Origin of the sequence: Pseudomonas fluorescens, from assembly GCF_902498195.1 — a bacterium.
Taxonomy (GTDB): Bacteria; Pseudomonadota; Gammaproteobacteria; order Pseudomonadales; family Pseudomonadaceae; genus Aquipseudomonas; species Aquipseudomonas fluorescens_BU.
Genome location: NZ_CABVIY010000006.1, coordinates 228878 through 285920, shown reverse-complemented (window position 1 = coordinate 285920; position 57043 = coordinate 228878). Strand labels below are relative to the sequence as shown.

The 57043-nt window shown below is 60.7% G+C and carries 56 protein-coding genes (2 of these 56 cut by a window edge); 29 read left to right on the top strand and 27 right to left on the bottom strand.

Going from position 1 to position 57043, the window contains the following annotated elements:
* Together F8N66_RS22760 and F8N66_RS22755 are read left to right on the top strand one after the other, a co-directional pair.
* Positions 1-192, top strand: partial view of a heme utilization protein gene (locus tag F8N66_RS22760; RefSeq protein ID WP_150772316.1) — the 3' portion only. Its footprint begins 297 nt before the window's first position; the window shows 192 of its 489 coding nt (coding positions 298-489); its start codon lies off the left edge, out of view; its stop codon occupies positions 190-192.
* Positions 193-432: 240 nt separating this feature from the next.
* The gene (locus tag F8N66_RS22755) at positions 433-1062 is read left to right on the top strand and encodes a flavin reductase family protein (RefSeq protein ID WP_150772315.1); all 630 of its coding nucleotides are present in this window, start codon (positions 433-435) and stop codon (positions 1060-1062) included.
* 7 nt (positions 1063-1069) lie between these two features.
* Here F8N66_RS22755 and F8N66_RS22750 read toward each other — a convergent pair whose 3' ends face one another.
* Together F8N66_RS22750 and F8N66_RS22745 are read right to left on the bottom strand one after the other, a co-directional pair.
* Positions 1070-1300: a hypothetical protein gene (locus F8N66_RS22750; protein WP_150772314.1), complete on the bottom strand. Its 231-nt coding sequence runs from the start codon at positions 1298-1300 to the stop codon at positions 1070-1072.
* 41 nt (positions 1301-1341) lie between these two features.
* Positions 1342-1695 carry a putative quinol monooxygenase gene (locus F8N66_RS22745; protein WP_150772313.1) on the bottom strand — a complete coding sequence of 118 codons (354 nt, stop codon included), beginning with the start codon at positions 1693-1695 and terminating at the stop codon, positions 1342-1344.
* Between the two features lie 417 nt (positions 1696-2112).
* Here F8N66_RS22745 and F8N66_RS22740 point away from each other — a divergent pair, with 417 nt between their 5' ends.
* Entirely contained in the window at positions 2113-3042 is a 930-nt protein-coding gene (locus F8N66_RS22740; protein WP_150772312.1) for an AraC family transcriptional regulator, read from the top strand.
* 131 nt (positions 3043-3173) lie between these two features.
* Here F8N66_RS22740 and F8N66_RS22730 read toward each other — a convergent pair whose 3' ends face one another.
* From F8N66_RS22730 to F8N66_RS22700, 6 genes are all read right to left on the bottom strand, one after another.
* The gene (locus F8N66_RS22730; protein WP_150772310.1) at positions 3174-4229 is read right to left on the bottom strand and encodes an ABC transporter ATP-binding protein; all 1056 of its coding nucleotides are present in this window, start codon (positions 4227-4229) and stop codon (positions 3174-3176) included.
* A gap of 16 nt (positions 4230-4245) precedes the next feature.
* Positions 4246-5094 carry an ABC transporter permease gene (locus F8N66_RS22725; protein ID WP_150772309.1) on the bottom strand — a complete coding sequence of 283 codons (849 nt, stop codon included), beginning with the start codon at positions 5092-5094 and terminating at the stop codon, positions 4246-4248.
* Positions 5091-5999, bottom strand: coding sequence for an ABC transporter permease (locus F8N66_RS22720; RefSeq protein WP_150772308.1), 909 nt, complete (start codon positions 5997-5999; stop codon positions 5091-5093). The genes F8N66_RS22725 and F8N66_RS22720 overlap by 4 nt, the downstream gene beginning before the upstream one ends.
* A gap of 175 nt (positions 6000-6174) precedes the next feature.
* A complete protein-coding gene (locus F8N66_RS22710; RefSeq protein ID WP_150772307.1) occupies positions 6175-7278 on the bottom strand; it encodes an extracellular solute-binding protein in 1104 nt (367 codons plus the stop codon).
* A 217-nt stretch (positions 7279-7495) separates the two neighbouring features.
* The gene (locus F8N66_RS22705) at positions 7496-8944 is read right to left on the bottom strand and encodes an aldehyde dehydrogenase family protein (protein WP_150772473.1); all 1449 of its coding nucleotides are present in this window, start codon (positions 8942-8944) and stop codon (positions 7496-7498) included.
* 8 nt (positions 8945-8952) lie between these two features.
* Positions 8953-10590: a 5-guanidino-2-oxopentanoate decarboxylase gene (locus tag F8N66_RS22700; protein ID WP_150772306.1), complete on the bottom strand. Its 1638-nt coding sequence runs from the start codon at positions 10588-10590 to the stop codon at positions 8953-8955.
* Positions 10591-10748: 158 nt separating this feature from the next.
* Here F8N66_RS22700 and F8N66_RS22695 point away from each other — a divergent pair, with 158 nt between their 5' ends.
* On the top strand, positions 10749-11630 hold the full coding sequence (locus F8N66_RS22695; RefSeq protein WP_150772305.1) for a LysR substrate-binding domain-containing protein: 882 nt from the start codon (positions 10749-10751) through the stop codon (positions 11628-11630).
* 113 nt (positions 11631-11743) lie between these two features.
* Here F8N66_RS22695 and F8N66_RS22690 read toward each other — a convergent pair whose 3' ends face one another.
* Both F8N66_RS22690 and F8N66_RS22685 read right to left on the bottom strand, forming a co-directional pair.
* On the bottom strand, positions 11744-12358 hold the full coding sequence (locus tag F8N66_RS22690; protein ID WP_150772304.1) for an NAD(P)-dependent oxidoreductase: 615 nt from the start codon (positions 12356-12358) through the stop codon (positions 11744-11746).
* A gap of 136 nt (positions 12359-12494) precedes the next feature.
* Positions 12495-13370, bottom strand: a complete 876-nt coding sequence (locus F8N66_RS22685; protein WP_150772303.1) for an MBL fold metallo-hydrolase — start codon at positions 13368-13370, stop codon at positions 12495-12497.
* A gap of 223 nt (positions 13371-13593) precedes the next feature.
* Between F8N66_RS22685 and F8N66_RS22680 the strand changes: the two genes are divergently transcribed.
* Positions 13594-14499 (top strand): LysR family transcriptional regulator, encoded by a 906-nt coding sequence (locus tag F8N66_RS22680; protein WP_150772302.1) that lies wholly within the window; start codon positions 13594-13596, stop codon positions 14497-14499.
* 153 nt (positions 14500-14652) lie between these two features.
* Positions 14653-14829, top strand: a complete 177-nt coding sequence (locus tag F8N66_RS31545) for a hypothetical protein (RefSeq protein WP_172901564.1) — start codon at positions 14653-14655, stop codon at positions 14827-14829.
* An 8-nt stretch (positions 14830-14837) separates the two neighbouring features.
* On the opposite strand, the gene F8N66_RS22675 is transcribed toward F8N66_RS31545, so the two are convergent.
* A complete protein-coding gene (locus F8N66_RS22675) occupies positions 14838-15734 on the bottom strand; it encodes a helix-turn-helix domain-containing protein (protein WP_150772301.1) in 897 nt (298 codons plus the stop codon).
* Positions 15735-15924: 190 nt separating this feature from the next.
* On the opposite strand from F8N66_RS22675, the gene pobA reads away from it, so the two are divergent.
* Positions 15925-17109, top strand: a complete 1185-nt coding sequence (gene pobA, locus F8N66_RS22670; protein ID WP_191623044.1) for a 4-hydroxybenzoate 3-monooxygenase — start codon at positions 15925-15927, stop codon at positions 17107-17109.
* A 79-nt stretch (positions 17110-17188) separates the two neighbouring features.
* The gene (locus tag F8N66_RS22665) at positions 17189-18706 is read left to right on the top strand and encodes an MDR family MFS transporter (RefSeq protein ID WP_150772299.1); all 1518 of its coding nucleotides are present in this window, start codon (positions 17189-17191) and stop codon (positions 18704-18706) included.
* 119 nt (positions 18707-18825) lie between these two features.
* On the opposite strand, the gene F8N66_RS22660 is transcribed toward F8N66_RS22665, so the two are convergent.
* The 4 genes from F8N66_RS22660 to F8N66_RS22645 all read right to left on the bottom strand — a co-directional run bounded on the left by F8N66_RS22660 (position 18826) and on the right by F8N66_RS22645 (position 22727).
* Positions 18826-19674, bottom strand: coding sequence for a cache domain-containing protein (locus F8N66_RS22660; RefSeq protein WP_150772298.1), 849 nt, complete (start codon positions 19672-19674; stop codon positions 18826-18828).
* Positions 19675-19798: 124 nt separating this feature from the next.
* Entirely contained in the window at positions 19799-20668 is an 870-nt protein-coding gene (locus tag F8N66_RS22655) for an ATPase (RefSeq protein ID WP_150772297.1), read from the bottom strand.
* A gap of 104 nt (positions 20669-20772) precedes the next feature.
* Entirely contained in the window at positions 20773-21765 is a 993-nt protein-coding gene (locus F8N66_RS22650; RefSeq protein WP_150772296.1) for an NAD-dependent epimerase/dehydratase family protein, read from the bottom strand.
* A gap of 68 nt (positions 21766-21833) precedes the next feature.
* Positions 21834-22727 carry a LysR family transcriptional regulator ArgP gene (locus F8N66_RS22645; protein ID WP_150772295.1) on the bottom strand — a complete coding sequence of 298 codons (894 nt, stop codon included), beginning with the start codon at positions 22725-22727 and terminating at the stop codon, positions 21834-21836.
* A 95-nt stretch (positions 22728-22822) separates the two neighbouring features.
* On the opposite strand from F8N66_RS22645, the gene F8N66_RS22640 reads away from it, so the two are divergent.
* From F8N66_RS22640 to F8N66_RS22590, 10 genes are all read left to right on the top strand, one after another.
* Complete coding sequence (locus F8N66_RS22640; protein WP_150772294.1) at positions 22823-23224, top strand: ACT domain-containing protein; 402 nt, start codon at positions 22823-22825, stop codon at positions 23222-23224.
* Between the two features lie 5 nt (positions 23225-23229).
* Positions 23230-23832 (top strand): LysE/ArgO family amino acid transporter, encoded by a 603-nt coding sequence (locus F8N66_RS22635; RefSeq protein WP_150772293.1) that lies wholly within the window; start codon positions 23230-23232, stop codon positions 23830-23832.
* Positions 23833-24009: 177 nt separating this feature from the next.
* A complete protein-coding gene (locus F8N66_RS22630; RefSeq protein ID WP_150772292.1) occupies positions 24010-24606 on the top strand; it encodes a superoxide dismutase in 597 nt (198 codons plus the stop codon).
* 444 nt (positions 24607-25050) lie between these two features.
* Complete coding sequence (locus tag F8N66_RS22625) at positions 25051-27102, top strand: putative bifunctional diguanylate cyclase/phosphodiesterase (RefSeq protein WP_150772291.1); 2052 nt, start codon at positions 25051-25053, stop codon at positions 27100-27102.
* Positions 27103-27356: 254 nt separating this feature from the next.
* Positions 27357-28712, top strand: coding sequence for an imelysin family protein (locus F8N66_RS22615; protein ID WP_150772289.1), 1356 nt, complete (start codon positions 27357-27359; stop codon positions 28710-28712).
* 217 nt (positions 28713-28929) lie between these two features.
* Positions 28930-30357 carry a di-heme oxidoredictase family protein gene (locus F8N66_RS22610; protein ID WP_150772288.1) on the top strand — a complete coding sequence of 476 codons (1428 nt, stop codon included), beginning with the start codon at positions 28930-28932 and terminating at the stop codon, positions 30355-30357.
* A gap of 27 nt (positions 30358-30384) precedes the next feature.
* On the top strand, positions 30385-31449 hold the full coding sequence (locus tag F8N66_RS22605) for an imelysin family protein (RefSeq protein WP_150772287.1): 1065 nt from the start codon (positions 30385-30387) through the stop codon (positions 31447-31449).
* A 14-nt stretch (positions 31450-31463) separates the two neighbouring features.
* Positions 31464-32561 (top strand): DUF1513 domain-containing protein, encoded by a 1098-nt coding sequence (locus tag F8N66_RS22600; protein WP_150772286.1) that lies wholly within the window; start codon positions 31464-31466, stop codon positions 32559-32561.
* Between the two features lie 205 nt (positions 32562-32766).
* Positions 32767-33915 (top strand): efflux RND transporter periplasmic adaptor subunit, encoded by a 1149-nt coding sequence (locus tag F8N66_RS22595; RefSeq protein ID WP_150772285.1) that lies wholly within the window; start codon positions 32767-32769, stop codon positions 33913-33915.
* Between the two features lie 14 nt (positions 33916-33929).
* A complete protein-coding gene (locus F8N66_RS22590; protein ID WP_150772284.1) occupies positions 33930-36968 on the top strand; it encodes a multidrug efflux RND transporter permease subunit in 3039 nt (1012 codons plus the stop codon).
* A gap of 174 nt (positions 36969-37142) precedes the next feature.
* Here F8N66_RS22590 and F8N66_RS22585 read toward each other — a convergent pair whose 3' ends face one another.
* The 5 genes from F8N66_RS22585 to colR form a co-directional block, all read right to left on the bottom strand.
* Complete coding sequence (locus F8N66_RS22585; protein WP_150772283.1) at positions 37143-37367, bottom strand: hypothetical protein; 225 nt, start codon at positions 37365-37367, stop codon at positions 37143-37145.
* A 2-nt stretch (positions 37368-37369) separates the two neighbouring features.
* Positions 37370-38083 carry a lipopolysaccharide kinase InaA family protein gene (locus tag F8N66_RS22580; RefSeq protein ID WP_150772282.1) on the bottom strand — a complete coding sequence of 238 codons (714 nt, stop codon included), beginning with the start codon at positions 38081-38083 and terminating at the stop codon, positions 37370-37372.
* A gap of 4 nt (positions 38084-38087) precedes the next feature.
* Entirely contained in the window at positions 38088-38756 is a 669-nt protein-coding gene (locus tag F8N66_RS22575) for a class I SAM-dependent methyltransferase (protein WP_150772281.1), read from the bottom strand.
* Between the two features lie 144 nt (positions 38757-38900).
* Positions 38901-40184 (bottom strand): sensor histidine kinase, encoded by a 1284-nt coding sequence (locus F8N66_RS22570; protein ID WP_150772280.1) that lies wholly within the window; start codon positions 40182-40184, stop codon positions 38901-38903.
* Positions 40174-40857, bottom strand: a complete 684-nt coding sequence (gene colR / locus F8N66_RS22565) for a two-component system response regulator ColR (RefSeq protein ID WP_150772279.1) — start codon at positions 40855-40857, stop codon at positions 40174-40176. Before colR ends, F8N66_RS22570 begins: the two co-directional genes overlap by 11 nt.
* 218 nt (positions 40858-41075) lie before the next feature.
* On the opposite strand from colR, the gene F8N66_RS22560 reads away from it, so the two are divergent.
* Complete coding sequence (locus tag F8N66_RS22560; protein WP_150772278.1) at positions 41076-41819, top strand: phosphatase PAP2 family protein; 744 nt, start codon at positions 41076-41078, stop codon at positions 41817-41819.
* 189 nt (positions 41820-42008) lie between these two features.
* Here F8N66_RS22560 and groL read toward each other — a convergent pair whose 3' ends face one another.
* The 4 genes from groL to F8N66_RS22540 form a co-directional block, all read right to left on the bottom strand.
* On the bottom strand, positions 42009-43652 hold the full coding sequence (groL, locus tag F8N66_RS22555; protein WP_150772277.1) for a chaperonin GroEL: 1644 nt from the start codon (positions 43650-43652) through the stop codon (positions 42009-42011).
* A 49-nt stretch (positions 43653-43701) separates the two neighbouring features.
* Complete coding sequence (locus F8N66_RS22550) at positions 43702-43995, bottom strand: co-chaperone GroES (RefSeq protein WP_054045166.1); 294 nt, start codon at positions 43993-43995, stop codon at positions 43702-43704.
* A 247-nt stretch (positions 43996-44242) separates the two neighbouring features.
* A complete protein-coding gene (locus F8N66_RS22545; protein ID WP_150772276.1) occupies positions 44243-44719 on the bottom strand; it encodes an FxsA family protein in 477 nt (158 codons plus the stop codon).
* Between the two features lie 66 nt (positions 44720-44785).
* A complete protein-coding gene (locus F8N66_RS22540) occupies positions 44786-45517 on the bottom strand; it encodes a HugZ family protein (RefSeq protein WP_150772275.1) in 732 nt (243 codons plus the stop codon).
* A 162-nt stretch (positions 45518-45679) separates the two neighbouring features.
* Between F8N66_RS22540 and F8N66_RS22535 the strand changes: the two genes are divergently transcribed.
* On the top strand, positions 45680-46438 hold the full coding sequence (locus tag F8N66_RS22535; RefSeq protein WP_150772274.1) for an SDR family oxidoreductase: 759 nt from the start codon (positions 45680-45682) through the stop codon (positions 46436-46438).
* Positions 46439-46568: 130 nt separating this feature from the next.
* On the opposite strand, the gene apbC is transcribed toward F8N66_RS22535, so the two are convergent.
* Positions 46569-47663: an iron-sulfur cluster carrier protein ApbC gene (gene apbC, locus F8N66_RS22530; protein ID WP_150772273.1), complete on the bottom strand. Its 1095-nt coding sequence runs from the start codon at positions 47661-47663 to the stop codon at positions 46569-46571.
* A 166-nt stretch (positions 47664-47829) separates the two neighbouring features.
* Here apbC and metG point away from each other — a divergent pair, with 166 nt between their 5' ends.
* The 8 genes from metG to F8N66_RS22490 all read left to right on the top strand — a co-directional run bounded on the left by metG (position 47830) and on the right by F8N66_RS22490 (position 54708).
* Positions 47830-49881: a methionine--tRNA ligase gene (gene metG / locus F8N66_RS22525; RefSeq protein WP_150772272.1), complete on the top strand. Its 2052-nt coding sequence runs from the start codon at positions 47830-47832 to the stop codon at positions 49879-49881.
* A gap of 142 nt (positions 49882-50023) precedes the next feature.
* Entirely contained in the window at positions 50024-50593 is a 570-nt protein-coding gene (locus F8N66_RS22520; RefSeq protein ID WP_150772271.1) for an Rnf-Nqr domain containing protein, read from the top strand.
* Positions 50590-51600 carry an electron transport complex subunit RsxB gene (gene rsxB, locus F8N66_RS22515; protein ID WP_150772270.1) on the top strand — a complete coding sequence of 337 codons (1011 nt, stop codon included), beginning with the start codon at positions 50590-50592 and terminating at the stop codon, positions 51598-51600. The genes F8N66_RS22520 and rsxB overlap by 4 nt, the downstream gene beginning before the upstream one ends.
* Positions 51587-52573 (top strand): RnfABCDGE type electron transport complex subunit D, encoded by a 987-nt coding sequence (locus F8N66_RS22510; protein WP_150772269.1) that lies wholly within the window; start codon positions 51587-51589, stop codon positions 52571-52573. Before rsxB ends, F8N66_RS22510 begins: the two co-directional genes overlap by 14 nt.
* Complete coding sequence (locus F8N66_RS22505; protein WP_150772268.1) at positions 52570-53181, top strand: RnfABCDGE type electron transport complex subunit G; 612 nt, start codon at positions 52570-52572, stop codon at positions 53179-53181. Before F8N66_RS22510 ends, F8N66_RS22505 begins: the two co-directional genes overlap by 4 nt.
* Positions 53174-53758: an Rnf-Nqr domain containing protein gene (locus F8N66_RS22500; protein WP_150772267.1), complete on the top strand. Its 585-nt coding sequence runs from the start codon at positions 53174-53176 to the stop codon at positions 53756-53758. The genes F8N66_RS22505 and F8N66_RS22500 overlap by 8 nt, the downstream gene beginning before the upstream one ends.
* Positions 53759-53783: 25 nt before the next feature.
* The gene (gene nth, locus F8N66_RS22495; protein ID WP_150772266.1) at positions 53784-54422 is read left to right on the top strand and encodes an endonuclease III; all 639 of its coding nucleotides are present in this window, start codon (positions 53784-53786) and stop codon (positions 54420-54422) included.
* A gap of 106 nt (positions 54423-54528) precedes the next feature.
* On the top strand, positions 54529-54708 hold the full coding sequence (locus tag F8N66_RS22490) for a PA3496 family putative envelope integrity protein (protein WP_150772265.1): 180 nt from the start codon (positions 54529-54531) through the stop codon (positions 54706-54708).
* Between the two features lie 90 nt (positions 54709-54798).
* On the opposite strand, the gene F8N66_RS22485 is transcribed toward F8N66_RS22490, so the two are convergent.
* Positions 54799-55425: a response regulator transcription factor gene (locus F8N66_RS22485; RefSeq protein WP_150772264.1), complete on the bottom strand. Its 627-nt coding sequence runs from the start codon at positions 55423-55425 to the stop codon at positions 54799-54801.
* 540 nt (positions 55426-55965) lie between these two features.
* On the opposite strand from F8N66_RS22485, the gene F8N66_RS22480 reads away from it, so the two are divergent.
* Positions 55966-56625 carry a hypothetical protein gene (locus F8N66_RS22480; RefSeq protein WP_150772263.1) on the top strand — a complete coding sequence of 220 codons (660 nt, stop codon included), beginning with the start codon at positions 55966-55968 and terminating at the stop codon, positions 56623-56625.
* Between the two features lie 148 nt (positions 56626-56773).
* Here the strand turns inward: F8N66_RS22480 and F8N66_RS22475 are convergent, their stop codons facing one another.
* Positions 56774-57043, bottom strand: the 3' end of a protein-coding gene (locus F8N66_RS22475; RefSeq protein WP_007938916.1) for an argininosuccinate synthase. Its footprint extends 948 nt past the window's final position; 270 of the gene's 1218 nt are visible here — the last part of the coding sequence; its start codon lies off the right edge, out of view; the stop codon is at positions 56774-56776.

The window sequence follows — 57043 nt, the reverse complement described above, 5'->3', positions numbered from 1 at the left end:
GGCTATGACCGCACCGGCGGCGCCACCGTCGCTGCCGATGGTTACGACCGCACCGGCGGCGCCACCGTCGCTGCCGATGGTTACGACCGCACCGGCGGCGCCACCGTCGCAGCCGATGGCTATGACCGCACCGGCGGCGCCACCGTCGCTGCCGATGGTTACGACCGCACCGGCGGCGCTACTGTCAGCTGATCCGTTCACGCGACACTACAGCCCGGCTTCGGCCGGGCTTTGTCATTTCTGCAGCACAGCAAAACATGTGGCCTGGCTCAGAACCTGTAGGAGCTGCCGCAGGCTGCGATCTTTTGATCTTGCCTTTGAAAATCGAAAGATCGCAGCCTGCGGCAGTTCCTACAGGGAAGTTTATTGGCTGGAAAAATCGTGCCGGTCCTAGCACCATGGTGGCCTCCAGAAAGCCCCAGGATTTTCCCAATGCCCGACGACATCCACTATTACGAACCCGCCAACGGCCACGGCCTGCCCCACGATCCGTTCAATGCGATCGTTGGCCCGCGCCCCATCGGCTGGATCTCTTCACAGGATGCCAACGGCCACTTGAACCTGGCGCCCTACAGTTTTTTCAATGCCTTCAACTACATCCCGCCGATCATTGGGTTCTCCAGCATCGGCCGCAAAGACAGCCTGAACAACATCGAGCAGACCGGTGAATTCGCCTGGAACCTCGCCACCCGCCCCCTGGCCGAACAAATGAACCAGAGCTGCGCCAACGTCGGGCCGCAGGTCAATGAGTTCGAATTGGCCGGCCTGAACACCGTCGCCTCGACAATCATTCAGGTACCACGGGTCGCTGAAAGCCCGGTGTCCTTCGAGTGCAAGGTCACGCAGATCATTCAGTTGCAGCGCGCGGACGGGAGTGTGGTGCCGAGCTGGCTGATTCTCGGCGAAGTGGTCGCCGTGCATATCGCCAAGTGGCTGTTGAAGGACGGGGTGTACGACACCGCCGCGGCAGAACCGATTCTGCGCGGCGGCGGGCCGGCGGATTATTTCCAGCTGGGGCCTGAGGCGTTGTTCAAGATGTACCGCCCGGGGGCGAACAAGTAACGACTGACTACCAGATCAGCTCGCCTTCTTCGCCGACACCCTTGAGGTGAGTCAGCTGCAGGGCGGCGGCTTCGTCTGCTTCCTTGGCGGTCTTGAAGGTCTGCTCTTCCAGCAGTTTGTTGAAGCGAGGCGCACCGGCACCGCCGATGGCTTTGGTGGCGATTGCCGCGTAATACCCGCCTTCACGGGGGACTACGGCCGATACTGCTTCGAAGGTTTCAAAGGCTTTGCGTGCCATGTCGCGCATCCTGGCTGATTGAGAATGCTGCCATTAAACCCTCAACCGGCCAGTTTGTGTACCGCTGCCCCGGGTTGGCGCAGGGCCTGCGCCGCCGACACCTCCTTGAAGGTGTGAAAATCCAGGCTGTTGACCACCAGCTCCTGCACCAGCTCGGCAAAAATCTCCATGGACGGGGTGTTGAAATACGCGTTCATGGCCTGTTGATTGACCCAGAAACCGGACACCAGCCACAGCTCCGGGTCGCATTGCGAATGTTGCAAGGCAAAGTTCAGGCAGCCTGGCGCGGCACGAGACGGTTCGATCAGCGCGCTGAGGCGCACACCCAGCTCCTGCGAACGTCCGGCGCGCGCCCGGACAAAGGCCATATGACTGACGGGGATTTGCTTTGACATGTTCAACCCTCCCGGGGAGTCGCGTGGCAGCCAGCGGACGGGCTGCGACAGGATCCAAGATTAAAGCTCCAGACACGCGGGTCGTTAGTCGATTCCTGCCGGCCTGTTGCACAATCCTGCGAGACTGCGGGGACAGCCTGTAACAAGGTGTGAGACGTTGTCACGGTACTGCCATACGCGTTTTGTGTAGGAGCTGCCGCAGGCTGCGATCTTTTGATCTTTAAGAACAGGATCAAAAGATCGCAGCCTGCGGCAGCTCCTACAGGGGATCGGGCATCAGGGGCTGCGTGTGTCAGGGCTGGCACAGGAGCAACTCCGTGCAGAATCAGGCAAGCATCAGGCAGGATGTGTCTACCGCTGTTCCTTGCACAAACTTAAGCTCGGCCCATTGCCCATGCGTTAACGAGGATGCCTTGCATGTCGTCGCTCGATCACTTTCCTTCCCCACTGGATACCGAGATGGAAAAGCAGCGCGCCGAACTCGCGGCGATCATCCGGCGCAACACCGGCGAAGATGGCAGTTATGCCACCGCCGTCGATTCGCTGTTCATGTCGCGCCACAGTCAAAACCACGACTTCGCCCCGGTGCTCGCGCAGCCGGCGCTGTGCATCATGGCCCAGGGGCGCAAGGAAGTTCGGCTGGCGGACGAGTACTTCAATTACGACCCGTTGAATTACCTGGTGGTCTCGGTCTCGATGCCGCTCAGCGGCCGGGTGGTGAATGTTTCGGCCGAAGAACCGATCCTGGCCGTGCGGCTGGACATCGACCCCACGGAAATTACCGCATTGATCGCCGACGCGGGCCCCATCGGCGTGCCCACCCGGCCGACCGGGCGCGGCTTGTATGTGGAACGCATCGACACGGCGATGCTCGATGCGGTACTGCGCCTGACGCGATTGCTCGATACACCGAAAGACATCGCCATGCTCGCGCCGCTGATCCGGCGGGAGATTCTCTATCGATTGCTGCGCAGCCCGCAGGGCCATCGCTTGTACGAAATCGCCATCACCAACAGTCAGAGCCATCGCATCAGCCAGGCGATCAAATGGCTCAACGGCAACTTTGAACAACCGCTGCGCATCGATGACCTGGCGAAGGAAGTGAACCTGAGCGTGTCGACGCTGCATCACCGCTTCAAGGCGATGACGGCGATGAGCCCGTTGCAGTATCAGAAGCAGCTGCGCCTGCAAGAGGCGCGTCGCCTGATGCTGGCCGAAGGACTGGAAGCTTCGGCGGCGGGGTATCGGGTGGGGTATGAGAGCCCTTCGCAATTCAGCCGGGAATACAGCCGGTTGTTCGGGGCGCCGCCGTTAAGGGATCTGGCGCGGTTGCGATTGTCGGTCTGACTGAGGTTTGGGTTGGCTGTACCGGCCTCTTCGCGAGCAAGCCCGCTCCCACAATGGTCTTGTGTACACCCATCCACTGTGGGAGCGGGCTTGCTCGCGAAGAGGCCAGCAAAGCCAACATCAAACCCGGATCAGGCGCCGAGCACCCGGCAAGCCTCGGCAGGCAGGGTCACCGACACCGGATGCCCGACGCTCAAGCCAACGTCCTGGTTCGGCGTGCTCAACGCAGTAAAGGAAACCCCGGAACACTCCACTGTCGTTTCAATGGTCGCACCGATATCCCGCACGAACGTCACCTTGCCCAGCAAGCGGTTACCCGCCGTCGCCTGGGCCGGCGACAGTTGCAGGTCCTCAGGGCGAATCAGCATCTTCACCTTCTCCCCCACCACAATGCTGCTGCAGATCGGCACGTCCAGTGCATCCCCGCCCGGCAGGCTGACCTTGCCGTTGCCCAGCGCGGTGGCCGGGAAGATGTTGCCGGAGCCGATGAAGTCGGCGACGAACTCGTTGGCCGGGTGGCGGTAGATCTCGATCGGCGTACCCACCTGCTGCACCCGATGCTCGCCCAACACGACGACGATATCGGCCATGGTCATGGCCTCGCGCTGGTCGTGGGTGACCATGATGGTGGTGATGTTCAGGCGCTGTTGCAGCTGGCGGATTTCCACCTGCATCGACTCGCGCAGCTTGGCGTCCAGCGCCGACAGCGGTTCATCGAGCAAAAGGATTTTCGGGTGGTTGGCAATCGCCCGGGCAATTGCCACGCGCTGACGCTGGCCGCCGGAAAGCTTGGCCACCGGGCGATCGATCATCGGTTGCAGCTGGATCAGCTCCAGCAACTCCACCACCCGTGCCTGCTGATCAGCCTTGCTGACCCCGCGCAGCTTCAGCGGATAGGCGATGTTCTCCCCCACGGTCATGTGCGGGAACAGCGCCAAAGATTGGAAGACCATGCCGAAATTGCGCAAGTGCGCCGGGGTGTGGCCGATGTCTTCGCCGTCCAGGCGAATCTCGCCACCGGTCAGGGTTTCCAGGCCGGCGATCATGCGCAGCAAGGTGGTCTTGCCGCAGCCCGACGGGCCGAGGAAACACACCAGTTTGCCCTCGGGCAAATGCAGGTTCACATCCTTTACCGCGCAGGCCGAGCCGTAGTGTTTCTCGACGTTTTCCAGAATCAGACCAGACATAAATCACCTCAAGAAATCAGAACGAAACGCCGCCTTCGCCAACCAGCTTTTCCAGCGCCCAAATGAGCACGAAGTCGATCAGCACGATCAGCACGGCAAACGAAAATACGGTGGGGTCGAGCGAAGACACAGTGCGGCTGTACATCCAGATCGGCACGGTCATCACGTCGATGGTGTAGAGGAAATAGGTCACGGTGAACTCGTTGAACGAGACGATGAACGCCAGCAGCATGCCCGCCAGGATCCCCGACTTCATCAACGGCACCACCACGTCGACAATCGCCCGCAGCGGTGAAGCGCCGAGCATTTGCGCGGCCTCTTCCACTTCGCTGCCGATCGAAAGCATGGCCGCCGTGCAGTTTTTCACCACGAACGGCAAGGCCAGGATCACGTGGGCAATCACCAGCCGCGAGGTGGTCATCTGGAATGGCAGGCTGTCGAACACCAGCAGCAAGGCCAGGCCCAGCACCACCATCGGGAACACCAGGGGCAAAGACATCAGCTGCAACGCCACGGCCTTGCCGCGGAACTCGCAACGGGTCAGCGCATAGGCCGCCGGCACGGCGATGATCGTGGCGAAGACCATGGTCAGGCACGCCACCATCAGGCTGGTGGTCATGGCCTTGCCCAGGCTCAGCACGTCGCTGGCGTCCGGCGACACGAAGGTGTGCCAGGCGGCCTTGTACCATTGCAGGCTGTAGCTGCTGGGCGGGAAGTCGAGGTTCGACGCGCCGCTGAAGGACATGACGATCATGGTCAGGATCGGCAGCACCGCCAGCAGCAGGATGAAGCCCGAGAGGATGCCGGCGAACTTGCCGGTGTCACCCGGCAACAGCGAGTGGCGCTTTTTGATCAAGGTGCTCATTGCGAAGCCTCCAACATGCGCCGGCGACGGCCCGTGATGTATTCGGACAAAGTCATGATGGCCAGCGTGGTGACGATCAGCACCACCCCGGCGGCGGACGCGGCGGGCCAGTTCATCAGCGGGGCGATCTGGTCATGCACCATCACCGCCAGCATCGGCACGCGACGGCCGCCGAGCAGCAGCGGCACCACGAAGCTGCTGGCGTTGTAGGCAAACACCAGCGTCGCACCGGTAATGATGCCGGGCAGGCTCATCGGCAATACCACCTGGCGGAACACCTGCAAGCGACTGGCGCCGAGTGTCGCGGCGGCTTCTTCGTAACTGCGCGCGACGCCGCGCATGGCGCTGGCAATCGGCAGCACGGCCAGCGGGAAGGCGGTTTGCACCAGGCCCATCAACACGCCGTTCTGGTTGTACAGCAGCATGATCGGACGCTTGATCAGGCCCAGGCCCATCAGCGCCTGGTTGAGCATCCCGCCCGGGCCGAGAATCACCAGCCAGCCGTAGCTTTGCAGCAGCAGGTTGACCAGCAACGGCAGCAACACCGCGGCGAGGAAGATCCGGCGCACGAACGGGGACGTCAGCCGCGACATGGTGTAGGCCACCGGGATCGCCAGTATCACGGCAATCACCGCGCTGATCAGCGCCAGGCGCAGGGTCAGCAGCAGGGATTTGAGGTAGTAGGGTTCCAGCAATTGGGCATAACTGGCCAGGCTGAAGCCGGACCATTCCGCGCCCTTGGTGCCCACGCTCATGCGCAGTACCAGCAGGCTGGCGGCAATCAACACGCCCAGGAACAGCATCGATGGCGAGAGGAAAAACCAGGCGCGCGCCGTCGGCGAAACGCCCCGACTCGGGCGCGCCGGTGCGACGCTGACCGAATGGGTCAAAGGTTGGTGTTCCATAGCAAGGGTCTCGTCAATGGAAAGCAGCTGACAAACACAGATCTTCCAGACACATCATTCCCTTGTAGGAGCGAGCCTGCTCGCGAAAGCGATCTATCAGTCGACATTCATGGTGAATGTCAGACCGCATTCGCGAGCAGGCTCGCTCCCACAGGGGATCTTCAGTGGTCGAAGATCAGGAAGAAAAGATTTCCGTGTAACGACGAATCCATTGGTCATGCACGGTGGCCAGGAAGGCGTTGTCGTGCATGATCGCCTTCTCGGCAATTTGCTCCGGCGTGAGGATGTACGGGCTCTTGCGCGCTTCGGCGGAGATGATCGCCTTGGCGTTCACCGGACCGTTGTAGATGTCTTCGGCCATCTTGCCCTGCACCAGCGGGTCCAGGGAGTGGTTGATGAAGGCGTAGGCCAGGTCGGTGTCGCCCGGACGGTTCTTTGGCATCACCGAGAGCATCAGGTCGGTGTAGAAACCTTCCTTCATGCCGAAGGTGGCGCCCAGGCCGTAGTTCGGATCGCGGATCTGTTTCGGGAAGAAGGCTGGCGCGTACAGGCCACCCATGTCCAGGGAGCCGGTGCGGAACAGCTCGGCGATCTGGTTCGGGTTTTCGCCCAGGGTCACCACGCGGTCCTTGAGTTCGGCCAGCTTCTTGAAGCCAGGCTCGATGTTGTGCTCGTCACCACCGGCCAGTTTGGCGGCGATGATGATCAGGTCCATCGCCTCGGTCCAGTTCGGCGGCGGCAGGAAGATGTTCGGCGACAGGTCGGCATCCCACAGGGCGGCGTAGCTGTTCGGGGCTTCCTTGATGGTGCGGGTGCTGTAGACCAGGCTGTTGCACCAGAGCAGGTAACCGATACCGTGGCCATTGGCGCCGGTGCGGTATTTCTCCGGTACGTCGACCAGGTTGGGAATGCGGTTGAGGTCGGGTTTTTCCAGCAGGTTGGCGGCGGCCAGGCCTTCGGCGCCGACGCCGGCCAGGGTGATGATGTCGTACTGCGGACGATCACCGCCGGCTTTCAGCTTGGCGACCATTTCCGAAGTACTGCCGGTGCGGTCGGCGATGACCTTGACACCGTACTTGTCTTCGAAGGTCGCCGCGATGTTGCGCAGTGCCGCCAGCCCAGTGTCATCGGACCAAGTCAGCAGACGCAGGGTCTTGCCTTGAAAGCGAGTGTCGCTGGCATTGGCCTTGACGAACGGCAGGCTCATGGCCGCCGCGGCAACCGAGGCTACGCCCACGGTCTTGATGAATTGACGTCTGTTCAGATCATGCTCGCCCATTACGGACTCCCTTTGTTTTTGTAGGTATAAGGCAGGTCGAAACTGTTGCATCCGCGCGGCCGGACCAGCACTGGCCCTCGTATTTTCGGGGGCTTGGCTGAACCAGTAAGTTCATCCTGAGGGGGTGTAAAACACCTGACTATCGATAAAAATTCATCGAAGCCATGACACCAGCGCATGCCTCAACGGGGGGCATGCGCACACCATTTCCGTGCCTTCAGACGGCCCGAATCACGTGTTTGATTTCCTGGAAAGCCTGCAAGCCCCATGGCCCCAATTCGCGGCCGATGCTGCTCTGCTTGTAGCCGCCCCAGGCGGTCTGCGGAAAGATCACCTGCGGCGCGTTGATCCACACAAGCCCCGCCTGCAAAGCGTTGGCGACGCGATCCGCGGCTTCGGCATTGCGCGTGACTACACTGGCGACCAGACCGAACTGGCTGTCGTTGGCCAGGGCAATGGCCTCGGCTTCGGAGGCAAAGCGGCGCACGCAGATCACCGGTCCAAAAATCTCTTCACACCACAGCGCACTGTCGAGGGGCACGTCGGTGAAGATGGTCGGCTGCAGAAAATATCCGCGTGGCAGGTCGGCGGGACGATTACCGCCGCAAACCAGCCTGGCGCCGGCACTCAAACCGCGATCGATATGGCCGAGCACGCGCTGGTATTGCGCCTGATTGACCAGCGCGCCCATTTCCACGGCCGGGTCGAACGGATCGGCCACGCGAATCGCTTCGGCGCGAGCCTGCAAGCGGGTCATGAATTCATCGGCCAGTTCATCGGCGACCAGCACGCGGCTGGTGGCGGAGCACATCTGCCCGGCGTTGAAGAAACCGCCACCGCAAGCCACTTCCACGGCCAGTTCGATATCGGCCTCAGCCAGCACCAGCAGCGACGATTTGCCGCCCAGTTCCAGGCTTACGCCCTTGACGGTTTCCGCTGCGCGCTGCATGACCTGCACGCCCACCGCATTGCTGCCGGTGAAGGAAATCTTGGCGATGCGCGGGTCCGCCGACAGCGGCGCGCCAACGGCCAGGCCCGTACCGCACACCACGTTGAACACGCCGGCCGGCAAGCCGGCATCAGCGATAATCGCTGCCAGTTCCAGTTCCGGCAGCGGTGTCACCTCCGACGGTTTGAGCACCACGCAGCAACCGGCGGCCAGGGCCGGGGCGAGTTTCCAGGCGGTGGTGACCATCGGGAAATTCCACGGCACGATCAGGCCGACCACACCGCAAGGCTCACGGCGCAGGCGAGCGCTGAAGTCATCGCTCGGCAACTCGACGGCGCTGTCCTGTTTCGCGTCCAGGCCTTCGGCCAGCCCGGCGTAGTACTCGAAGGTGGCGATCACGTCATCGACGTCGATGGCCGCTTCGAACTGTGGCTTGCCATTGTTGCTCGATTGCAAGTGCATCAACTGGTCGCGACCGGCCTGCACGCCAGCGGCGATTTTGCGCAGGATCGCGCCGCGTTCGGCGCCGGTGGTTTTCGACCAGTCGGCGAAGGCCTTGGTCGCCGCGCTGACGGCGTGCTCGACAGCGCGTTCGTCACCGCCGTTCACGGTGGTCAACAGGGCTTCGGTGGCCGGGTTGATCACGCGCAAATGTTCGCTGCCCGCCGACCATTGACCGTCGATGAACAGGCCGTCCAATGTGGTCGGTAAAGTCAGAGAGAAGCTCATTTCGACACCGCCTGGGTCCACAGGGTCTGATCGATTTCGATCAGGGTCGGGCCCTGGCGGTCGGCGGCGACACGCAAGGCGCCGCGCAGTTGCTCGACATTATTGGCCGCTTCGGCGGCGCAACCCAGGGCCTTGGCCACACCGATGAAATCCGGGGTGTAGATATCGACGCCGACCGGCTCGATGGCGCGGTTGACCATGTACTTCTTGATCTCCTCGTAGCCCTGGTTATTCCACAGCAACACGATCACCGGGGTTTGCGCTTCAACGGCGCTGGCCAGTTCCGGCAAGGTGAATTGCAGGCCGCCGTCGCCAATCAGGCACACTACGGGAGGACGCGAACCGGTTTCAGCGCTGCCGCCGAGCCAGGCGCCAATCGCCGCCGGCAGTGCGTAGCCGAGGGTGCCGTAACCGGTGGACGAGTTGAACCAGCGGCGCGGGCGCTGCGGGTTGAACGTCAGGTTGCCGGTGTACACCGGTTGGGTCGAATCGCCGACGAATACTGCGTCGGGCAATTCGTGCAGCACGGTTTCCAGGAAACGGGTCTGGGCCAGGGTCGGCGCATCCCAACTGGCGGCCAGTTCTTCGCGCAGACGGGCCGCACGTACCTGACCCCAATCGTTGCGGCGCGCGGCCAGGGGCTTGTGGGACAGCGAGCTGATCAAGGCCTGGGCGGCGTTGCGCGAGTCGGCCACCAATGCCACGTGCGGCGGATAGTTGCGCACGGTCTGGTCCGGATCGATGTCGATGCGCAGCAGCTTGCCGGGAATCTCGAAACCACCCTTGAAGGTGACGTCGTAATCGGTCTCCGCCAGTTCAGTACCGATGGCCAGCACCACGTCGGCCTCGGCCACCAGCGCACGGGTCGCGACCAGGCTCTGGGTCGAACCGATCAACAGCGGGTGAGCGGATTCGAGCATGCCTTTGGCGTTGATGGTCAGGGCCACCGGTGCGTCCAGCAGTTCGGCCAGCTGGGTCAACTCGGCGGCGGCATCGATGGCACCGCCTCCGGCCAGGATCAGCGGACGCTGGGCGGTGGCCAGCAGGTCGGTCATGCGGCTCACGGCGGAGGGTGCAGCACCGGCGCGGTCGATGTTGACCGGCAGGCTGGCGAGTAGCTCATCGGCTTCTTCAACCAGCACGTCCAACGGGATTTCGATGTGCACCGGACGCGGACGACCGGCCTGGAACAGCGCAAAGGCGCGGGCCAGCACGCCTGGCAGCTCGGACGCCGACATCAGGGTGTGGGAGAACTGCGCAACACCGGCACACAGTGCGCTCTGGTTCGGCAGTTCGTGCAGCTTGCCGCGACCGCCGCCCAACTGGTTGCGGGACTGCACGCTGGAGATCACCAGCATCGGGATCGAATCGGCATAAGCCTGGCCCATCGCCGTGGTGATGTTGGTCATGCCAGGGCCGGTGATGATGAAGCACACACCCGGCTTGCCGCTGGTGCGGGCATAGCCGTCGGCCATGAAACCGGCGCCTTGCTCGTGACGCGGCGTGACGTGGTTGATGCTCGAACGGGCCAGCCCGCGATACAGCTCCACGGTGTGCACACCGGGAATGCCGAACACCTGCTCAACCCCGTAGTCTTCGAGTAACTTGACCAATACTTCGCCGCACGTCGCCATGTCATTGCCCTTCTTGTTCGTTTGAGACGCCGGGCCTGCGTGTGTTTATGATGGATTCGCAGGTCCAGGGATGGCCTCATTGGAACGGGCGACACGTAGCCGCAACAATGGATAAAAAGTCATACTAGCCATGTCCTCACGTCATACCTTGGATCCCAATGAAACGACTGCCTCCCCTGCCGGCGCTGCACACTTTTCTGATTACCGCGCAGTGCTGCAACTTCACCCGTGCCGCCGAACAGCTGTTCATCACCCAGGGCGCGGTGAGTCGGCAGATCGCCGGGCTGGAAGATTTTCTCGGTTATGAATTGTTCATCCGCCAGGCCCGGGGCCTGGACCTGACGGCCGAAGGACGGGAGTGGCTGCCACGGGTGCAGCAGATTTTCGGCTTGATCGACGAGGCCGTCGATCAGATCGGCGAGAAACGCGAAACCCTGCAACTCAAGGCGCCGACTTGCGTCATGCGCTGGTTGTTGCCGCGTCTTTTGCAGTGGCAACGGGAACGCCCGGATGTGCCGGTGGAACTCACCACCACGGTCAAGCATGGCGTGGATTTCCATCGCGAGCAGTTCGACGCGGCGGTGATGTACGGCCCGCCGCCGGACAGCGCGCTGGCGTCCTGTCACCTGTTCGACGAGCAACTGACGCCGGTGTGTTCCCGGCCGATGCTGGAAGGAACGCTGGCCCTGCAGAGCCCGGCCGACCTGCAACAACACCTGCTGTTGCACCCCACTCGCGATGAACGGGACTGGAAGGCCTGGCTGAAAGCCGCGGACGTGCAGTTGAGCAATGTCGGCAAGGGCCAGCACTTCGAAACGCTGGACCTGGCGATGTCGATGGCGTCACAGGGGACAGGGGTGGCGATTGGCGACTGGTCGTTGATCGGCGATGACCTGGACGCCGGACGGCTGGTCATGCCCTTTGACCTGAAGGTAAAAACCGGACTGGGGTATTACCTGGTGTTCCCGGAAAAACCCGCACCTTCGCCGAAATTGCGCGAGTTGACGGGGTGGTTGGTGGAGCAGGCGCAGAGCCGCTGAAATTCTGAAAAACTTCGCGAGCAAGCCCGCTCCCACATTTGATCCGGTTCCGTCAGCAGGAATGCAATCGAATGTGGGAGCGGGCTTGCTCGCGAATGTTTTCAGCCGCGCGGTTAATACCCGACGGTGAACCGCTGCTTAGAATGCTTTGGCCCTTGCACCTCATCCAGCATCGCAATCGCGTAATCGGCGAACGTGATCCAGCTGCGCCCTTCACGGCTCACCAGCAAATCATCCTGGCCCAGCCGGAACGAACCGGTACGCTCGCCCTCGACAAATTCCGCCGATGGCGACAAAAAGGTCCAGTCCAGTTCCTGTTCCTGACGCAGGTTTTCCAGAAACAAGGCACCGGCCCCTGCTTCGGCTTTGTAGGCCTCGGGGAAGCCCTCGCTGTCGATCACCCGCGTTCCGTCGGGCAACAACAACGAACCGGCACCGCCTACCACCAACAGGCGTTTGACCCCGGCACCTTTCACCGGACCGATGACGGCACTGGCCGGCAGCGTCGCGAAATGCGCCGCGCTGATGACCACGTCATGCCCGGCAATGGCCGCTTGCAATACCGTGGCATCCCGCGCATCGACGGCCTTGCCGACCACACCGGCACGCGGGGCGATCTTCGAGGTGTCACGGGCGATGGCGGTAACGCTGTGACCGCGACGCAGGGCCTCTTCCAGCAGTTGGCTACCGGCGCGACCGGTGGCACCGATGATTGCGATGTTGCTCATAGCGTTCTCCAGTGGGTCCAAAATATCTTGCTGCACGACTGCTCTTTGTAGGAGCTGCCGCAGGCTGCGATCTTTTGATTTTGGTTTTTAACGTCAAAAGATCGCAGCCTGCGGCAGCGCCTACAGGGTTCGCGGGCTACCACTTCATCTCGCCCTTGGCGACCTTGGCGCTCAGCTCCAGCGAGCTTTCCTCGCCCAGTGCCGGGAAGCGCTTTTTCATCGCGGCGATCAGGGCGGCGGAATCCCTGGCCTTGGCGGTTTCTTCGTCGAAGGCCTTGATGTACCCGGCGGTGAACTGCACAGCGGCCAGTGACCTTGTGCTGTCGCCCAGGTAATGGCCCGGCACGAGGGTGTCCGGTTTCAGGGTTTCGATGGAATGCAGCGTAGCCAACCAGTCGACATGGGACTGCGGGGTCTGGGTGTCGGCCATCCACAGGTGAATATTTTCTGCCACGACCACACCGCCCACCACGGCCTTGATCGACGGAATCCAGACGAAACTGCGATCCGGTTGCTTGCCCTCCAGACCGACCACCTGCAACTTCTGCCCTTCGAGGATCAGGCTGTCGCCCTTGAGCACGTCCGGCACGATGGTTCTGGCCGGCACATCGGCCCCCATTTTCGGGCCCCAGAACGCGAGCTTTCCGTCGACGGTCTGCTTGATGTGATCGACGGTCGGCTTCGAAGCAAGCACTTTGGCCTTGGGGAATGCAGCGGTCAGGGTGTCGAGGCCGAAGTAGTAATCCGGGTCACCGTGGCTGATGTAGATGGTGGTCAATTGCTTACCGCTGGCGCGGATCTTTTCCACCACCTGTTCGGCCTGGGATTTGCCGAATTGCGCATCCACCAGGATCGCCTCTTTCTCACCGCTGACCAGCACCGACGTCACCGGGAAAATCGCTTTCTCGCCGGGGTTGTAGACATCCAGCGTCAGTGGCGAGGCGTGGGCGTGGGCGGCGAAACCGAGGGCGGAGGCCAGGAAAATACGTTTGAGAGAGGTGAGGCCGATCATGTGTTGCTCCGTGATTTTGATGGCTTGCTCCTTGTAGGAGCGAGCCCGCTCGCGATGGACGACAGGACGCCGCGGGGTATCAGGTTCCCAGCGTTATCGTTGATGACCATCGCGAGCAGAGCTCGCTCCTACAGGGACGGGCGATGAACGAGAGCTTAGTTGCGTGACTTGGTACAAAAAATGCGATTATTGGCCATAGTTTGTTTCTGAAATCGGGCAAATCATGGACCGTATTCAAGCAATGCGCGTGTTCGTCACGGTGGTCGACCTCGGCAGCCAGTCAGCCGCCGCCGACCATCTGGAGCTGTCGCGACCGGTGGTGTCGCGGTATCTGGCAGAGCTGGAAGACTGGGTCGGCGCGCGCCTGATGCACCGCACCACCCGCAAGTTGAGCCTGACCGCCGCCGGCAGTGAAACCCTGCCGCGATGCCGGCAAATGCTCGAACTGTGCAACGACCTGCACGCCGCTGTCAGCGAGCCGGATGAAGCGCCCCGTGGCCTGCTGCGCATCAGCGTCAGCACCTCGTTCGGCCAGGCGCAACTGGCCGATGCGGTGGCGGCGTACGTCAAGCGTTACCCAGGCGTCAGCATCGACCTGCAGATGCTGGACCGCACGGTGAACCTGGTGGATGAGCGCATCGACCTGGCGATTCGCACCAGCAGCGACCTGGACCCGAACCTGATCGCCCGTCGGCTGACCGTCTGCCGCTCGGTGATCTGCGCCTCCCCCGCTTACCTGCGCGAACACCCGACGCCACAACGGGTCGAGGACCTGGGCCAGCACAATTGCCTGACGCACTCCTACTTCGGCAAGAGCCTCTGGCATTTCGAACAGGACGGCGAAGCGGTCTCGGTGCCAGTGCAAGGCAACATCAGCGCCAACGAAGCCAGCACCCTGTTGCGCGCCGCCATGGCCGGTGCCGGGGTGGCGATGCTGCCCACTTATCAGGCCGGCGCGCACATCCACAGCGGCGAACTGATCCGCCTGCTGCCCCATGCCGAACCGCGTCGGATGAACGTGTACGCGGTCTACGCCTCGCGCAAACACATGCCGGCGGCATTGCGCAGCCTGCTGGATTTTCTGGTGGTGAGATTTCCCGAGGAACCGCAGTGGGATATCGGCCTGTAACCGATTGCCTGTGTAGGAGCTGCCGCAGGCTGCGATCTTTTGATCCTGATCTTCTCAACATCAAGATCAAAAGATCGCAGCCTGCGGCAGCTCCTACACATCTGACCTATGCTCAAGGTAATACCGAAGGGTATTCGTTCAGAGGTCTGCGCCATGAACATCAAAACAAGAAGATACCTCGCCATTTTCATCACCTGCGCGGTGACGCTCGGGCTGTATGGCGCTGCGGCCTGGCGCGTGGAGCAGTTGCGCAACCTGCCCCGTGACTACGCCAGCTGCAATTTCGAGCGTTGCATCCCCCACAACGCAACGCTAAACGCCTTGCGCTGACGAAGGCGTCAGGACTGGTTGTCCTGGTCGGCCTTCAAGCGGTCGCGAAAAGCCTTGGGCGAGATCCCCACCCGGCGTCGGAACAGGCGCGTGAAGTTGGTCGGATCGGAAAATCCCAACACGTCGGACATTTCGTAAATCGTCATGCTGGTGTAGGTCAGCAAGCGCTTGGCCTCCAGCAATTGCCGTTCGTGCATGATCTGCAACGCCGGCTGGCCCGCCAGTTCGCGGCACGTGCCGTTGAGATGGGACACGGAGATGCCCAGCCGATGGGCCAGATCCTCGACCTTGACGTGCTGGCGATAGGTCTCTTCCACCAGTTGAATGAACCCGTTGAGATATTCCCGGGCACGCTGCGGCCGTTGGCTGGCCGAGTGTCGCTGGATCACCCGGCGGCTGACCCACACCATGATCACGCTGACCAGCGAATGCATGAGCATTTCCCGCGCCGGCTGATGGCTGGTGTATTCGGTTTGCAGAGCCGCAAACAGGCTGTTCAGGTAATCGGCGTCCTGGCCGGCCGGGTAGCTCTCGGCCTGGGCCAGCGCATTCACCGAATGCCCCAGTTGCGCTTGAAGATGGGCGATCAGCGGCGCGGCCAGTGTCACCACAAAACCCTCGACGTCCTCGGAAAACCGGAAACCGTGCACCGACAACGGTGGCAGGATCTGGATGGCCGGTTCGGTCAATTGCGTACGTTTGCCTTCGATTTCAAGCTCTGCCTGACCTTTGAATACGAAGAGCAACTGGCATAAATCGGCGTGGCGGTGGGGTTTGATTTCCCATTGATGTTCGCGGCTGCGTTTGGAGATGGTTTCACAGTGCAGCAAGTCGGGGGTCGGCCAATCCAGGCTTTCACCGTAGAGCTTGAACACCGGAATCGAAGGCAGGTCAGGCTTGTTCATCACTTCAATCCAGGCCTCGGAATAGATGACGGGCGATAATCGCACCGATTGGCAGAATGTACAGGCTTCGGCTCAGTTTTCACCTTCAATTGACAGACCCGCAAGGGAAAAATGCAAGCACTCGATCCATAAAAATCAATCACCGACCCTGGTCGCGTAGAGCTTGCGAGTCATAAAAACAATGAAAATGCTGAAAACCCAAGTGGCCATTATTGGCGCCGGCCCCTCCGGTCTGTTGCTCGGTCAATTGCTGCATAACGCCGGCATCGACACCCTGATTCTTGAACGGCAAACCCCGGATTATGTCCTCGGGAGGATCCGTGCCGGGGTCCTTGAACAGGGCATGGTAGAGCTGTTGCGCCAGGCCGGTGTGAGTCAGCGGATGGACACCGAAGGGCTGGTCCACGGCGGCTTCGAACTGGCCCTCGACGGGCGCCGGGTGCACATCGATCTGCAAGCCCTGACGGGGGGCAAAACCGTGATGATCTATGGCCAGACCGAGGTCACCCGCGACCTCATGGCCGCTCGTCGGGAGGCGGGCGCGCAGACGATTTACCAGGCCACCGACGTGGTTCCACACGGCATGAAAACCGACGAAACCTTCGTCACGTTCGAGAAGGATGGCGAGCGCTACCGCCTCGATTGCGATTACATCGCCGGGTGCGACGGTTTCCACGGCGTGGCGCGTCAATCAATTCCCGCCGAATGCCTGAAGGTGTTCGAACGGGTCTATCCATTTGGCTGGCTCGGGATCCTCGCCGACACCCCGCCGGTCCACGAGGAATTGGTCTACGCCCGCCACGAACGCGGTTTCGCCCTGTGCAGCATGCGTTCGGCGACGCGCACCCGTTATTACCTGCAAGTCCCGGCCGATGAAAAGGTCGAGGACTGGTCGGACGAACGCTTCTGGGACGAACTCAAGGCTCGCCTGCCACAGGCCCTGGCGCAAAACCTGGTGACCGGTCCGTCCATCGAGAAAAGCATCGCGCCGCTGCGCAGTTTTGTGGTCGAACCCATGCAGTACGGGCGGATGTTCCTGGTCGGCGACGCCGCGCACATTGTCCCGCCCACTGGAGCCAAAGGCTTGAACCTGGCGGCCAGCGATGTGAGCACGTTGTTCAATATCCTGCTGAAGGTCTATCGCGAGGGCCGAGTCGAACTGCTCGAAAAGTACTCCGCCATCTGCCTGCGCCGAGTGTGGAAAGCCGAGCGGTTTTCCTGGTGGATGACTTCGATGCTGCACCGGTTCGACGAACACGATGCCTTCAGCCAGCGCATCGCCGAGTCGGAGCTCGATTACTTCGTCGACTCCGAAGCAGGTCGAAAAACCATTGCAGAAAATTACGTCGGGCTTCCTTATGAGGCTATCGAATAGCCTACTACCGACTTACACTGGCGAGCATCCCCGCTCGCCCTTGCCTCTGGCGGGATCATTACCACCCGCAGGTTCTCCCGTGACCAATCTCAACCAGCCTGAAACGCCCAGACCGGCCATCCGCAGCGTGCTGATTGCCCTGATGCTGGCGATTTTTCTCGGCGCGCTGGACCAGACCATCGTTGCCGTGTCGATGCCGGCCATTTCCGCGCAGTTCAAGGATGTCAGCCTGCTGGCCTGGGTGATTTCCGGCTACATGGTGGCGATGACCGTGGCCGTGCCGATCTACGGCAAGCTGGGTGATTTGTACGGTCGACGCAAGTTGATGCTGTTCGGCATGGGCCTGTTCACCCTGGCGTCGCTGTTCTGCGGCCTGGCCCAGAACATGGAGCAACTGGTACTGGCGCGGATTTTCCAGGGCATCGGCGCCGGCGGGATGATTTCGGTCAGCCAGGCGATCATTGGCGACATCGTGCCGCCGCGCGAACGGGGTCGCTACCAGGGCTATTTCAGCAGCATGTACGCGGTGGCCAGCGTGGCCGGCCCGGTACTCGGCGGGTACATGACCGAATACCTGTCCTGGCGTTGGGTGTTCCTGATCAACCTGCCGCTGGGCCTGGGCGCCTGGCTGGTGGCCAATCGCAATTTGGTGGGGCTGCCGATTCCCCAGCGCAAGCCGGTCATTGATTACCTTGGCACGCTGCTGATGATCATCGGTCTGACCGCGCTGTTGCTCGGTATCACCGAAGTTGGCCAAGGGCATTCCTGGCGCAGTAGCGAAGTGCTCGGCCTGCTGGCCTGTGCGGTCATGGTGCTGGCGTTGTTCGTCTGGCATGAACGTCGCGCGCGCGAGCCCTTGTTGCCGATGCACCTGTTCGCCAACCGCAACGCCCTGTTGTGCTGGTGCACGATTTTCTTCACCAGTTTCCAGGCGATTTCCCTGATTGTGCTGATGCCGCTGCGCTATCAGACCGTGACGGGCGCCGGTGCCGATGCCGCCGCCCTGCATTTGCTGCCGCTGGCGATGGGGTTGCCGATCGGTGCGTACTTCGCCGGGCGCCGCACGTCGGTGACCGGTCGCTACAAACCGCAGATTCTCAGCGGCGCGATCCTGATGCCGATCTCAATCCTTGGCATGGCCTTCAGCCCGCCCCAGGCCCTGGTCCTGAGCAGTCTGTTCATGTTGCTCAGCGGCATCGCCTCGGGCATGCAGTTCCCAACCTCGCTGGTGGGCACGCAGAATGCCGTGGAGCAGCGCGACATCGGCGTCGCCACCAGCACCACCAACCTGTTCCGCTCGCTGGGCGGTGCGGTGGGAGTGGCGTTGATGTCGGCCCTCTTGCTGGCGTTGTTGCAGGATTCCAGCTTCGCGCACCTGGCCGGCTCGTCGCTGATCAATGAGGGGCATTCGGGGAATGTCCTGCTGGATGGCCTGAATGCCGCGCCGGGGGATGCCCAGGATGCCTTGCGCGCCGAGCTGCTGTTGACGTTCCGGCATTTGCTGATGGTCAGTGCGGCCGTGTCGCTGCTGGGGCTCGCGGCGGCGATTGCGATGCCCAACAGGTTGTTGCGGGGGCGGGAGCATAAGGCTCGGTAGATAGACCGCGTCGCCACCCTTCGCGAGCAAGCCCGCTCCCACAATGGATCTGTGTCCTATACGGATTCATTGTGGGAGCGGGCTTGCTCGCGAAGGCGTCAGGCCAGACACCGCAGAAATCAAGGGCTGTAATACCCCACCGCGACCAGGAAATGCCCGACCTTCTTCAGGTACGCATGCTTGTCCTCGACCTTTCCGGTCACCGGGTTCTTCCAGCGATATTCATACTCGCCGTAATCCTGCTGGCTGATCAGTCCCAGGATCGGCTCGCCCACCGGCTTGCCTTCCGGGTCCTTGATCTTGCCGAAATCGGTGTTGATCAAGCGCAGGTTGGTGCCGTGGGCGACGTAGCGCCGGGTGTTCAAGTCGACGACGAACACATACAGGTCATCCTGCAGGTAGCCGCCCTTGAGTGAGTTGATCGCCGTCAGGGTGCCCTTTTCATCCTTGGCCAGGTCGGTCGCCGCTTTATTGAGCAAGGCCATGGCCTGTTCCGCCGACGCCCGTGGCAGGTAATAGCCCACCGCGAGAATGCGCTGGCCGACGCGCTGGTAGTACACGTGCTTGCGCTCGACCTTGCCGTCGGCCCAGTTCTGCCAGCGGTATTCCGCCTGCTGGATCCCGTTGCCTTCCGGCACTTTCAGGGCGTCCTTGAAGGTTTTCTGCAAATCCGGCCCGAGGACCTCCGACACGTCACGACCGATCAGCGCCGCGGACGGCCCGCCGCTGGCCAGCATCACGCCCTTGGTGTCGACCACGAAGACATAGCGGTCCTTGTCGACGAACTCTCCCTGACGGCTGAAGGCGGCGAAGGCTTTGTCGCCGTTGTCGTGATAATACGCCAGGGCTTTTTCCAGCAAGGCGATGGCGGCCTGACTGTCCGCCTTTTCCGTCCCGGCGGCCTGAACCTGGCCCAGGCCCACTAAAAACACGCCGCCCAGCAAGGCCAGCCTATGCAGAAACCCCATTGCGCATCCCCTCGTTCCTGTTGGTGTTTCAAGAGCGTAGACGGCAATGGGGCATGTATGGATATTCAGCGGATCGCCGTGCGCAAGCCATTCATTCCCGGCACCGCCGAGAATGAATGAAGGTTTACTGACGGGCGCGCAATTGCTGCTGCAAGTTCTGGATCTGCGCCTGAAGGGTATTGATGTTGCGGGTGACCTGGCCACGGAAGGCGTCGAATTCCGCGGTATTGGTCGAGCCTTGGGCCGGGCGATTATCCTGTTCGCTCTTGAGCACCACGATCTCCTGTTCCAGGCGATCGATGGCGGCGTTCGGGTTGCCTTGTTTTTTCAATGCGCTGATGTCGGCGCCCAGGCTTTTGAGCTGGGCGTCGAATTTCTCGGTGTCCGCAGGGGCGCTTTTCAGCGCGGCCACGTCGCCGATCAAGACTTTGACCTGGGCCTGCAATTGCGTGTTGATGGCCTGGTGCTCGGTGCCTTGGGTCGTTACCTGCGCCAGACGCTTGTCCAGGTCGCTGGTTTGCGCGGTCATCTGCGCCAGGCGTTTGTCCAGGTCCGAGGTCTGACCGACCACTCCTTGCTGCTGTTTTCCCTGATCCTGCAGTTTGCTTTCCAATTGCCTGATTTGCAGCTTCAAGGCTTCGCTGTCGCTGGTGACATTGGTCTGGCTGGCGACCACCTTGCCGGAAATGTCCTGCAAGCGCCCCGCCGCTTCCTCACTGATGCGCGCGAAACTTTCCTGGGTCGCCACCAGTTGCTGCTCCATCAGCGAAATCTGCTGGAAGCTCCACCAGGCCAGACCCGCGAACGCGAACAGCAACGCGCCGACCAACGCCCACAACGGCCCGGTGCTCGGGCCCTTGACCTTGACCACGGGCGCTGTCCGCGAATGAACTGACGTGCGCGCGGTGGGTACATAGTCATCGTCGTCGAGGCTGTCGGCACGCAGGCTTGGTACATCATCGAAGTCGTCGTTGGCATCGTTACGCATGGACATTGAGTCAACCTTTGGGAAACGGTGATGGCTTGATGCGGCGAGTATAACCCCCACTGCCGCACCGATTGACCCTCAACCCCGGAGTCGGTTCAGTGTGGGGCCGTTCAGCGAATCGACTGGGCCTTCCACCAGCCGCAGAACTCATCGAGGGCGGTCCACAGGCTCACCTTCGGGTCGTAATCGAGATAATGCCGGGCGCGGCTGATGTCCAGGGTGAAATTTTTGTTCATGACCTGCATGCCCAATCGCGACAGGGTCGGTTCGGGGCGACCCGGCCACAGTTTGCACGCCCCTTCGTTGAGCGCGGCGACGCTGTAAGCCAGGCCGTAGGAACGGTAGCGCGTCACCTGGGGAACTTCCATTTTTCGCATGACGTAATTGACCACGTCCCACAGCGGAATCGGCGTTCCGTTGCTGATGTTGTACACCTTGCCCAGGGCCGAGCCACTGGCCAGCAAACCGCTGAGCAGCGCTTCATTGAGGTTTTGCACGCTGGTGAAGTCAGCCTTGTTCAGGCCGTTGCCGATAATTGCCAGGCGCCCCTTGCGTTGCATGTTGAGCAGGCGCGGGAAGATGCTCATGTCACCGGCACCGGTGACGAAACGCGGACGCAGGGCCAGGGTTTCGAGGCCGAATTCCTGGGCGCCAAAGACCTTTTGCTCGGCCAGGTACTTGGTCGCGGCGTAGGGATGCTTGAAGCGCTTGGGCACCTGCTCTTCCGTCAGGCCCACGTGATCGCGGCCATCGAAGTAGATCGATGGCGAGGACAGATGCACCAGCCGGCGCACCCGCTGTTTCAGGCAGGCCTCGACCACGTTTTCAGTGACCTGGACGTTGCCCTGGTGAAAGTCCTGATAGCGTCCCCACAGGCCAACGGCACCGGCGCAATGCACCACGGCCTCGACGTCGGAACACAGCTCGCGGGCCAGTTCCGGGTCGCTCAGGTCACCCTGGACGAATTCGGCGCCACGGCGCACCAGATGTTCCACCGCTTCGGCCCGACGACCGTTGACCCGCACGTCCAGGCCCTGCTCCAGGGCGAAACGCGCAAAGCGCCCGCCGATGAAGCCGCTTGCGCCGGTGACCAGAATTTTCATGTTGTGCTCCGAATATTTCGATGTGCGCTTTGCATATTGCGTAGGGCGTGAGGTCTTGACGCTGCCTGTCAGTCCAACGGCACCAGCCATTGCTTGGATGCGTGCACCAATTGATCGGTGAGCAAGCCCAGCAACTGGCCGCCATTGCGCCAATGATGCCAGTAGAGCGGCACGTCGATCGGCTTATCTGGCAAAAGCTCCAGCAACGTACCGCGCGCCAGTTGTTCACGAACCTGTAGTTCCGGGACCAATCCCCAGCCAAGACCGGCTTCCGTGAGGCGGATGAAGCCTTCGGACGATGGGCATAAATGGTGTTCGAAGCCGCCGTCGACCCCGAGTGACGCGAGGTAGCGGTGCTGCAGGAAATCATCCGGGCCAAACACCAGGGCCGGGGTACGGGCCAACTGGTCGGCGCGCACGCCCTGTGGAAAATGCCGGGCGATAAAGGCCGGGCTGGCCAACGCGCGGTAGCGCATCGCCCCCAGCAACACGCTGCGCGCGCCGGCCACCGGGCGTTCGCTGGCACACAGGCAGGCCGCCACTTCTCCGGCGCGCATGCGTTTGAGGCCGACCGTCTGGTCTTCCACAATCAGGTCCATCAGCAAATGCTGCTGCGCGCAAAAATCCCCCACGGCCTGCGCCCACCACGTGGCCAGGCTATCGGCGTTCAGCGCGATGCGCAGGCGTTCGGGCAGCCCCTCTTCATCCAGCGCGGGTACCAGCGTCTGCAAATCGCGTTCAAGCAAACGCACCTGCTGCACATGGTTGAGCAGGCGTCGGCCAATCTCGGTCGGGGACGGCGGCGTGCCGCGCACCAGCACCGGCTGGCCGACCCGCGCTTCGAGCAACTTGATGCGCTGGGAAATCGCCGATTGCGACAATCCCAACACCTGCGCGGCCCGTTCGAAACCCGCCTGCTCGACCACTGCGGCGAGGGCAGAAAGCAATTTATAGTCGAACATCAGTTTTCCTAATGAGCGATCAGCACTATTTGTTTTTCTTATACAGCCTGGCACGGGAGAATGGCCAGCAAGAACTCTTGAACAGGATCACCCCCATGGCTGGCGAAACTTCTTTGGCAACGCTGCTGCGCAGCATGAGCCCACAACTCAACGCCGGCGAATATGTGTTCTGCACCCTGCCGGACGGACAGTTGCCTGCCGGCCTGGAGATCATCGGCAGCTTTCGCGAGCAGGAAGGCCTGACGCTGATTCTCGAGCGTGCCCAGGCCGAACGCGCCGGTCTCAGCTTCGACTACGTCGCGGCCTGGATCACCTTGAACGTCCACTCGGCCCTGGAAGCGGTCGGCCTGACGGCCGCGTTCGCCAGTGCCCTGGGCAAGGCCGGGATCAGCTGCAACGTGATCGCCGGCTACTACCACGATCATTTGTTCGTCGGCCAGGCCGATGCCGAACGCGCCCTGCACGTATTGCGCGACCTGGCGGCGAAGGCGGAGTAGACACTATGTGGCAAAGTTATGTGAACGGCCTGCTGGTGGCCTTCGGCCTGATCATGGCGATCGGCACCCAGAATGCCTTCGTGCTGGCCCAGAGCCTGCGACGTGAACATCATTTGCCGGTGGCGGCGCTGTGCGTGGCCTGCGATGCACTGCTGGTCGCCGCCGGCGTGTTCGGGTTGGCGACGGTGCTGGCGCAGAACCCGACCTTGCTGGCGGTTGCTCGTTGGGGCGGTGCCGTCTTTCTGATCTGGTATGGCAGCCAGGCGTTGCGCCGGGCCTGTTCGAAACAGAGCCTGCAACAGGGAGAAAACCAGACCGTGCGTTCGCTGCGGGCTGTCATGCTCAGTGCCTTGGCCGTGACCCTGCTCAACCCGCACGTGTACCTGGACACGGTGTTGCTGATCGGATCCTTAGGCGCACAACAAACCGAGCCAGGCGCCTATGTCGTCGGCGCGGCCAGTGCCTCCCTATTGTGGTTTTTCACCCTGGCCCTCGGTGCCGCGTGGCTCGCCCCGTGGCTGGCAAGGCCCAGCACCTGGCGAATCCTCGACCTGTTGGTGGCCGTCATGATGTTTGCTGTAGCGATCCAGTTGATCACGGCCGGCTGATTTATTCCAAACGGCTCTGGAACCTCTATTCCACACAGTTGTTGCGTGGTTATGCCGCAACCCCGGTGCTATGATCCGATCCGGTGCGCCGCAAAGAGTACAAACTCCCCGGCGCTTGTCTGGCCGCCCGTGATCGGCCTTGCGCCCACCGCAACTGACCTGATTAGGAGAATCATCATGGCTTTCGAATTGCCGCCGCTGCCTTACGCACACGATGCCCTGCAGCCGCACATTTCCAAGGAAACCTTGGAGTATCACCACGACAAGCACCACAACACCTACGTCGTGAACCTGAACAACCTGGTGCCAGGCACCGAGTTCGAAGGCAAGACCCTGGAAGAAATCGTCAAGACTTCCTCGGGCGGCATCTTCAACAACGCCGCTCAGGTCTGGAACCACACGTTCTACTGGAACTGCCTGGCGCCAAACGCTGGCGGTCAACCTACCGGCGCACTGGCTGAAGCCATCAACGCGGCGTTCGGTTCGTTCGACAAGTTCAAGGAAGAGTTCAGCAAGACTTCCATCGGCACCTTCGGCTCCGGCTGGGGCTGGCTGGTGAAGAAGGCTGACGGTTCCCTGGGCCTGGCCAGCACCATCGGCGCCGGCAACCCGCTGACCAACGGCGACACCCCGCTGCTGACCTGCGACGTCTGGGAACACGCCTACTACATCGACTACCGCAACGTTCGTCCGAAATACGTCGAAGCGTTCTGGAACCTGGTCAACTGGAAATTCGTGGCTGAGCAGTTCGAAGGCAAAACCTTCACCGCTTAAGCTCGACGCCAGACAAAAACCCGGCTTTGGCCGGGTTTTTTTATGGGCGCAATAAATCCCCGGTTCACCTGTAGGAGCGAGCATGCTCGCGAAAAACCCGAGGGCGCCGAGGGGTGCCTGATTCAACGCGTCATCGTTCACGACTGTCGCGAGCCTGCTCGCGCCTACAGGGTTATTTTGCGCTGATGAAACCCTCTTCCGATCCCTTGCCCCGTCGCCACAGCCGTCTACCATCAATAAAAGGAAAAAATCTGCACCCCTCCCCTCAAGTTGAAGGACTCGACAACCGACACAGTACTAATCGGACAATTACCCCGGACCACAGCAAATCGGCCAAGCTGCAGGCAAAATCCCTCACGGATGATTGTCCCTTTGACTGCCATCACGGGATTGCCAATACTCATGGCAACTTGATGCTACCCGCACGGAACAAGGAATAGCCCTTTGAAGCTGGAACTCAAGAACAGCTTGTCGGTGAAGTTGCTCCGGGTCGTGCTCCTGTCGGCATTGATCGTCGGCGTGGTCTTGAGCTGCGCGCAGATCGTTTTCGATGCCTATAAAACACGCCAGGCCGTCGCCGGCGATGCCGAGCGCATCCTCGACATGTTTCGCGACCCTTCGACCCAGGCCGTCTACAGCCTGGACCGGGAAATGGGCATGCAGGTGATCGAAGGCCTGTTTCAGGACGACGCCGTGCGTCAGGCCTCCATCGGTCACCCCAATGAAGCCATGCTTGCGCAAAAATCCCGCGAGTTGCAGCAGTCCAACAGTCGCTGGCTGACCGACCTGATCCTGGGCAAGGAACGCACCTTCACCACTCAATTGGTGGGGCGAGGCCCTTACAGCGAGTATTACGGTGACTTGAGCATCACCCTCGACACCGCCACCTACGGCCAGGGTTTTATCGTCAGCTCGGTGATCATCTTCATTTCCGGCGTATTGCGCGCCCTGGCGATGGGGCTGGTGCTGTATCTGGTCTATCACTGGCTGTTGACCAAGCCCCTGTCGCGAATCATCCAGCACCTGACCGAAATCAACCCGGATCGCCCCAGCGAGCACAAGATTCCGCAGCTCAAGGGGCACGAAAAGAACGAACTGGGCATCTGGATCAATACCGCCAACCAGTTGCTGGAATCGATCGAACGCAACACCCATCTGCGCCACGAAGCGGAAAACAGCCTGTTGCGCATGGCCCAGTACGATTTCCTCACGGGTCTGCCAAACCGCCAGCAGCTGCAAACCCAGCTCGACAAGATCCTGGTCGACGCCGGCAAGCTGCAACGGCGGGTCGCCGTGCTGTGCGTCGGCCTCGATGACTTCAAGGGCATCAACGAACAATTCAGCTACCAGACCGGCGACCAGCTGCTGCTGGCCCTGGCCGATCGCTTGCGGGCGCACAGCGGACGCCTGGGCGCCCTCGCCCGCCTCGGCGGTGACCAGTTCGCCCTGGTACAAGCCGATATCGAACAACCCTACGAAGCCGCCGAACTGGCGCAAAGCATTCTCGATGACCTGGAAGCGGCGTTCGCCCTCGATCATCAGGAAATCCGCCTGCGCGCCACCATCGGCATCACCCTGTTCCCCGAGGATGGCGACAGCACCGAGAAACTGCTGCAAAAAGCCGAGCAGACCATGACCCTGGCCAAGACACGCTCGCGCAATCGCTATCAGTTCTATATCGCCAGCGTCGACACCGAGATGCGCCGCCGTCGCGAACTGGAAAAAGACCTGCGCGATGCGTTGGTCCGCGAGCAGTTCTACCTCGTCTACCAGCCGCAGATCAGCTACCGCGATCAGCGGGTGGTCGGCGTCGAGGCGCTGATTCGCTGGCAACACCCGGAACACGGTCTGGTGCCACCGGACCTGTTCATCCCGCTGGCCGAGCAGAACGGCACCATCATTGCCATTGGCGAATGGGTGCTGGATCAAGCCTGCAAACAGTTGCGCGACTGGCATGACCAGGGCTTCAGCGACCTGCGCATGGCGGTGAACCTGTCCACCGTGCAGCTGCACCACGCCGAGTTGCCGAGGGTGGTGAACAACCTGCTGCAGATGTATCGCCTGCCACCGCGCAGCCTGGAGCTGGAGGTCACCGAGACCGGCCTGATGGAAGACATCAGCACCGCCGCCCAGCACTTGCTCAGCCTGCGCCGCTCCGGTGCACTGATTGCGATCGACGACTTCGGTACGGGTTATTCATCGCTGAGTTATCTGAAAAGCCTGCCGCTGGACAAGATCAAGATCGACAAGAGCTTTGTGCAGGACCTGCTCGATGACGACGACGACGCGACCATCGTTCGCGCCATCATCCAGCTGGGCAAGAGCCTGGGCATGCAGGTGATTGCCGAGGGCGTGGAGACCGCCGAACAGGAGGCCTACATCATCTCCGAAGGCTGCCATGAAGGTCAGGGTTACTTCTACAGCAAACCCCTGCCGGCGCGGGAATTGGGCGCCTACCTCAAGCAAGCCCAGCGCAGTAACGCCGCGATTCTGTAAATGCCGTTACCCCTGTAGGAGCGAGCCCTGCTCGCGATGGTCGTCAACGATTACGCGTGCTGTCTGAAGGTACGCGGTGTCATTGAGACCATCGCGAGCATGCTCGCTCCTACAGGGGGCCAACGCGGCGGCCCTGTTAATAAGAAATATTTCCAAGCACAACCCTTTACACATAATGCGAAAGATTTGCATTATGTGGCAGTTTTGCGCGCCGTGCGCGCCATACCACCCCCTCTCGAAGCAGGATGTTCGCCATGATTCGTATGCCTCTGGCTACCGCCAGTCTGTTGGCCATCGCAATTTCCCTCGCCGGTTGCGGTGAAGGCAAAGACAAGGAAAAAGCTGCCGCACCTGCGCCGGCTGCCAGCACCGCTGCTGCCCCGGCTGCCCCAGCCGCCGCACCTGCCGCTGCCGGTAAAGTCGATGAAGCCGCGGCCAAAGCCGTTGTCGCTCATTACGCCGACATCGTTTTCGCTGTCTACAGCGACGCCGAATCCACCGCGAAGACCCTGCAAACCGCCGTGGACGCTTTCCTCGCCAAGCCGAACGCCGACACCCTGAAAGCCGCCAAGGCTGCCTGGATCGCGGCCCGCGTGCCTTACTTGCAGAGCGAAGTGTTCCGCTTTGGCAACACCATCATCGACGACTGGGAAGGTCAGGTGAACGCCTGGCCGCTGGACGAAGGCCTGATCGACTACGTCGACAAATCCTACGAGCACGCGCTGGGTAACCCGGGCGCGACCGCCAACATCATCGCCAACACAGAAATCCAGGTCGGCGAAGACAAGGTTGATGTGAAAGACATCACCCCGGAAAAACTCGCCAGCCTCAACGAGCTGGGCGGTTCCGAGGCCAACGTCGCCACGGGCTACCACGCCATCGAATTCCTGCTCTGGGGCCAGGACCTCAACGGCACCGGCCCTGGCGCCGGCAACCGTCCTGCCTCTGACTACCTGGAAGGCAAAGGCGCAACCGGCGGCCACAATGATCGTCGCCGCGCTTACTTGAAGTCCGTGACCCAACTGCTGGTCAGCGACCTGGAAGAAATGGTCGGCAACTGGAAGCCGAACGTGGCTGACAACTACCGCGCCACCCTGGAAGCGGAACCGGCTGAAAGCGGCCTGCGCAAAATGCTGTTCGGCATGGGCAGCCTGTCCCTGGGCGAACTGGCGGGCGAGCGCATGAAGGTTTCCCTGGAAGCCAACTCCCCGGAAGACGAACACGACTGCTTCAGCGACAACACCCACAACTCGCAGTTCTACGATGCCAAAGGCGTTCGTAACGTGTACCTGGGCGAATACACCCGCGTCGACGGCACCAAAATGACCGGCGCCAGCCTGTCGTCCCTGGTGGCCAAAATCGACCCGGCCACCGACACCGCGCTGAAGGCCGACCTGGCCGCGACCGAAGCGAAGATGCAGGTCATCGTCGATCACGCCAACAAGGGTGAGCACTACGACCAGCTGATCGCTGCCGGCAACACCGCAGGCAACCAGATCGTCCGTGACGCCATCGCCTCCCTGGTCAAGCAGACCGGTTCGATCGAAGCCGCCGCAGGCAAGCTGGGCATCGCCGACCTGAACCCGGACAACGCTGATCACGAGTTCTGATCAACGCTGGCTGAACAGAAAGGCGACCTTCGGGTCGCCTTTTTTGTACCCGCCACACCCAGGCCACTGTGGGAGCGAGCAAGCCCGCTCCCACAGGTGTTTGTGGTGTATTCATGAATTGTGCCCCCACATCAAGCAAACGATAATTCCTCTTATTCAAAACCCCCTGCCCTGTTAGACTTTGCGCCCTTGTTTTGCACGTACTGCAGGATGTCTGATGCCCCCGCTGCCTCTTCGCTTGTCCGCACTGTTGCTGGCCCTGGGCCTGAGTGCCTGCGATGACGCCCCGCGTTTTACCCAGGCCGAACCCGGTGAGGCCCGCTCCGGGGGCAGTACGACCGTGCGCAAGACCGATCAGAACGCCTTCTCCCTGCCATCGGCCAACCTGCCGCCCTCGCGGCGTGTGGACTTCAGCGTCGGTAACAGTTTCTTTCGCAATCCCTGGGTGATCGCCCCGTCGACCACCACCGCCCGTGACGGCCTGGGTCCGTTGTTCAACACCAACGCCTGCCAGGGTTGCCACATCAAGGATGGCCGCGGCCACCCGCCGGCACCGGATGCGCAGAATGCCGTGTCAATGCTGGTGCGCCTGTCGATTCCCGATGCCCCGGCCTACGCCAAAATCATCGAGCAACAAGGTGTCGTCCCGGAGCCGGTCTACGGCGGGCAGTTCCAGGACATGGCGGTGCCCGGCGTCGTCCCGGAAGGCAAGGTGCGGGTCGATTACACGCCGGTGCCGGTTCGCTTCAAGGACGGCACCGAAGTCGAGTTGCGCAAGCCGACCTTGAACATCACCCAGTTGGGCTATGGCCCGATGCACCCCGACACCCGTTTCTCGGCCCGGGTTGCACCACCGATGATCGGCCTGGGCCTGCTGGAGGCCATCCCCGAAGCGGCGATCCTGGCGAACGCCGAGGCGCAGGCGAAAGAGAACAACGGTATCGCCGGACGCCCGAACGGGGTCTGGGATGACACCCAGCAGAAAACCGTCCTTGGGCGATTTGGCTGGAAAGCCGGCCAGCCGGACCTCAATCAACAAAATGTTCACGCGTTTTCGGGTGACATGGGCCTCACGACCCGCCTGAGACCCTTTGATGACTGCACCGACGCGCAAACAGGCTGCAAACAGGCACCGAGCGGCAACGGCCCCGATGGCGAGCCGGAAGTCAGCGATAACATCCTGCGCCTGGTGCTGTTCTACACCCGCAACCTCGCCGTCCCGGCGCGCCGCGATGTCAACGCGCCGCAAGTGCTGGCCGGCAAGAACCTGTTTTACCAGGCCGGTTGCCAGTCCTGTCACACACCGAAATACACCACCGCCGCCAACGCCGCCGAACCTGAATTGGCCAATCAAGTGATTCGCCCTTACAGCGATCTGCTGCTGCACGACATGGGCGACGGCCTGGCCGACAACCGCACTGAATTCCAGGCCGGCGGCCGCGACTGGCGCACGCCGCCGTTGTGGGGCATCGGCTTGACCGAAGCGGTCAGTGGCCACACACAGTTTTTGCATGATGGCCGCGCCCGCAACCTGCTCGAAGCCGTGCTCTGGCATGGCGGCGAAGCGAAAAAGGCGCAGCAACAGGTTTTGACTTTCAATGCCGAGCAACGCGCTGCGTTGCTGGCGTTCTTGAATTCCCTTTAATACCCATTCCACCCGCGGGAGCCCGACATGTTCCGTCCCAAATTGTTGTTCACCAGCCTTGCCGCGCTTGCCCTGGGCGCCTGCTCGCCACAGGACCCGCAAGCCGTCACGTCGGCGGCCATCGCCAAATCGGTGATTCTGCCGACCTACACCCGCTGGGTCGAAGCAGATCGCCAGCTGGCCGTCAGCGCCCTCGCCTACTGCGAAGGCAAGGAAACCCTCGACACCGCCCGTGCCGACTTCCTGCACGCGCAGAAAGCCTGGGCCGAGCTGCAACCGCTGCTGATCGGGCCGCTGGCCGAAGGCAACCGCGCCTGGCAGGTACAGTTCTGGCCAGACAAGAAAAACCTCGTCGGCCGTCAGGTTGAGCAACTGGTCACCGCGCAGCCACAAATCGACGCCGCGGCGCTGGCCAAGTCCAGCGTTGTGGTCCAGGGCCTGTCGGCCTACGAATACATTCTGTTCGACAGCAAGCCTGACGTGGCCAACGCCGGGCAGAAAGCCAAGTACTGCCCGCTGCTGATCGCCATTGGCGAGCGTCAGAAACAGCTGGCCGAAGAAATCCTCAAAGGCTGGAACAACACCGACGGCATGCTCGCGCAGTTGAGCAAGTTCCCGAACCAGCGCTATGCCGACTCCCACGAAGCGATCGCCGACCTGCTGCGCGTGCAAGTCACCGCCCTCGACAGCCTGAAGAAAAAACTCGGCACGCCGATGGGTCGCCAGACCAAGGGTGTGCCACAGCCGTTCCAGGCCGACGCATGGCGTAGCCAGTCGTCCCTGGCGGGTATGGAAGCCAGCCTCGCGGCGGCCAAAACGGTGTGGGAAGGTGTCGACAACAAAGGGATTCGCGGCCTGTTGCCAAGCGAGCAGAAACCCCTGGCCGACAAGATCGACGCTGCCTATGCCGCCTCGTTGAAACTGTTCGCCAGCAACCAGCGTTCACTGACCGAAATGCTCAACGACGACGCCGGTCGCCAGCAACTCAACGACATCTACGACAGCCTCAACGTCGTCCACCGCCTGCACGAAGGCGAACTGGCCAAGGCGCTGGGCATTCAACTGGGCTTCAACGCCAACGACGGTGACTGATGAGGGCGACTGCCATGCTGCGACGCCAGGCTCTGACTTTAGGTAGTTTGCTGCTGGGAGCAGTGACACTGGGCGGCTGGACGCTGTTCAAGCGCAAGGATCAAAGCCCGCTGCTGCTGTCGGCGCGGGACGATTCCGACGGCAAGCACTATGCCGTCGGCTATCGGCTGGATGGCACCCGGGTGTTTGCCACCCAGGTCGGTCAGCGGTGCCACGACATCATCAATCACCCGACGCTGCCCATCGCGCTGTTTGTCGCCCGACGCCCCGGCACCGAGAGCTACCTGATCGACTTGCGCGACGGCAAGTTGCTGCAAACCGTGACGTCGAAGCCGAACCGGCATTTCTACGGTCACGCGGTGATTCACCAGAGCGGTGAATGGCTGTATGCCACCGAGAACGACACCACCGACCCGGGCCGCGGCCTGCTCGGCGTGTACAGGTTCGAAGGCGAGCGGCTGGTGCACAGCGGCGAGATCTCCACCCACGGCATCGGCCCGCATCAGGTGTCGTGGATGCCCGATGGCGAAACCCTGGTGGTGGCCAACGGCGGGATTCGTACCGAGGCTGAGAGCCGCGTCGAGATGAACCTCAACGCCATGGAACCGAGCCTGGTGCTGATGCAGCGCGACGGCACCCTGCTGAGCAAGGAAACCCTGGCCCAGCAGATGAACAGCGTGCGCCACCTGGGCATCGCCAGCGACGGCACCATCGTCGCCGGCCAGCAATTCATGGGCGCGGCGCACGAACACTCGGAGTTGCTGGCGATCAAGCGTCCCGGCCAGCCCTTCGTGGCGTTCCCGGTGCCCGAGCATCAGTTGCAGGCGATGGGGCACTACACTGCGAGCGTCGCGGTGCACAGCGATTTGCGCCTGGTGGCGTTGACCGCGTCACGGGGCAATCGCTTTTTCATCTGGGACCTGGACAGCGGCGAAGTGCGCCTGGACGCGCCACTTGCCGATTGCGCCGGGGTGGGCGCGGTGGCCGATGGGTTCGTCGTGACCTCGGGTCAGGGTCGTTGCCGGTACTATGATTGCCGCCAGACAAACCTTGTTGCAAAACCGCTGGAGCTACCGGCAGGGCTCTGGGACAACCACCTGCATCTGATCTGAACACCTCGCTCTCTGTAGGAGCGTAGCTTGCTCGCGAAGACGGCCGCACGTTCAACATCGTGTTGACTGACATACCGCCTTCGCGAGCAAGCTTCGCTCCTACAGCGTTGGCGCGGGCCTGTGAAAAGTGCCAGTTGGATTCCCCTTCCCACTCGCGGTAATGTGCCCCACTGTCTCGCCTGATTTTCTCCAAGGAACTGGAAATATGCTGCGTCGCCGCATGCTGATCATGTTGGGTGTTGTGCTACTGATCGTACTGGTGCTGGCCGGGTATAAAGCCTTCTCCATCTACACGATGATCCAGGGCTTTTCCGCGCCGAAACCGCCGATCAGCGTCGCTGTGGCCACGGCCACCGAACAGCCGTGGCAAGCGCGCCTGCCGACGGTAGGCACGCTCAAGGCCCTTCAAGGCGTGGACCTGAGCCTGGAGACCGATGGCACCGTCATAGACGTGCAGTTCGAGTCCGGGCAGAAGGTCAAGGCCGGCCAGCCCATCGTCCGGCTCGACAGCGCCGTGGAAAGCGCCTTGCTCGAAACCGCCCTGGCCGACCTCGGCCTGGCCCAGGTCGATTACGGTCGCGGCAGCCAACTGGTCGGCAGCCAGGCCATTTCCAAGGGCGAGTTCGACCGGCTCTCGGCAGTGCTGAAGAAAAGCAAGGCCACGGTCAATCAGCTCAAGGCTGCGCTGGGCAAGAAAAGCATCCTCGCGCCCTTCAGCGGGACCATCGGCATTCGTCAGGTGGACGTCGGCGACTACGTGGCCACCGGCACCATGATTGCCACCCTGCAAGACCTCAGCAGCCTCTATGTGGATTTTTTCGTGCCCGAGCAGTCGGTCCCGAAGATTGCCGTCGGCCAGCCGGTGCAGATCATTGTCGCGGCGTATCCGGGGCAAGAATTCCCCGGCACCCTCAGTGCGATCAACCCCAAGGTCGAGAACAGCACGCGCAACGTGCAAGTGCGCGCCACCCTGGCCAACCCTGATGGCAAGCTGCTGCCGGGCATGTTCGCCAGCCTTCAGGTCCTTTTGCCCGACCCGCAGCCGCGCATCGTCGTGCCGGAAAGCGCCATCACCTACACGCTGTACGGCAACTCGGTCTACGTCGCCAGCCAGAAGAAAGCCGAAGACGGCAGCCTGGAAAAAGACGACAAGGGCCAGCCGGTCCTGGTCGCCGAGCGACGTTTTGTCGAAACCGGCGAACGCCGCGATGCCAAGGTGATCATTACCAAAGGCGTGCAAAAAGGCGAAACGGTGGTCACCGCCGGCCAGATCAAGCTGGACAACGGTGCGCACATCGCAATCAGCGACGACAAGACTTTGCCCGAACAGAACGGCCAGCCGCGCGCTGACTGATCAAGGAACCCACCATGGCTTTTACTGATCCGTTCATCCGCCGTCCGGTGCTCGCCACCGTGGTGAGCCTGCTGATCGTGCTGCTGGGTTTCCAGGCCTGGAGCAAGTTGCCGCTGCGCCAATACCCGCAAATGGAAAACGCCCTGATCACGGTGACCACCGCCTACCCCGGGGCCAACGCGGAAACCATCCAGGGCTACATCACCCAGCCGATGCAACAGAGCCTGGCCAGCGCCGAGGGCATCGACTACATGACCTCGGTCAGTCGCCAGAACTTCTCGGTGATCTCGATTTACGCGCGCATCGGCGCCAACAGCGACCGCCTGTTCACCGAACTGCTGGCCAAGGCCAACGAGGTCAAGAACCAGCTGCCCCAGGACGCCGAGGACCCGGTCCTGAGCAAGGAGGCCGCCGACGCTTCGGCGCTGATGTACATCAGTTTCTTCAGCAAGGAGCTGAGCAACCCGCAGATCACTGATTACCTGTCGCGGGTGATCCAGCCGAAACTGGCGACCCTGCCGGGCATGGCCGAAGCCGAGATTCTCGGCAACCAGGTCTTCGCCATGCGCCTGTGGCTGGACCCGGTGAAGCTCGCCGGATTCGGCCTGAGCGCCAGCGACGTGACCAACGCGGTGCGCCAGTACAACTTCCTCTCGGCCGCCGGCGAGGTAAAAGGCGAGTACGTGGTCACCAGCATCAACGCCAACACCGAGTTGAAATCCGCCGAAGCCTTTGCCGCCATCCCGCTCAAGGTCGATGGCGACAGTCGCGTGCTGCTGCGTGACGTCGCGCGGGTCGAGATGGGCGCGGAAAACTACGACACCATCAGCTCCTTCGGCGGCACGCCCTCGGTGTACATCGGCATCAAGGCCACGCCCGCCGCCAACCCGCTGGACGTGATCAAGGAAGTGCGCAAGATCATGCCCGACCTTGAAGCCCAGCTGCCGCCCAACCTCAAGGGTGAAATCGCCTACGACGCCACGCTGTTCATCCAGGCCTCGATCGACGAAGTGGTGAAAACCCTGTTCGAAGCGGTGTTGATCGTGATCGTGGTGGTGTTCCTGTTCCTCGGCGCGCTGCGCTCGGTGGTGATCCCGGTGGTCACCATCCCGCTGTCGATGATCGGCGTGATGTTCTTCATGCAGATGATGGGCTACTCGATCAACCTGCTGACCCTGCTGGCGATGGTGCTGGCCATCGGCCTGGTGGTGGACGATGCGATCGTGGTGGTGGAAAACATCCACCGTCACATCGAGGAGGGCAAGACGCCGCTGGACGCCGCCATCGAAGGAGCCCGGGAAATCGCCATGCCGGTGGTATCGATGACCATCACCCTGGCGGCGGTGTATGCGCCGATCGGCTTCCTGACGGGGCTGACCGGGGCGCTGTTCAAGGAGTTCGCCCTGACCCTGGCCGGTGCCGTAGTGATCTCGGGCGTCGTCGCCCTGACCCTGTCGCCGATGATGTGCGCCTTCCTGCTGCGCCATGATGAGAATCCCAGCGGCCTGGCGCATCGACTGGACCTGATTTTCGAAAGCCTCAAGCGCCGTTATCAACAGATGTTGCACGGCACGCTCAATACCCGGCCGGTGGTGCTGGTATTCGCCATCATCGTGCTATGCCTGATCCCGGTGCTGCTCAAGTTCACCAAGTCGGAACTGGCGCCGGATGAGGACCAGGGCATCATTTTCATGCTGGCCAACGCCCCGCAACCGACCAACCTCGACTACCTGAACACCTACACAGACGAATTCATCTCGATCTTCAAGGCATTTCCCGAGTACTACTCCTCGTTCCAGATCAACGGTTTCAACGGCGTGCAATCGGGCATCGGTGGTTTCCTGCTCAAACCCTGGAATGAACGGGACCGGACGCAGATGCAGATCCTGCCCGACGTCCAGGCCAAGCTCGAAGGCATCCCGGGTCTGCAGGTTTTCGGCTTCAACCTGCCGTCCTTGCCGGGGACTGGCGAGGGCCTGCCATTCCAGTTCGTGATCAACACCGCCAACGATTACGAGTTGCTGCTGCAAGTGATGGACCGGGTTAAAAAACGCGCAATGGAGTCCGGCAAGTTCGCCTTTGTCGACGTCGACCTGGCGTTCGACAAGCCTGAAGTGGTGGTGGACATCGATCGCGCCAAGGCCGCGCAAATGGGCGTTTCGATGCAGGACCTGGGCGGTACGCTGGCGACCTTGCTGGGCGAAGCGGAGATCAACCGTTTCACCATTGAAGGCCGCAGTTACAAAGTGATTGCCCAGGTCGAACGACAGTTCCGGGATAACCCGGACTGGCTGAACAATTACTACGTCAGGAACACCAAGGGTGAACTGCTGGCCCTGTCGACCCTGATTACCGTGACCGACCGGGCGCGCCCCCGGCAATTGAACCAGTTCCAGCAACTCAACTCGGCCATTCTGTCCGGGGTGCCGCTGGTCAGCATGGGGGAAGCGATCGACACCGTGCGCCAGATCGCCCGTGAAGAGGCACCGACGGGATTTGCCGTTGACTACGCCGGCGCGTCGCGGCAATACGTGCAGGAAGGCAGCGCGCTGTGGGTCACCTTTGCCTTGGCATTGGCGATTATCTTCCTGGTGCTGGCGGCACAGTTCGAGAGTTTCCGCGATCCGCTGGTCATTCTGGTCACCGTGCCGCTGTCGATTTGCGGCGCACTGCTGCCACTGTTTCTCGGCTGGTCGAGCATGAACATCTACACCCAGGTCGGGCTGGTGACCTTGATCGGGCTGATCAGCAAGCACGGGATCCTGATCGTCGAGTTCGCCAACCAGTTGCGCAAGGACAAAGGGCTGACACCGCGCGAAGCCGTGGAGGAAGCCGCGTCCATTCGCCTGCGCCCGGTACTGATGACGACCGCCGCAATGGTGTTCGGCATGGTGCCGCTGATCATCGCCACGGGGGCGGGCGCGGTCAGCCGGTTCGATATCGGTACGGTGATCGCGACGGGCATGTCGATCGGCACGCTGTTCACATTGTTCGTGTTGCCGTGCGTGTACACCCTGCTGGCGAAACCCGACAAACCTGAGGAACAACACTGATCCAATGTGGGAGCGGGCTTGCTCGCGAAAGCGGTCGAATGTTCAAAGAATATGTCGATTGATCCAGCACTTTCGCGAGCAAGCCCGCTCCCACACTGGATTTCTGTACATCTGAAATCGCGCAACAAAAAAGGCCTCGCGTTTGCGAGGCCTTTTATTTGGGCTTCAATCTTTTCAACTTTGCGGCCTCATTCCTTGAGACAGTCCGAAGATGAACAGCAATAAATCATGATCGGGCTGACTAGCCACGGATGCCTTGGCGACCCGTGGCAACGGGCAATGATCGCCACTCCCTGAAGTCAAAACTTGTGTGCGTGGCTGCTCCCAAGCCGCCACCGCAAGTGAAGCAACTGCCAAGGCTCCTACTAAAAACAAACCTCGCGCAACTTCGAGTTTCATTGCTATAAACCTTTGATAGCGCTGCCAAACGCCGTCTTATAAAAATAGACGAGTTTTCCCCAATCCGTCGGGCTGAACGACGAGTGGCGGCGCAGCTGCTTCATGTCATGGGCCGCCGCTTGCCGTGCGCTCAAACGCTGCCGGCATTTCTCCAGATCGATCAGGGCGACCTCGACCCTGGCCGCCTCACCTTCGCCCGTCACACGGACGAACACATGCTTGATATAGAGGCAACTGTGCTGCCAACGACCCTTGTGCATGCGCGCCAGGTTGTCGGCCAATTCCTTCAGCAATCGGTCGTGTATGGCTTCACCGTGACGCTCGCGAGCGCCAGCGGCGTACCAGTGTTCCAATTCCAAAAAGCCGTCCAGTGACTTGGTCACCAGCAAGGCGCGCCATTTATGCACCGGGTCGCGCTGTGCACCGCAGAAAACGATTTCCGGGACACGAACACCCAGCTTGCCGACGCCAATCAGCGCATCACGTTCGCGCAACACGGTCGGGCGGCCGAACGGGTGCGACAGACTGCGATAGATGTGCCCGGTCTGGCGCTTGGCATAGAGCAGCTGGCCATCACTGCCCATGACCCGCTCCACGCCACTTTCTCCACCGCGACGGACATTGGGCTCTTCAACCCATTCGCCGCGCTGATTCCAGAAAAAGTCGAAGCGGTCCTGAGAAGCGACTTCTGATCCTGCTGCAAACTGCACTGCCATCCTGTTACCTCTTGCGTAATACGTAAACTCGCCACATGGCATAGAGCGGTAAAAAGTCCAGGCGTTCCTGAATACGGAAGCCTGCCTGCTCAAATTCCTTTTCTACCGTAGCAGCCGGTAACACAAATCTATTTTGGTAACCTTCCTGCTCACGGGTTTTCTCCAGGCGCCTACGTTTCCAGGCTTTGAAATTGCCATCCACCCACAGTGAAAGGATCACGCTGTCGCGCGTGACGCGTTCGAACTCGCGCAAAATGGCCAGTCGATGCTCGGCTTCACCGATGTGATGGAGCAAACGCATGCAGAAAATGCTGTCGACGGCGTTATCCGGTAAGGCGATGTCGAATGCAGAAGTGTGCAAGGGTTGTACCCGTTTCACAACATCGGCCGGTTGCGCCTGCGTGGCGATCTTCACCATGGACTCGGAATTGTCGGCGCCGATGATCACACGGTTGGGTTTTTCCGCCAGCAAAGGCCAGAATCGGCCTGCCCCGCACGGAAGATCAAGGACCAGGCCAGGCTCGCCGACCAGCGTCAGCGCCTTGCGCGCCAGTTGCTCGTCACGCCAATGGGACAGTTTGCGGCTCACACCGTCCTGATGTTTGAGCAGGTATTCTTTCGCGTGTTGGTCATCGTATTTTTCGGAAAAATCAAGTTTGATCGGGCCGGCCATCGTCAGGTCTCCTGTACTTCTGATGACGTCAACCTTAGGGAGCGGCGTGTCAGCGACAGGTCATGCCTTTGTGAAAAATTTGTCATGTAAAACCCGCAATCGTTTCGAGGTTTTACAAGTCGACCATGGCCGGTTCCGGACCGATCAATCGCCTTTAGATGTATCCAGTTGCACTTGAAAACGACAGCCATGGGGTTCCATGGTCGTCAGACTGACGCTCCAGCCCTGGTTCTCACAAATTCGTTGCACCAGTGAGAGCCCCAACCCCAGACCCTCCCCGCGTTTCTCGTTGCCGCGCACGAAGGGCTCGAACATCGCTTCGCGTTTCTCCTCGGGAATGCCGACACCACTGTCCTCGACGACGAAGCCGCTGGCCGACAGGCTCAGGCGAATGAAGCCCTGCTCGGTGTAGTGCAGCGCATTACGCAGCAAGTTGCCCATCACCGCATGCAGGAATGTCGCGTTGTAACGCATGCCATGGGGCTGGCCCGGCTCGAAAATCAGCTTCAGTCCTTTAGACTCGATCGGCTCGCGCCATTGACTGAGCAAGCCGTGGGACACTTCACTCAGGGTCTGTTGAGGCGACATGCTGGCGTCTTCGCGTTGCGCACGGGCCAGCATCAGGAAGGTTTGCACCAGTTCGCGCATTTCTTCACTGGCACGGGCAATTCGTTCGACCTGCGCGCGGCCGCGCTGATCGATACCGGGGTTTTCGAGCAGCAGTTCGCACGAACTGGCGAGCACCATCAAGGGTGTGCGCAACTCGTGGCTGACGTCACTGGTGAATAGCCGCTCCCGGGTCAAGGCCTGGCGCAGACGCCCGAGCGTGGCATCGAAGGCCACTGCCAGTTCGCCCACCTCGTCAGCAGCGTAATCCGGTGCCAGGGGCGGCGCCAAACCCAGCAACTGGTCGCGGTGACGCACCTGGCGAGCCAGGCGTACCACCGGTGCCATGACTTTGCGCGCGAGCACCCAGCCCAGGAAAACCGCCAGCGCCAGGCTGAGCACGAAGCCCACCAGCACCACGGCGAACAGCACCCGCTCACGCTCTTCGAAGTCGCTCTGGTCCTGCAACAGGACATAACGCCGACCGTCGACGATTTCGACCATCGCGTGGTACGACAGCTGCTCGCGGAACACTTCATGAAAACCCGAATCCAGGTGCCGCAGATCCTTGGGCAGTTCAAAATCGCCGGGCCCGCCGCTGAAATAGAACAACTGGTCCGGTTCCGGGCGATGGCTCCAGTCGGAGACGTTATCCATCAGCAACAGACGCTGCAAATCGCCGCCCAGGCCCGCCGAGATCAGTTTTTCTTCCACCAGGTGCACGGTCGCCACAATGCCCATGGCAAAGGCGCCCGCCACCAGTGCGCTCATCAGCGCAAAGGCAATAATGATCCGTTGGGCAAGGCTTTGTTTAAACTCCATCACGCCCCTCGGCCAAGCGATAACCGACACCGTGCACGGTGTGCAGCAACGGTTTGGCGAACGGTTTGTCGATCACCTGGCGCAACTGATGGACATGGCTGCGCAGGCTGTCGCTGTCCGGGCAGTCATCGCCCCACAGGGCTTCTTCGAGTATTTCGCGACGCAATACATGAGGGCTTTTCTGCATCAGCACCGCCAGCAACTTCAGACCCACCGGGTTGAGCTTGAGCAATCGGCCTTCGCGGGTGACTTCCAGGGTGTCGAGGTCATAGCTCAGGTCGGCAACTTGCAGAGTACGGCGCCCGCCCCCCTGGGAGCGGCGCATGACCGCTTCGACCCGCGCCGCCAGCTCAGACAGGGCGAACGGTTTGATCAGATAATCGTCGGCACCAGACTTGAAGCCCTGCAGGCGGTCGTCCAGTTGATCGCGAGCGGTGAGCATGATCACCGGCGTGTCTCGGCGAGCATCTTCGCGCAGGCGTTTGCACAGGGTGTAGCCATCGATGCCAGGCAGCATGATATCGAGCACGATCAGGTCGTAGTGTTCAGTGGCCGCCAGGTGCAGACCCGACAAACCGTCCTGCGCACAATCCACGGTGTAGCCTTTGAGCCCCAGGTAATCGGCCAGATTGGCCAGGATATCGCGGTTGTCTTCAACCAGTAGAATTCGCATGGGCACCTTCTCCGTACACAGTAACGGCCGTCTTGGCCCGCGCAGCTTAAGGCCAAGTGTGGCTCACGGCTAGGATTGCGTGCAGCTGTCGTGTCAATGAAATACCGCTGTCGGGCCTTCACGTTTTTTTCACCCTTGATTCACAGGCTGGCGACAGCGCCGGGCTCAAACTCCGCGCGGTTGCGCTATTCAGTCACTTCACTGCCCCAGGAACTGCCATGGTTTCGACCTCCGCCCGCCCCGCCTCCCGCCCGCTCAACGCCTGGCTGTGCCTGGGCCTGCCCGCCGTTGCGGCAATCATTCTGGTCCTGCTCGAATTGACCTCCCTGGACATGGACCTGGCCAGGCTGTTCTACGATCCGGCCGCGGGGGACTTTATCGGCCGGCACAGTTACTTCCTCGAAACCGTCCTGCATGACCGGGCCAAACAGGTGGTGATCGCCTTCTCGGTGCTGGCCATCCTCGGTTTCATCGGCGCGTTTCGTGTCGACAGACTCAAACCATTCAAGCGTGAACTGGGCTGCCTGGTCTTGTCGCTGGGCCTGGCGACGTCCTTTGTCACGCCCATGAAAGCGGTGACGGCGGTGCAATGCCCGTGGAGCCTTGAACAGTTCGGAGGCCACGAAACCTACAGTGAATTGCTGAGCCCTCGCCCACCCACCGAAAAACCCGGGCGCTGCTGGCCAGGCGGTCATGCCGCGACCGGCTTCACACTGTTTGCACTGTTTTTCGTGCTGCGCGACCGTCGCCCGCGACTGGCCCGGGCAGCGTTCGCCTTCGCCCTTGCCTTGGGTACAGTGTTTTCCATCGGCCGAATGATGCAGGGAGCACACTTTTTTTCGCACAACGTGTGGACGGCAGTGTTTTGCTGGCTGATTTGCCTGGGGTCTTATTACTGGATTTTGTATCGGCCGGCGTCCAGAGCTGAAGCCGTGGTCAAGGCACAACCCGTTAGCACCTGAAATACAGTAGTCATGTGGGAGCGGCGTTGCGACGATTCGACTTGCTAGAGAAAGCGGTGTATCCGTCGACTGATGAGGTGACTGATACACCGCTTTCGCGAGCAAGCCCGCTCCCACACTCGAACATGGGCAATAAAAAACCCCGCCTGCTTTCGCAGGCGGGGTTTTTATGTACGGGGTAAGGCTGGCTTACATCATGCCGCCCATGCCGCCCATACCGCCCATGTCTGGCATGCCGCCGCCAGCTGGTGCGTCTTCCTTGATCTCGGCGATCATGGCTTCGGTGGTGATCATCAGGCTGGCGATGGAAGCCGCTGCCTGAAGAGCCGAACGAGTCACTTTAGCCGGGTCCAGGATACCCATTTCGATCATGTCGCCGTACTCGCCGGTCGCAGCGTTGTAACCGAAGTTACCAGCGCCTTGCTTGACCTTGTCGACAACCACGCTTGGCTCGTCACCGGAGTTGGCAACGATCTGGCGCAGTGGCGCTTCAACAGCGCGACGCAGCAACTGGATGCCAACGTCCTGATCAGCGTTGTCGCCTTTCAGTTCGCTGATGGCTTGCAGGGCACGAACCAGTGCCACGCCGCCGCCAGGTACCACGCCTTCTTCGACGGCTGCACGGGTAGCGTGCAGGGCGTCTTCAACGCGGGCTTTCTTCTCTTTCATTTCAACTTCGGAGCCAGCGCCAACCTTGATCACTGCAACGCCGCCGGACAGCTTGGCCAGGCGCTCTTGCAGTTTTTCACGGTCGTAGTCGGACGAAGTGTCAGCCACTTGCTGGCGGATCTGCAGAACGCGAGCCTGGATGTCAGCCTCAACGCCAGCGCCGTCGATCACGGTGGTGTTTTCTTTGGACAGGATCACGCGCTTGGCATTACCCAGGTGTTCCAGGGTAGTGCTTTCCAGGCTCAGGCCGATCTCTTCGGAGATAACGGTACCGCCGGTCAGAACGGCGATGTCCTGCAGCATGGCCTTGCGACGGTCGCCGAAGCCTGGCGCCTTGACGGCTGCGACTTTGACGATGCCACGCATGTTGTTCACAACCAGAGTCGCCAGGGCTTCGCCTTCAACGTCTTCGGCCACGATCAGCAGTGGACGGCCGGCTTTGGCAACGGCTTCCAGCACTGGCAGCATTTCGCGGATGTTCGAGATTTTTTTGTCGACCAGCAGGATCAGCGGACCGTCCAGCTCGGCAGTCATGGTCTCAGGCTTGTTGACGAAGTACGGGGACAGGTAGCCACGGTCGAACTGCATGCCTTCAACAACCGACAGTTCGTTTTCCAGGCCCGAGCCTTCTTCAACGGTGATCACGCCTTCTTTACCGACTTTTTCCATGGCTTCGGCAATGATGTCGCCGATGGAGCTGTCGGAGTTGGCCGAGATGGTGCCAACCTGAGCGATGGCCTTAGTGTCAGCGCAAGGCTTGGACAGGGCTTTGAGCTCTTTGACGATCGCGATGGTCGCTTTGTCGATACCGCGCTTGAGGTCCATCGGGTTCATGCCGGCAGCGACGGCTTTCAGGCCTTCGTTGACGATCGATTGAGCCAGAACGGTAGCGGTGGTGGTGCCGTCGCCTGCGTCATCGTTGGCACGGGAGGCAACGTCTTTGACCAGCTGCGCGCCCATGTTTTCGAAACGATCTTTCAGCTCGATTTCTTTGGCTACGGAAACGCCGTCCTTGGTGATGGTCGGAGCGCCGAAGCTCTTCTCGATGATCACGTTACGGCCTTTCGGGCCCAGGGTCGCCTTTACTGCGTCAGCCAGGACGTTGACACCGGTGAGCATTTTCTTGCGGGCGGAATCGCCGAATTTAACTTCTTTAGCAGCCATGATCGATATTCCTTAAATACTTTGTAGTAACGGGAAAATGAGCGGGAAATCAGCCTTCGATAACAGCGAGAATCTCGTTCTCAGCCATTACCAACAGGTCTTCGCCGTCGACTTTCACGGTGTTGCTGCCGGAGTAAGGACCGAACACAACCTTGTCGCCCACTTTCACGGCCAGTGCACGCACTTCACCGTTTTCCAGTACGCGGCCGGTGCCGACAGCGAGGATCTCGCCGCTGTTGGCTTTTTCAGCAGCCGAACCTGGCAGGACGATACCGCCAGCGGTTTTCTTTTCTTCTTCGCTGCGACGGATGACGACGCGGTCATGCAGAGGACGAAGCTTCATTGTCGATCTCTCCTAATTGTGGTTTTCATCGGCCGGTGTAATCCCGGCGGGTTTAACAAAGTCCGGCGGTGCCGGGTGCGGTTCGTCGAGCGAACCGCGGAAGTCTGTCTGGCGTGTTTGCCAGAAACCTTGCGGTGACCGTTACATAAGGGCGCATAAGCTTATTACAAGGGCGGGGATCGAAAATTTTTCATGTCGATGCCCCGCAAACGATCACGACACCAAGGTGTCGTGTCGCTGCAAGAGACTACTTGTGGTCGCGGTGTTCGAACTCGCCTTCGATCACATTGGGCTCTCGGCCCAGCGGCTCGCGGGGAGCGGGACCGCCACGGGGCTGGAGGTCATCGGCGAACGCACGCTGGCGAATGGCCTGTTCCTCGGCCCGCCGGCGCATTCTGTTGGCCAGCAGGCGACGGCTGATCGGCAACAGCATGATCAGGCCAACCACGTCGCTGATGAACCCCGGAAGGATCAACAGGCCACCGGCCAACGCCAGCATCAGGCCTTCAAGCATGGTCTGGGCGGGCAACTCGCCGCGGTTCAGGCTTTCACGGGCACGCAACGCCGTGGCCAGGCCGGCGACGCGCAGTACGAACACGCCGAACATCGAGCCGAGAATGATCAGCAGCAGGGCCGGGAAAAACCCGATAGCCCCTGCCACCTTGACGAATACGAAGAGCTCCAACACCGGGAACAGCAGAAAGAGCAACAGAAAAGGGCGCATCAAATGGTTCCTCAACGCAAGAATGCCTTGCCAGTCATCCATAGATGACGTCGCCCTTTCGTGAATTCAAGCGTCGGCCACTTCATTTTTCGGCCAATGCTCGGCGTGAGCCAGGAAAACCAAGGCTTCACGCACTTGTGTCGGCGTATTACACGAGGCTTGGAACGGCAACCAATATATTCCTTGGCCGATGCGCAGGTGCATGCCTTCGGTGTCGATGCCAACCATCTGTGCCGGCGCGGTTTTCGGCAACCCCGCCAGGTCGACGTAATGGGCAATGGCCTTGGCATGATCAGCGTTCATGTGCTCGACCATGCTCACTTCCGCCTTGCCGGCGAACGGGTTGGCCAGGATCAGGTCGTTGACCCAGTGGATGGCGCCGAAACCGCCGATGTAACGGTGGCGCACCGGCTGCAGTACCCAGAAATCGAAATCATGGGCCTTGTGATAATTCTGAGAATCCGGGAAGTAGCGGTAGTAGCGCTCGGCAGCCGCCTCGATGGCTGCCTCGTCCTCGATCCGTTGAGCCTCGGCCATGTAAGTCAGGCGCCCGACGGCTTGTACGTCTTCAGCTTCGCGCTCACCCACCAGCAGCGAACACTTCGGATCTTTCTGCAGGTTGTGGGTGTGCTGGGCGATACGGCTGATCAGGATCAGCGGCCGGCCCTGCTCGTCCAGGCAGTAGGGAACCACGGAGCCGAACGGAAAACCGGGCATGGCCTTGGAGAGCGTCGACAGGACGCCGCGGTATTCCTTGAGCAGCAATTCTCGGGCATTCTTGGCAACTTCAACGCTCAATTTATGACTCCTTATATAGAATCCGTCAAAAAAACGGACGGGCGACTGGTGAAAGTTCCAGTCAGCCATCGGGCAATTCTCATGTGCAGCCAGGCCATGCCAGGCGCCGATCGAGAGGCTCTCTGAAAGGACACCACTCAGACCTGCTACCGGGGCATGCGAATGCAACTCACTGACAAAGTAATCATTATCACGGGCGGTTGCCAGGGTTTAGGCCGATCCATGGCCGAGTATTTGGCGGCCAAGGGCGCGAAGCTGGCGCTGGTGGATCTCAACCAGGAAAAACTCGATGACGCCGTGGCCGCCTGCCAGGCCAGGGGTGTCGAAGCCCGTGCCTACCTGTGCAACGTCGCCAATGAGGAGCAAGTGACGCACATGGTCGCGCAGGTTGCCGAAGATTTCGGCGCGATCCATGGTTTGATCAACAACGCCGGGATCCTGCGCGACGGCCTGCTGCTCAAGGTCAAGGACGGCGAGATGACCAGGATGAGCCTGGCCCAGTGGCAGGCGGTCATCGACGTCAACCTGACCGGCGTGTTCCTGTGCACCCGTGAAGTCGCGGCGAAAATGGTCGAGCTGAAGAACAGCGGCGCGATCATCAATATCTCGTCGATTTCCCGTGCCGGCAACGTCGGCCAGACCAACTACTCCGCCGCCAAGGCCGGTGTCGCCGCCGCGACCGTGACCTGGGCCAAGGAACTGGCGCGCTACGGCATTCGCGTGGCGGGCATTGCACCGGGGTTCATCGAGACCGAGATGACGCTGGGCATGAAGCCTGAAGCGCTGGAGAAGATGACCTCGGGGATTCCGCTCAAGCGCATGGGCAAGCCGGACGAGATTGCCCATTCGGCGGCCTATATATTCGAGAACGACTACTACACCGGCCGGATCCTGGAAATGGATGGCGGGTTGCGGATTTAAGGCATACACCGAAAAAATGTAGGAGCGGGCTTGCTCGCGAATGCAGTAGATCAGTCAACTTATCCGTTGAATGACACACCGTATTCGCGAGCAAGCCCGCTCCCACAATGTATTGCGCGTCTTCAGCTAATCAATCGTCGCTGATGGTGATGTTCGGCATCGCCGGCATCGCCGCTTCCTGCAACACGATCCGCGCGCCGACATGGCGAGCCAGTTCCTGGTAGACCATTGCAATCGGGCTGTCAGGCTCGGCGATCACCGTTGGTTTGCCGCCATCGGCCTGTTCGCGGATGACCATCGACAGCGGCAACGAGGCCAGCAACTCGACGCCGTACTGGCTGGCCAGTTTCACCCCGCCGCCCTCGCCGAACAGATGCTCCGCATGCCCGCAATTGGAGCAGATGTGCACGGCCATGTTTTCCACCACACCCAGCACCGGAATGTTGACCTTGCGGAACATTTCCACGCCCTTGCGCGCGTCAAGCAGGGCCAGGTCCTGTGGCGTGGTGACGATGACCGCACCGGCTACCGGGACTTTCTGCGCCAGAGTCAACTGGATGTCACCGGTGCCCGGCGGCATGTCGATGACCAGGTAATCCAGGTCACCCCAGGCCGTCTGGGTCACCAGCTGCAACAAGGCGCCGGACACCATCGGCCCGCGCCAGACCATCGGCGTGTTGTCATCGGTCAGGAACGCCATGGACATCACTTCAACGCCATGGGACTCGATGGGCACGAACCACTTTTGATCCTTGATTTGCGGCCGGGTGCCTTCGGCGATGCCGAACATGATGCCTTGGCTCGGTCCATAGATGTCGGCGTCGAGAATCCCCACCTTGGCGCCTTCTCGGGCCAGGGCCAATGCCAGGTTGGCGGCGGTGGTGGATTTGCCCACGCCGCCCTTGCCAGAGGCCACGGCAACCACGTTCTTGACGTTGGCCAGGCCCGGAATCTGAGCCTGGGCCTTGTGCGCGGCAATCACACTGGTGATGTCGACGCGGGCCGACCCTACGCCGTCCAGGCCTTCGATGGCCATTTGCAGCATCTGCGCCCAGCCACTCTTGAACAGACCGGCGGCGTAGCCCAGTTCGAGCTGGACGCTGACGCGGTCGCCCTGGACATCGATGCTGCGCACGCATCCGGCGCTGACCGGGTCCTGGTTCAGGTAAGGGTCGGTGTATTGGCGAAGGACGGCTTCCACCGCTGCGCGATTGACGGCGCTCATGGGCAACTCCGATAGCAAGACTGGAAAATCAGGCGGGTATCGTACCTGTTCTGATCTTTTGGGGGCATCACCGGTGTGATCATCGGAGGAAACAGCCTCAAAGGTGAAAAATATGCGCCGGCGCTTTATAGTGGCCGACCTCCGTTTCATCAAGTAGCCGAGCCCCATGTCCGAGCCACGCAAGATTCTCGTCACCAGCGCCCTGCCCTATGCCAATGGTTCGATTCACCTCGGCCATATGCTGGAATACATCCAGACCGATATGTGGGTGCGCTTCCAGAAGCACCGCGGCAACCAATGCATCTATGTCTGCGCCGACGACGCCCACGGTTCGGCCATCATGCTGCGCGCGGAAAAGGAAGGCATCACCCCGGAACAACTGATCGCCAACGTCCAGGCTGAACACAGCGCCGACTTTGCCGAGTTCCTGGTGGACTTCGACAACTTCCACTCCACTCACGCTGAAGAAAACCGTGAGCTGTCGAGCCAGATCTACCTGAAGCTGCGCGACGCCGGGCACATCGCCACGCGCTCGATCACTCAGTATTTCGACCCGGAAAAGAAAATGTTCCTGGCCGACCGTTTCATCAAGGGCACCTGCCCGAAATGCGGCACTGAAGACCAGTACGGCGACAACTGCGAGAAATGCGGTGCCACCTACGCACCGACCGACCTCAAAGACCCGAAGTCGGCCATTTCCGGCGCGACTCCGGTGCTCAAGGACTCCCAGCACTTCTTCTTCAAGTTGCCGGACTTCCAGGCCATGCTGCAGACCTGGACCCGCAGTGGCACCCTGCAGGACGCCGTCGCCAACAAAATCGCCGAATGGCTGGATGCCGGCCTGCAACAGTGGGACATCTCCCGCGATGCGCCGTACTTCGGCTTCGAAATCCCCGATGAGCCGGGCAAGTACTTCTACGTGTGGCTGGATGCGCCGATCGGCTACATGGCGAGCTTCAAGAACCTGTGCGACCGCACGCCGGAGCTGGACTTCGACGCGTTCTGGGGCAAGGACTCCACCGCCGAGCTGTACCACTTCATCGGCAAGGACATCGTCAATTTCCACGCCCTGTTCTGGCCAGCCATGCTCGAAGGCGCGGGTTATCGCAAGCCGACCGGCATCAACGTACACGGCTACCTGACCGTCAACGGCCAGAAAATGTCCAAGTCCCGCGGCACCTTCATCAAGGCCCGGACCTACCTGGATCACCTGTCGCCGGAATACCTGCGCTACTACTACGCGGCCAAGCTCAGCCGTGGCGTCGACGACCTGGACCTGAACCTCGAAGACTTCGTGCAGAAGGTCAACTCCGACCTGGTCGGCAAAGTCGTCAACATCGCCAGCCGCTGCGCCGGTTTCATCCACAAGGGCAATGCCGGCGTGATGGTCGACACCAACGCCGCGCCGGAGCTGACCGAAGCGTTCCTGGCTGCCGCGCCTGGCATCGCCGACGCCTATGAAGCCCGCGACTTTGCCCGCGCCATGCGCGAGATCATGGCCCTGGCCGATCGCGCGAACGCCTGGATCGCCGACAAGGCTCCCTGGTCGCTGAACAAACAGGAAGGCAAGCAGGATGAAGTCCAGGCGATCTGCGCCACGGGCGTCAACCTGTTCCGCCAACTGGTGATTTTCCTCAAGCCGGTGCTGCCGCTGCTGGCCGCCGATGCCGAGGCGTTCCTCAATGTCGCGCCGCTGACCTGGAACGACCACGCCATCTGGCTCGCCAACCATCAGTTGAATGAGTTCAAGCCACTGATGACCCGGATCGACCCGGTCAAGGTGCAGGCCATGACCGACGCGTCGAAGGAAGACCTGACCGCCAGCCAGACCGACACGGGCGAAGCGGCACCCGCCGGCAATGGCGAGCTGGCCAAGGATCCGTTGTCGCCGGAAATCGAGTTCGACACCTTTGCCGCGGTCGACCTGCGCGTCGCCCTGATCGTCAAGGCCGAGCACGTAGAGGGTGCCGATAAACTGCTGCGCCTGACCCTCGATATCGGTGACGAGCAACGCAACGTGTTCTCCGGGATCAAGAGCGCTTACCCGGACCCGTCCAAGCTCGACGGTCGCCTGACCATGATGATCGCCAACCTCAAGCCTCGCAAAATGAAGTTCGGCATCTCCGAAGGCATGGTGATGGCGGCCGGCCCTGGCGGTGAAGAAATCTACCTGCTGAGCCCTGACAGCGGCGCCAAGCCTGGTCAGCGGATCAAGTAAGGTACGGCGGCAAACCGATCCCACAGTCGTGCCTGGCGCGGCTGTGGGATTTTCATGTCTGGCCCACCCTCCGCCCTTGCCGGATAATGCCTAAGCTTTTTACACACCTGCGTTAAAAAGCCCCGTTCTTGCCGGCACGATCATGACCGAAGCAATGCTTACGCTTATCAGCACCGCCCTGATCAACAACTTTGTGTTGCACTGGCCGCTGGGTGTCGATCCGCTGTTGGGCAGTGAACGTCGGCAAGTCCATGCACTGGGGATCGCGACGACCTGCCTGATGCTGGTGGTCGGCCTGCTCGGATACTCCCTCTATCATGTGTTGCTTATCCCGCTGCAAGCGACAGGGCTGCGACTTTTCGTGCTCCTGCCCTTGAGTGTGTTGCTGATCAGCCCCTTGCTGAAAGGGCTGTCACGGCTGTTTTCAACGCTGCCGTTCGAGGGGCTTTGGCCGTTGCTGCTGGGCAATGCCGGCGTGCTCGGGGTGGCGCTTATCAACATCCAGAATGACAAGGGATTCGTTGCTGCCGCAGCCCTGAGCCTGGGTGCCGGGCTGGGTTTCTGGCTGGTGCTGGGTCTGTTCAACGACCTGCGACAACGCACACTCGATAACGATGTGCCCCTGCCCTTTCGCGGCTTGCCGATCGACCTGATCGGCGCCGGCCTGATTGCAGTGGCCTTTCTCGGATTCAGCGGACTGATCAAAACATGAGTCTGATTCAAAGGATCGACGCCCTCTTGCCGCAGACTCAGTGCGGCAAGTGCGGTCATCCCGGATGCAAACCGTACGCTGAAGGCATCGCCGCCGGCGAGCCGATCAACAAGTGCCCTCCGGGCGGTAACGAAACCATCGGTGCCCTGGCCGAACTGCTGAACGTGCCGGTGCTGGAACTGGATGTCAGCCGTGGTTCGGCCCCGGCGCAGATCGCCTACATCCGCGAAGCCGAATGCATCGGCTGCACCAAATGCATCCAGGCCTGCCCGGTGGATGCCATCGTCGGCGCGGCCAAGCTGATGCACACGGTGATCATCGATGAATGCACCGGTTGCGACCTCTGCGTGGCGCCTTGTCCAGTGGATTGCATCGAAATGCGCCCGTTGCCGATAGCCACGGTGCTGCCCATTGTCGGGGGGCTGGCATTCAGCCTTGAAGCGCAACGCGCCCGCGCCGCCAAGCGTAATCACGCACGGCTTCGCTTCGAACAGCGCAACGCACGCCTGCAACGCGAGGAGCAACAAAAGGCTGCTGAACGCCAGGTGCGCGCGCAACGCGCCAACCAGCCCAGCGCAGCGACCCTCGACCCGGTGCAGGCCGCGCTTGAGCGCGTTCGCGCCCAGAAAGCCGCCAATGCCGATGCGGCCTTGAAGAAGGCCAGGATCGAACTGGCGATGAGTCGGGCGCAATTGACCAAGTCACTCAAGGCTTTCGGCCATCCACCGACCTTCGAACAGCAGTCGCAATTGATTGTCCTGCAACAACAGTTCGAAGCCGCCGAGCACGCCCTGGCGCAACTGGAAAGCGCTGCACCACTCGCTCCGGCTCCCACGGCGCCTCCGGCAAAGAATGCCGAGCTGAACCGCGCGAAGATCCAGTTGGCCATGCGCCGTGCCGAGCTGAAAAAAGCTCAAGCCGGCCAGGCACCCGTCGAGCAGATCGAAGCCCTGGAGCGTGCACTCAGCGAAGCCGAACGCCAGGTGAATGCCCATGCCGCCCCTTGAGTCGGTCGACGTACGCCTGCAGCAGGCCATGAAACTGGTTCTACTGGCGACGCTGCCAGGAATGCTGGCGTTGTCCTGGCTTTACGGCTGGGGCGTGTTGATCAACCTGATGCTGGCAAGCGCGAGTGCGTTGGCCGTTGAGGCCGCAGTGCTGAAGTTGCGCAAGCGCACCCTCAAACCGACCTTGAGCGACGGCAGCGCCCTTGTCAGTGCCACGCTACTGGCCCTGGCCTTGCCGCCCTATTGCCCGTGGTGGTTGACGGTCACTGCCGCCGCGTTTGCCATGCTGTTCGGCAAGCACTTGTATGGCGGTGTCGGCAGCAATCCGTTCAACCCGGCGATGCTTGGTTTTGCATGGGTGGTGGTGGCGTTTCCGCAACAACTGACCCACTGGCCGGCGTCCCACGGCATAGATCTGTCAGCCGGTGTGCAGCAGGTATTCGGTGTCGGTCAACTCCCGGATGCCTGGGTCCGGGCCACGGCACTGGACAGTCTGAGGATCAACAAAAGCCTGACCATGGACGAGTTGTTCTCGATGAATCCGGCGTTCGGTCATGTCGGCGGTCGCGGTGTTGAATGGGTAAACCTGGCCTTTCTCGCGGGCGGCGCGTTTCTGCTCCAACGCAAGGTGTTCGGCTGGCATGCGCCGGTCGGCATGCTCGGTAGCCTGTTCCTCATCAGTCTGGTGTGCTGGAACGGCTCAGGCTCCGACTCCAATGGCTCACCGTTGTTTCATCTGCTCACCGGCGCCAGCATGCTGGGAGCGTTCTTCATCGTGACGGAACCGGTGTCCGGCGCCAAAAGTCCCGGCGCGAGATTGCTGTTCGGCATCGGTGTCGGGCTGCTGACGTATCTGATTCGTACGTGGGGCGGTTATCCGGACGGCGTGGCCTTCGCGGTATTGCTGATGAACCTCTGCGTTCCGGCACTGGAGCGGTTCGTCTGCGCCAGGCAAGGGCGGATTGCGCCATGAAACGAGTGTCGAGCGTTGCGATCCTTGCCTTACTGGCCGCCCTCGGGATTGGCTTGACCTGGCTCGCGCAGCACAACGGTGCGCCACGGATCGCGGCTGAGCAGCGCCTGATCGACAGTCGCAACCTGCTGGACCTGCTACCGCCCGACAGCTACGACAATCAGCCGCTGGAACAACCGCTCACCCTCGACAACCCGACGCTGGGCAACAGCACGCTGCTGGCGGGTTACCGCGCCACCAAGGCCGGCAAGCCCTATGCCGTGCTGCTGCGCAGCCAGACCCTGGGCTATTCCGGCGCTATCGATCTGCTGATCGCCATCGACCTCAATGGCCGGCTGATTGGCGTCAAAACCCTCAGGCAAGCGGAAACGCCTGGGCTGGGTGCGCGGATCGCCGAATGGCCCAATGCATGGCTCCAGCTGTTTTCCGCAAAGTCGCTCACTGATCCGGATGACAAAGGCTGGGCCTTGAAAAAGGACCAGGGACAATTCGACCAGATTGCGGGAGCGACCATTACGTCCAGGGCGGTGATCAACGCCACCCACGAGGCGCTGCGCTACTTCGATGAATACCGGCACCCCCTGCTCGGGAGCCCTTCCCATGAGTAAACCATCACTGTTGCAGAACGCATTGATGCTTGCGCCGCTGATCGGCGCCACCGGCTCACTCATGACCGCGCTGGGCTTGTGGCTGATGTTCATCATCGTGATCGGCCTGTTCGGCCTGGGCATGAATGCCGTGCGACCCCGTCTGCTGCCTTCGATGCGCTTGCTGGCCGGCGTGGTGCTCGCCGCCACGCTGACCAGTTGTGCGGAGCTCGGCATGCAAGTCTGGTCGTTGCAATGGCATCAACAGCTGGGAATCTATTCAGCGTTGATCGCGCTGCAATGTGTCGTGTTGGACCACACCGGATTTTTCCAGGCGACCTTGCGACATCGTCTGCGCCTTTGTGGACTGTTCGGTGCATTGTTGGTCAGCATGGGCGGGCTGCGTGAACTCCTGGGTAACGGGACACTCGGCAACCACTGGCCATGGCTGATCGGTGCGACACCGTCGGATTGGCAGCGGGTGCTGAGCGTCGACGCCGGGTTGCGCCTGGCTGTGCTGGCCCCTGGCGGATTCATTCTGCTGGGCTTGCTGATCGCCGCATGGCAGGCCTGGCATCGCCCGACACCTTCACAATGACCGCTTTCGAGGAAACGCACTGACCATGAATGCCGCAAAACGTCTGGAAATTTTCCGCAGGCTGCACGAAGACAACCCGGAACCGAAGACCGAACTGGCCTATTCATCACCGTTCGAGTTGCTGATTGCGGTGATTCTTTCGGCGCAATCGACCGATGTCGGCGTTAACAAGGCCACGGCAAAACTCTTTCCGGTGGCCAATACCCCCGCCGCGATTCATGCCTTGGGCATCGAGGGGTTGTCGGAATACATCAAGACCATTGGCCTGTTCAATAGCAAAGCAAAAAATGTGATCGAGACCTGTCGCTTACTGGTGGAGCGCCATGCCGGCGAAGTGCCGCAGACTCGCGAGGAACTGGAGGCCCTGCCCGGTGTAGGCCGAAAGACTGCCAACGTGGTGCTCAACACCGCGTTCCGTCAGCTGACGATGGCTGTCGATACCCATATTTTTCGGGTCAGCAACCGGACCGGCATTGCGCCGGGCAAGAATGTGGTCGAGGTAGAGAAAAAACTGATGAAGTTCGTACCCAAGGAGTACCTGCTCGACTCCCATCACTGGCTGATCCTTCACGGACGCTATGTTTGCCTGGCTCGCAAGCCTCGTTGTGGCAGCTGCCGGATCGAAGATTTGTGCGAATACAAGCAAAAGACCTCGGACGATTGAGGCACTATTGTATTTTTTGATTTATCGATTGAAAAAATCTTTTTTACCCGCCGGACGATTGTCGATATAAGGAGCGCCAAAGGCCGTCTTAGCCTGGAGTAACTACATGAGCACTGGCAAAGAGCAATTGGACGTAGATGAAGATTTCACTGCCGTTGAAGCTGATGATGCCGAACCGGTGGTAGAAGTCGCGAAAACCAACCTGAGCAAACGCCGTACCATCGACAATCTACTGGAGGAGCGCCGACTGCAAAAGCAATTGGCCGATTACGATTTTGACTTATGACACCTGAAAGCCTCCCGCAACGGAGGCTTTTTTCATTGTGCCGAACAGCAATAATTGCCCGTTTATTGCCTATCGTCACGCCCGATAAGATCACACGATCCCGTTGCGTTGAGCCAGTTCGATCAGGTCGACCAGTGAGCGCGCATTGAGCTTCAGCAACAGGCGGGTCTTGTAAGTACTCACGGTCTTGTTGCTGAGAAACATCCCGTCGGCAATTTCCTTGTTTGTCTTGCCTCTGGCCAACTGTTGCAAAACCATCATTTCCCGGCCTGAGAGACGATCCACCATATCGGCTTCACTGGCGTTCCCCAAACTGGCACGCACCGTATGCAAGGCTTGATTGGGAAAGTAGCTGTAACCAGACAAAACTGCCTTTATCGCACTGAGCAGTTCCGTAAGGTCCTGCTGTTTGCAGACATACCCGGCTGCACCCGATTGCATGCAACGCATGGAGAAGTGCCCCGGTGCCTGGGATGTCAATATCAACACTTTCATGGGCATCGCCGCTGATGTTAGTCGTGCGATAACTTCCAGCCCGTCAAGCTTCGGTATCCCGATATCCAGAATGACAATATCCGGCATAAATTCACGGGCAAGTTGTAATGCATCCACTCCATTATCGGTTTCTGCAACAACTTCGTAACCATGACGCTCCATTAGCATACGTACCGCAAGACGAATGACGGGGTGATCATCCACGATCAGCACTTTATTCATGGGCAAGTCCAATTTTCGCTGTTCGAATTTTTAGAGCCCGCACAATAGCCTAGTCGTTTCATCCATGGCATGCCGCCCCCCCCAGCGACCTGCAGCGAGAGACATTCCCTACGAGAATCGCGGATTATTCCTACAAAAAACCTCTGAACACGGCGAAGCAAAAACAGTATTCGCGTGAATAGATTATGACTTTCGCAGTTTTTTTGTATCGAATTTTTACTTGAAACCAAACTTTCGAAAGCAACTCCAAACAACTCAAAAACACCACAAAACTTCAATACAGCTGAAACCCTCAATTAACCCATTAATACGGGAATTATCACACACCGAGTATCGACTCACTCTTACAGAAAAAAATCAGGCATAGACAATCATTAAAACTACAGCAGGTCTAAAATAAAAACAGCGATCATGAAAACACTGAAACCCGGCATTACCGACAACAACACAACCACCAAAACCACATGAATGGCGTAACATCAACACGAACAACAAACTTCAGAAACCACATGAGCATAGACAACACAATGAGTAATAAACATGATCAAACTCAGAAAAAGAATCACCAACCCCATGACAATAATTGCGATATTCGCAACCCTGTCTGAAACGTCGGCGGCGGTCTCCCTTCCCTTCCTCGAGGACGATGAAAAAGAAATCTACGTCTGGTTCCTGATCAGCTTTCCTTTTTATTTATTGTTCCTTTTCTTCGCCACACTCAACCTCAATTATCGATCGCTTTACTCACCCTCCGACTTTGAAAGCGACGAGCACTTCCTCAAAGCCATGGACAAGGATGACCCGCTGGAAAACAGCGTTTCAGGGAAAGTCTCCCCTCGCCGTAATGCACAGGCACCCGCCAACCAGATCGGTGCACCCGCCGCGCTGCCGGCTCAGCATCACATTCGCTTACCCGAACCACTGAAGGATATGCACATCATCGATGCACGAGGGATGAAAAACAAAACGCAGTTCAACGTTTCGCTGGAGAAGATTGGAAAGCCACAGGATGGGCAGGCCCATATGATTCTGTTTCTTACCGGGACTAAACTGGAAAAATCACTGAGAGAACGCATTCTCAAGTTTTCCAGGCTGACAAAAAAACGCGGCAGCGCCACTTACTGCGTTGCTTACGATTTGAACTCAGACAAGGTGACGTTCATGGACCCAAGCTGCCAACCGGCCAGTACATCGCAATGAGGCAGGTCCGGGCAGTGAGTTGTAGACAGGGAGGTATCAGGCAGGTCAATGCAAAACCCTTGCATCACCATTTCGGATCGAAAATGCTTTTCCGGGCTGGTGGCCCCGTCATTGACGAGGCCACCTGTCCACTACAGCTTCAAGGCGCTCAGAAAAGCTTCCGGCCCTTGTTGGCGGCAATGCGCATGCGCAAGGCATTGAGCTTGATGAAGCCCGCCGCATCGGCCTGGTTGTAGGCGCCGCCATCTTCCTCGAAGGTTGCGATGTTGGCGTCGAACAACGACTCGTCGGACTTGCGACCGGTAACGATCACGTTGCCCTTGTACAGTTTCAGGCGCACGACGCCGTTCACATGAGCCTGGGACGCATCGATCATCTGTTGCAGCATCAGACGCTCAGGGCTCCACCAGTAGCCGGT

Bases quoted from the DNA above. Each gene is read 5' to 3' on its own strand.
- F8N66_RS22755 (WP_150772315.1), top strand. From the start codon at position 433: ATGCCCGACGACATCCACTATTACGAACCCGCCAACGGCCACGGCCTG.
- F8N66_RS22750 (WP_150772314.1), bottom strand. From the start codon at position 1,300: ATGGCACGCAAAGCCTTTGAAACCTTCGAAGCAGTATCGGCCGTAGTC.
- F8N66_RS22745 (WP_150772313.1), bottom strand. From the start codon at position 1,695: ATGTCAAAGCAAATCCCCGTCAGTCATATGGCCTTTGTCCGGGCGCGC.
- F8N66_RS22740 (WP_150772312.1), top strand. From the start codon at position 2,113: ATGTCGTCGCTCGATCACTTTCCTTCCCCACTGGATACCGAGATGGAA.
- F8N66_RS22730 (WP_150772310.1), bottom strand. From the start codon at position 4,229: ATGTCTGGTCTGATTCTGGAAAACGTCGAGAAACACTACGGCTCGGCC.
- F8N66_RS22725 (WP_150772309.1), bottom strand. From the start codon at position 5,094: ATGAGCACCTTGATCAAAAAGCGCCACTCGCTGTTGCCGGGTGACACC.
- F8N66_RS22720 (WP_150772308.1), bottom strand. From the start codon at position 5,999: ATGGAACACCAACCTTTGACCCATTCGGTCAGCGTCGCACCGGCGCGC.
- F8N66_RS22710 (WP_150772307.1), bottom strand. From the start codon at position 7,278: ATGGGCGAGCATGATCTGAACAGACGTCAATTCATCAAGACCGTGGGC.
- F8N66_RS22700 (WP_150772306.1), bottom strand. From the start codon at position 10,590: ATGGCGACGTGCGGCGAAGTATTGGTCAAGTTACTCGAAGACTACGGG.
- F8N66_RS22695 (WP_150772305.1), top strand. From the start codon at position 10,749: ATGAAACGACTGCCTCCCCTGCCGGCGCTGCACACTTTTCTGATTACC.
- F8N66_RS22690 (WP_150772304.1), bottom strand. From the start codon at position 12,358: ATGAGCAACATCGCAATCATCGGTGCCACCGGTCGCGCCGGTAGCCAA.
- F8N66_RS22685 (WP_150772303.1), bottom strand. From the start codon at position 13,370: ATGATCGGCCTCACCTCTCTCAAACGTATTTTCCTGGCCTCCGCCCTC.
- F8N66_RS22680 (WP_150772302.1), top strand. From the start codon at position 13,594: ATGGACCGTATTCAAGCAATGCGCGTGTTCGTCACGGTGGTCGACCTC.
- F8N66_RS31545 (WP_172901564.1), top strand. From the start codon at position 14,653: ATGAACATCAAAACAAGAAGATACCTCGCCATTTTCATCACCTGCGCG.
- F8N66_RS22675 (WP_150772301.1), bottom strand. From the start codon at position 15,734: ATGAACAAGCCTGACCTGCCTTCGATTCCGGTGTTCAAGCTCTACGGT.
- F8N66_RS22660 (WP_150772298.1), bottom strand. From the start codon at position 19,674: ATGGGGTTTCTGCATAGGCTGGCCTTGCTGGGCGGCGTGTTTTTAGTG.
- F8N66_RS22655 (WP_150772297.1), bottom strand. From the start codon at position 20,668: ATGTCCATGCGTAACGATGCCAACGACGACTTCGATGATGTACCAAGC.
- F8N66_RS22650 (WP_150772296.1), bottom strand. From the start codon at position 21,765: ATGAAAATTCTGGTCACCGGCGCAAGCGGCTTCATCGGCGGGCGCTTT.
- F8N66_RS22645 (WP_150772295.1), bottom strand. From the start codon at position 22,727: ATGTTCGACTATAAATTGCTTTCTGCCCTCGCCGCAGTGGTCGAGCAG.
- F8N66_RS22640 (WP_150772294.1), top strand. From the start codon at position 22,823: ATGGCTGGCGAAACTTCTTTGGCAACGCTGCTGCGCAGCATGAGCCCA.
- F8N66_RS22635 (WP_150772293.1), top strand. From the start codon at position 23,230: ATGTGGCAAAGTTATGTGAACGGCCTGCTGGTGGCCTTCGGCCTGATC.
- F8N66_RS22630 (WP_150772292.1), top strand. From the start codon at position 24,010: ATGGCTTTCGAATTGCCGCCGCTGCCTTACGCACACGATGCCCTGCAG.
- F8N66_RS22615 (WP_150772289.1), top strand. From the start codon at position 27,357: ATGATTCGTATGCCTCTGGCTACCGCCAGTCTGTTGGCCATCGCAATT.
- F8N66_RS22610 (WP_150772288.1), top strand. From the start codon at position 28,930: ATGCCCCCGCTGCCTCTTCGCTTGTCCGCACTGTTGCTGGCCCTGGGC.
- F8N66_RS22605 (WP_150772287.1), top strand. From the start codon at position 30,385: ATGTTCCGTCCCAAATTGTTGTTCACCAGCCTTGCCGCGCTTGCCCTG.
- F8N66_RS22600 (WP_150772286.1), top strand. From the start codon at position 31,464: ATGCTGCGACGCCAGGCTCTGACTTTAGGTAGTTTGCTGCTGGGAGCA.
- F8N66_RS22595 (WP_150772285.1), top strand. From the start codon at position 32,767: ATGCTGCGTCGCCGCATGCTGATCATGTTGGGTGTTGTGCTACTGATC.
- F8N66_RS22590 (WP_150772284.1), top strand. From the start codon at position 33,930: ATGGCTTTTACTGATCCGTTCATCCGCCGTCCGGTGCTCGCCACCGTG.
- F8N66_RS22585 (WP_150772283.1), bottom strand. From the start codon at position 37,367: ATGAAACTCGAAGTTGCGCGAGGTTTGTTTTTAGTAGGAGCCTTGGCA.
- F8N66_RS22580 (WP_150772282.1), bottom strand. From the start codon at position 38,083: ATGGCAGTGCAGTTTGCAGCAGGATCAGAAGTCGCTTCTCAGGACCGC.
- F8N66_RS22575 (WP_150772281.1), bottom strand. From the start codon at position 38,756: ATGGCCGGCCCGATCAAACTTGATTTTTCCGAAAAATACGATGACCAA.
- F8N66_RS22570 (WP_150772280.1), bottom strand. From the start codon at position 40,184: ATGGAGTTTAAACAAAGCCTTGCCCAACGGATCATTATTGCCTTTGCG.
- colR (WP_150772279.1), bottom strand. From the start codon at position 40,857: ATGCGAATTCTACTGGTTGAAGACAACCGCGATATCCTGGCCAATCTG.
- F8N66_RS22560 (WP_150772278.1), top strand. From the start codon at position 41,076: ATGGTTTCGACCTCCGCCCGCCCCGCCTCCCGCCCGCTCAACGCCTGG.
- groL (WP_150772277.1), bottom strand. From the start codon at position 43,652: ATGGCTGCTAAAGAAGTTAAATTCGGCGATTCCGCCCGCAAGAAAATG.
- F8N66_RS22550 (WP_054045166.1), bottom strand. From the start codon at position 43,995: ATGAAGCTTCGTCCTCTGCATGACCGCGTCGTCATCCGTCGCAGCGAA.
- F8N66_RS22545 (WP_150772276.1), bottom strand. From the start codon at position 44,719: ATGCGCCCTTTTCTGTTGCTCTTTCTGCTGTTCCCGGTGTTGGAGCTC.
- F8N66_RS22535 (WP_150772274.1), top strand. From the start codon at position 45,680: ATGCAACTCACTGACAAAGTAATCATTATCACGGGCGGTTGCCAGGGT.
- apbC (WP_150772273.1), bottom strand. From the start codon at position 47,663: ATGAGCGCCGTCAATCGCGCAGCGGTGGAAGCCGTCCTTCGCCAATAC.
- metG (WP_150772272.1), top strand. From the start codon at position 47,830: ATGTCCGAGCCACGCAAGATTCTCGTCACCAGCGCCCTGCCCTATGCC.
- F8N66_RS22520 (WP_150772271.1), top strand. From the start codon at position 50,024: ATGACCGAAGCAATGCTTACGCTTATCAGCACCGCCCTGATCAACAAC.
- rsxB (WP_150772270.1), top strand. From the start codon at position 50,590: ATGAGTCTGATTCAAAGGATCGACGCCCTCTTGCCGCAGACTCAGTGC.
- F8N66_RS22510 (WP_150772269.1), top strand. From the start codon at position 51,587: ATGCCGCCCCTTGAGTCGGTCGACGTACGCCTGCAGCAGGCCATGAAA.
- F8N66_RS22505 (WP_150772268.1), top strand. From the start codon at position 52,570: ATGAAACGAGTGTCGAGCGTTGCGATCCTTGCCTTACTGGCCGCCCTC.
- F8N66_RS22500 (WP_150772267.1), top strand. From the start codon at position 53,174: ATGAGTAAACCATCACTGTTGCAGAACGCATTGATGCTTGCGCCGCTG.
- nth (WP_150772266.1), top strand. From the start codon at position 53,784: ATGAATGCCGCAAAACGTCTGGAAATTTTCCGCAGGCTGCACGAAGAC.
- F8N66_RS22490 (WP_150772265.1), top strand. From the start codon at position 54,529: ATGAGCACTGGCAAAGAGCAATTGGACGTAGATGAAGATTTCACTGCC.
- F8N66_RS22485 (WP_150772264.1), bottom strand. From the start codon at position 55,425: ATGAATAAAGTGCTGATCGTGGATGATCACCCCGTCATTCGTCTTGCG.
- F8N66_RS22480 (WP_150772263.1), top strand. From the start codon at position 55,966: ATGATCAAACTCAGAAAAAGAATCACCAACCCCATGACAATAATTGCG.